52 protein-coding genes, 1 tRNA gene and 1 other RNA gene (1 of these 54 cut by a window edge) are annotated in these 56,284 nt (G+C 69.2%); 29 read left to right on the forward strand and 25 right to left on the reverse strand.

Annotated elements, in window-relative coordinates:
• Positions 1-195 precede the first annotated feature (195 nt).
• Complete coding sequence (locus tag ACTOWL_RS20865) at positions 196-702, reverse strand: DUF2165 family protein (protein ID WP_441323199.1); 507 nt, start codon at positions 700-702, stop codon at positions 196-198.
• The gene (locus tag ACTOWL_RS20870) at positions 702-1,835 is read right to left on the reverse strand and encodes an ABC transporter ATP-binding protein (protein ID WP_441323200.1); all 1,134 of its coding nucleotides are present in this window, start codon (positions 1,833-1,835) and stop codon (positions 702-704) included. The genes ACTOWL_RS20865 and ACTOWL_RS20870 overlap by 1 nt, the downstream gene beginning before the upstream one ends.
• 253 nt (positions 1,836-2,088) lie before the next feature.
• Between ACTOWL_RS20870 and ACTOWL_RS20875 the strand changes: the two genes are divergently transcribed.
• The 5 genes from ACTOWL_RS20875 (at position 2,089) to ACTOWL_RS20895 (ending at position 6,517) form a co-directional block, all read left to right on the forward strand.
• Entirely contained in the window at positions 2,089-3,090 is a 1,002-nt protein-coding gene (locus tag ACTOWL_RS20875) for a lysylphosphatidylglycerol synthase domain-containing protein (protein WP_441323201.1), read from the forward strand.
• Positions 3,091-3,714, forward strand: a complete 624-nt coding sequence (locus ACTOWL_RS20880; protein ID WP_441323202.1) for a CDP-alcohol phosphatidyltransferase family protein — start codon at positions 3,091-3,093, stop codon at positions 3,712-3,714.
• A 284-nt stretch (positions 3,715-3,998) separates the two neighbouring features.
• Positions 3,999-4,199, forward strand: a complete 201-nt coding sequence (locus tag ACTOWL_RS20885) for a (2Fe-2S)-binding protein (RefSeq protein WP_441323203.1) — start codon at positions 3,999-4,001, stop codon at positions 4,197-4,199.
• Positions 4,200-4,268: 69 nt separating this feature from the next.
• The gene (locus ACTOWL_RS20890; RefSeq protein WP_441323204.1) at positions 4,269-5,231 is read left to right on the forward strand and encodes a nucleoside hydrolase; all 963 of its coding nucleotides are present in this window, start codon (positions 4,269-4,271) and stop codon (positions 5,229-5,231) included.
• 17 nt (positions 5,232-5,248) lie between these two features.
• A complete protein-coding gene (locus tag ACTOWL_RS20895) occupies positions 5,249-6,517 on the forward strand; it encodes a hydroxyacid-oxoacid transhydrogenase (RefSeq protein WP_441323205.1) in 1,269 nt (422 codons plus the stop codon).
• 53 nt (positions 6,518-6,570) lie between these two features.
• Here the strand turns inward: ACTOWL_RS20895 and ald are convergent, their stop codons facing one another.
• On the reverse strand, positions 6,571-7,692 hold the full coding sequence (gene ald, locus ACTOWL_RS20900; RefSeq protein WP_441323206.1) for an alanine dehydrogenase: 1,122 nt from the start codon (positions 7,690-7,692) through the stop codon (positions 6,571-6,573).
• A gap of 203 nt (positions 7,693-7,895) precedes the next feature.
• Positions 7,896-8,099 (reverse strand): 30S ribosomal protein S21, encoded by a 204-nt coding sequence (rpsU, locus tag ACTOWL_RS20905; protein ID WP_441323264.1) that lies wholly within the window; start codon positions 8,097-8,099, stop codon positions 7,896-7,898.
• Positions 8,100-8,232: 133 nt separating this feature from the next.
• Here rpsU and def point away from each other — a divergent pair, with 133 nt between their 5' ends.
• Together def and ACTOWL_RS20915 are read left to right on the forward strand one after the other, a co-directional pair.
• On the forward strand, positions 8,233-8,766 hold the full coding sequence (def, locus tag ACTOWL_RS20910; protein WP_441323207.1) for a peptide deformylase: 534 nt from the start codon (positions 8,233-8,235) through the stop codon (positions 8,764-8,766).
• A 9-nt stretch (positions 8,767-8,775) separates the two neighbouring features.
• On the forward strand, positions 8,776-9,453 hold the full coding sequence (locus ACTOWL_RS20915; RefSeq protein ID WP_441323208.1) for a COQ9 family protein: 678 nt from the start codon (positions 8,776-8,778) through the stop codon (positions 9,451-9,453).
• Between the two features lie 121 nt (positions 9,454-9,574).
• Here ACTOWL_RS20915 and ACTOWL_RS20920 read toward each other — a convergent pair whose 3' ends face one another.
• The 3 genes from ACTOWL_RS20920 to ACTOWL_RS20930 all read right to left on the reverse strand — a co-directional run bounded on the left by ACTOWL_RS20920 (position 9,575) and on the right by ACTOWL_RS20930 (position 12,899).
• Complete coding sequence (locus ACTOWL_RS20920) at positions 9,575-10,069, reverse strand: SspB family protein (RefSeq protein WP_441323209.1); 495 nt, start codon at positions 10,067-10,069, stop codon at positions 9,575-9,577.
• Positions 10,070-10,192: 123 nt separating this feature from the next.
• Positions 10,193-10,543: a transfer-messenger RNA gene (gene ssrA / locus ACTOWL_RS20925) on the reverse strand.
• A 19-nt stretch (positions 10,544-10,562) separates the two neighbouring features.
• Positions 10,563-12,899 (reverse strand): S8 family serine peptidase, encoded by a 2,337-nt coding sequence (locus tag ACTOWL_RS20930; protein ID WP_441323210.1) that lies wholly within the window; start codon positions 12,897-12,899, stop codon positions 10,563-10,565.
• A 190-nt stretch (positions 12,900-13,089) separates the two neighbouring features.
• Between ACTOWL_RS20930 and thyX the strand changes: the two genes are divergently transcribed.
• On the forward strand, positions 13,090-14,031 hold the full coding sequence (gene thyX / locus ACTOWL_RS20935; RefSeq protein WP_441323211.1) for an FAD-dependent thymidylate synthase: 942 nt from the start codon (positions 13,090-13,092) through the stop codon (positions 14,029-14,031).
• Positions 14,032-14,049: 18 nt separating this feature from the next.
• Here the strand turns inward: thyX and ACTOWL_RS20940 are convergent, their stop codons facing one another.
• Positions 14,050-15,222, reverse strand: a complete 1,173-nt coding sequence (locus ACTOWL_RS20940; protein WP_441323212.1) for a LysM peptidoglycan-binding domain-containing protein — start codon at positions 15,220-15,222, stop codon at positions 14,050-14,052.
• 210 nt (positions 15,223-15,432) lie between these two features.
• Between ACTOWL_RS20940 and ACTOWL_RS20945 the strand changes: the two genes are divergently transcribed.
• Positions 15,433-19,317: a hypothetical protein gene (locus ACTOWL_RS20945; protein WP_441323213.1), complete on the forward strand. Its 3,885-nt coding sequence runs from the start codon at positions 15,433-15,435 to the stop codon at positions 19,315-19,317.
• Between the two features lie 32 nt (positions 19,318-19,349).
• On the opposite strand, the gene ACTOWL_RS20950 is transcribed toward ACTOWL_RS20945, so the two are convergent.
• Positions 19,350-19,682: a hypothetical protein gene (locus ACTOWL_RS20950; RefSeq protein WP_441323214.1), complete on the reverse strand. Its 333-nt coding sequence runs from the start codon at positions 19,680-19,682 to the stop codon at positions 19,350-19,352.
• A 103-nt stretch (positions 19,683-19,785) separates the two neighbouring features.
• Complete coding sequence (gene apbC, locus ACTOWL_RS20955) at positions 19,786-20,919, reverse strand: iron-sulfur cluster carrier protein ApbC (RefSeq protein WP_441323215.1); 1,134 nt, start codon at positions 20,917-20,919, stop codon at positions 19,786-19,788.
• A 117-nt stretch (positions 20,920-21,036) separates the two neighbouring features.
• Here apbC and hflK point away from each other — a divergent pair, with 117 nt between their 5' ends.
• The 3 genes from hflK (at position 21,037) to ACTOWL_RS20970 (ending at position 24,806) form a co-directional block, all read left to right on the forward strand.
• Positions 21,037-22,170, forward strand: coding sequence for an FtsH protease activity modulator HflK (gene hflK / locus ACTOWL_RS20960; protein ID WP_441323216.1), 1,134 nt, complete (start codon positions 21,037-21,039; stop codon positions 22,168-22,170).
• A 1-nt stretch (position 22,171) separates the two neighbouring features.
• Complete coding sequence (hflC, locus tag ACTOWL_RS20965) at positions 22,172-23,176, forward strand: protease modulator HflC (RefSeq protein WP_441323217.1); 1,005 nt, start codon at positions 22,172-22,174, stop codon at positions 23,174-23,176.
• 94 nt (positions 23,177-23,270) lie between these two features.
• Positions 23,271-24,806 (forward strand): DegQ family serine endoprotease, encoded by a 1,536-nt coding sequence (locus ACTOWL_RS20970; protein ID WP_441323218.1) that lies wholly within the window; start codon positions 23,271-23,273, stop codon positions 24,804-24,806.
• Between the two features lie 91 nt (positions 24,807-24,897).
• Here ACTOWL_RS20970 and ACTOWL_RS20975 read toward each other — a convergent pair whose 3' ends face one another.
• From ACTOWL_RS20975 to ACTOWL_RS20990, 4 genes are all read right to left on the reverse strand, one after another.
• On the reverse strand, positions 24,898-25,185 hold the full coding sequence (locus ACTOWL_RS20975; protein ID WP_441323219.1) for a BrnA antitoxin family protein: 288 nt from the start codon (positions 25,183-25,185) through the stop codon (positions 24,898-24,900).
• A 132-nt stretch (positions 25,186-25,317) separates the two neighbouring features.
• Positions 25,318-26,856, reverse strand: a complete 1,539-nt coding sequence (gene murJ, locus ACTOWL_RS20980) for a murein biosynthesis integral membrane protein MurJ (protein ID WP_441323220.1) — start codon at positions 26,854-26,856, stop codon at positions 25,318-25,320.
• A 2-nt stretch (positions 26,857-26,858) separates the two neighbouring features.
• A complete protein-coding gene (gene serB, locus ACTOWL_RS20985; protein WP_441323221.1) occupies positions 26,859-27,758 on the reverse strand; it encodes a phosphoserine phosphatase SerB in 900 nt (299 codons plus the stop codon).
• A 57-nt stretch (positions 27,759-27,815) separates the two neighbouring features.
• On the reverse strand, positions 27,816-28,895 hold the full coding sequence (locus ACTOWL_RS20990; protein ID WP_441323222.1) for a zinc-binding metallopeptidase family protein: 1,080 nt from the start codon (positions 28,893-28,895) through the stop codon (positions 27,816-27,818).
• A 123-nt stretch (positions 28,896-29,018) separates the two neighbouring features.
• On the opposite strand from ACTOWL_RS20990, the gene miaA reads away from it, so the two are divergent.
• The 5 genes from miaA (at position 29,019) to ACTOWL_RS21015 (ending at position 33,941) form a co-directional block, all read left to right on the forward strand.
• Positions 29,019-29,987, forward strand: a complete 969-nt coding sequence (gene miaA, locus ACTOWL_RS20995) for a tRNA (adenosine(37)-N6)-dimethylallyltransferase MiaA (RefSeq protein WP_441323223.1) — start codon at positions 29,019-29,021, stop codon at positions 29,985-29,987.
• Between the two features lie 90 nt (positions 29,988-30,077).
• Positions 30,078-31,850: an acetolactate synthase 3 large subunit gene (locus ACTOWL_RS21000; RefSeq protein WP_441323224.1), complete on the forward strand. Its 1,773-nt coding sequence runs from the start codon at positions 30,078-30,080 to the stop codon at positions 31,848-31,850.
• An 81-nt stretch (positions 31,851-31,931) separates the two neighbouring features.
• Positions 31,932-32,456: an acetolactate synthase small subunit gene (gene ilvN, locus ACTOWL_RS21005; RefSeq protein WP_441323225.1), complete on the forward strand. Its 525-nt coding sequence runs from the start codon at positions 31,932-31,934 to the stop codon at positions 32,454-32,456.
• 89 nt (positions 32,457-32,545) lie between these two features.
• Complete coding sequence (ilvC, locus tag ACTOWL_RS21010) at positions 32,546-33,565, forward strand: ketol-acid reductoisomerase (protein ID WP_441323226.1); 1,020 nt, start codon at positions 32,546-32,548, stop codon at positions 33,563-33,565.
• Between the two features lie 118 nt (positions 33,566-33,683).
• Complete coding sequence (locus ACTOWL_RS21015; protein WP_441323227.1) at positions 33,684-33,941, forward strand: hypothetical protein; 258 nt, start codon at positions 33,684-33,686, stop codon at positions 33,939-33,941.
• Positions 33,942-33,949: 8 nt separating this feature from the next.
• Here the strand turns inward: ACTOWL_RS21015 and ACTOWL_RS21020 are convergent, their stop codons facing one another.
• Together ACTOWL_RS21020 and ACTOWL_RS21025 are read right to left on the reverse strand one after the other, a co-directional pair.
• Complete coding sequence (locus ACTOWL_RS21020; protein ID WP_441323228.1) at positions 33,950-34,168, reverse strand: hypothetical protein; 219 nt, start codon at positions 34,166-34,168, stop codon at positions 33,950-33,952.
• A gap of 190 nt (positions 34,169-34,358) precedes the next feature.
• On the reverse strand, positions 34,359-35,045 hold the full coding sequence (locus ACTOWL_RS21025; RefSeq protein WP_441323229.1) for a hypothetical protein: 687 nt from the start codon (positions 35,043-35,045) through the stop codon (positions 34,359-34,361).
• Between the two features lie 169 nt (positions 35,046-35,214).
• Between ACTOWL_RS21025 and ACTOWL_RS21030 the strand changes: the two genes are divergently transcribed.
• The 6 genes from ACTOWL_RS21030 (at position 35,215) to ACTOWL_RS21055 (ending at position 44,847) form a co-directional block, all read left to right on the forward strand.
• Positions 35,215-36,711: a calcium-binding protein gene (locus ACTOWL_RS21030; RefSeq protein ID WP_441323230.1), complete on the forward strand. Its 1,497-nt coding sequence runs from the start codon at positions 35,215-35,217 to the stop codon at positions 36,709-36,711.
• A 90-nt stretch (positions 36,712-36,801) separates the two neighbouring features.
• The gene (locus ACTOWL_RS21035) at positions 36,802-38,742 is read left to right on the forward strand and encodes a calcium-binding protein (protein ID WP_441323231.1); all 1,941 of its coding nucleotides are present in this window, start codon (positions 36,802-36,804) and stop codon (positions 38,740-38,742) included.
• Positions 38,743-38,895: 153 nt separating this feature from the next.
• Positions 38,896-40,365: a calcium-binding protein gene (locus ACTOWL_RS21040; RefSeq protein ID WP_441323232.1), complete on the forward strand. Its 1,470-nt coding sequence runs from the start codon at positions 38,896-38,898 to the stop codon at positions 40,363-40,365.
• 93 nt (positions 40,366-40,458) lie between these two features.
• The gene (locus ACTOWL_RS21045) at positions 40,459-42,402 is read left to right on the forward strand and encodes a calcium-binding protein (protein ID WP_441323233.1); all 1,944 of its coding nucleotides are present in this window, start codon (positions 40,459-40,461) and stop codon (positions 42,400-42,402) included.
• A gap of 34 nt (positions 42,403-42,436) precedes the next feature.
• Positions 42,437-43,951 carry a calcium-binding protein gene (locus tag ACTOWL_RS21050; protein WP_441323234.1) on the forward strand — a complete coding sequence of 505 codons (1,515 nt, stop codon included), beginning with the start codon at positions 42,437-42,439 and terminating at the stop codon, positions 43,949-43,951.
• Between the two features lie 53 nt (positions 43,952-44,004).
• On the forward strand, positions 44,005-44,847 hold the full coding sequence (locus ACTOWL_RS21055) for a calcium-binding protein (RefSeq protein WP_441323235.1): 843 nt from the start codon (positions 44,005-44,007) through the stop codon (positions 44,845-44,847).
• A gap of 9 nt (positions 44,848-44,856) precedes the next feature.
• On the opposite strand, the gene ACTOWL_RS21060 is transcribed toward ACTOWL_RS21055, so the two are convergent.
• The 6 genes from ACTOWL_RS21060 to ACTOWL_RS21085 form a co-directional block, all read right to left on the reverse strand.
• Positions 44,857-45,126, reverse strand: coding sequence for a hypothetical protein (locus tag ACTOWL_RS21060; protein WP_441323236.1), 270 nt, complete (start codon positions 45,124-45,126; stop codon positions 44,857-44,859).
• 13 nt (positions 45,127-45,139) lie between these two features.
• A complete protein-coding gene (locus ACTOWL_RS21065; RefSeq protein ID WP_441323237.1) occupies positions 45,140-45,805 on the reverse strand; it encodes a DedA family protein in 666 nt (221 codons plus the stop codon).
• A gap of 73 nt (positions 45,806-45,878) precedes the next feature.
• Entirely contained in the window at positions 45,879-46,487 is a 609-nt protein-coding gene (locus ACTOWL_RS21070; protein ID WP_441323238.1) for a DUF2076 domain-containing protein, read from the reverse strand.
• 4 nt (positions 46,488-46,491) lie between these two features.
• Positions 46,492-47,205: a Bax inhibitor-1/YccA family protein gene (locus ACTOWL_RS21075; RefSeq protein WP_441323239.1), complete on the reverse strand. Its 714-nt coding sequence runs from the start codon at positions 47,203-47,205 to the stop codon at positions 46,492-46,494.
• Positions 47,206-47,231: 26 nt separating this feature from the next.
• On the reverse strand, positions 47,232-47,987 hold the full coding sequence (locus ACTOWL_RS21080) for an anti-sigma factor family protein (RefSeq protein ID WP_441323240.1): 756 nt from the start codon (positions 47,985-47,987) through the stop codon (positions 47,232-47,234).
• 5 nt (positions 47,988-47,992) lie between these two features.
• Positions 47,993-48,538, reverse strand: coding sequence for a sigma-70 family RNA polymerase sigma factor (locus ACTOWL_RS21085; RefSeq protein ID WP_441323241.1), 546 nt, complete (start codon positions 48,536-48,538; stop codon positions 47,993-47,995).
• A gap of 185 nt (positions 48,539-48,723) precedes the next feature.
• Here ACTOWL_RS21085 and ACTOWL_RS21090 point away from each other — a divergent pair, with 185 nt between their 5' ends.
• The 6 genes from ACTOWL_RS21090 (at position 48,724) to ACTOWL_RS21115 (ending at position 54,991) form a co-directional block, all read left to right on the forward strand.
• A complete protein-coding gene (locus ACTOWL_RS21090; RefSeq protein WP_441323242.1) occupies positions 48,724-50,322 on the forward strand; it encodes a hypothetical protein in 1,599 nt (532 codons plus the stop codon).
• Between the two features lie 148 nt (positions 50,323-50,470).
• Positions 50,471-51,508 carry a rod shape-determining protein gene (locus tag ACTOWL_RS21095; RefSeq protein ID WP_441323243.1) on the forward strand — a complete coding sequence of 346 codons (1,038 nt, stop codon included), beginning with the start codon at positions 50,471-50,473 and terminating at the stop codon, positions 51,506-51,508.
• A 91-nt stretch (positions 51,509-51,599) separates the two neighbouring features.
• Entirely contained in the window at positions 51,600-52,469 is an 870-nt protein-coding gene (gene mreC / locus ACTOWL_RS21100; RefSeq protein ID WP_441323244.1) for a rod shape-determining protein MreC, read from the forward strand.
• On the forward strand, positions 52,466-52,984 hold the full coding sequence (gene mreD / locus ACTOWL_RS21105) for a rod shape-determining protein MreD (protein WP_441323245.1): 519 nt from the start codon (positions 52,466-52,468) through the stop codon (positions 52,982-52,984). Before mreC ends, mreD begins: the two co-directional genes overlap by 4 nt.
• A gap of 3 nt (positions 52,985-52,987) precedes the next feature.
• Positions 52,988-54,847, forward strand: coding sequence for a penicillin-binding protein 2 (mrdA, locus tag ACTOWL_RS21110; protein ID WP_441323246.1), 1,860 nt, complete (start codon positions 52,988-52,990; stop codon positions 54,845-54,847).
• A 68-nt stretch (positions 54,848-54,915) separates the two neighbouring features.
• A tRNA-Lys gene (locus ACTOWL_RS21115) sits at positions 54,916-54,991 on the forward strand.
• A gap of 80 nt (positions 54,992-55,071) precedes the next feature.
• Here the strand turns inward: ACTOWL_RS21115 and ACTOWL_RS21120 are convergent.
• From ACTOWL_RS21120 to ACTOWL_RS21130, 3 genes are all read right to left on the reverse strand, one after another.
• Positions 55,072-55,383: a hypothetical protein gene (locus ACTOWL_RS21120; RefSeq protein WP_441323247.1), complete on the reverse strand. Its 312-nt coding sequence runs from the start codon at positions 55,381-55,383 to the stop codon at positions 55,072-55,074.
• A gap of 72 nt (positions 55,384-55,455) precedes the next feature.
• The gene (locus ACTOWL_RS21125) at positions 55,456-55,902 is read right to left on the reverse strand and encodes a hypothetical protein (protein ID WP_441323248.1); all 447 of its coding nucleotides are present in this window, start codon (positions 55,900-55,902) and stop codon (positions 55,456-55,458) included.
• Positions 55,903-56,016: 114 nt separating this feature from the next.
• A protein-coding gene (locus ACTOWL_RS21130; protein WP_441323249.1) for a DUF1643 domain-containing protein crosses the window boundary here: on the reverse strand, positions 56,017-56,284 show its 3' portion. 239 nt of this gene lie beyond the right edge of the window; only the last 268 of its 507 coding nucleotides appear in the window; its start codon lies off the right edge, out of view; its stop codon occupies positions 56,017-56,019.

A 56,284-nucleotide genomic window follows, 5' to 3' on the forward strand; every position in this document is an offset into this window, starting at 1 on the left:
GTGTGGGGGGTGGGGGTGTCTCTGGCCGTGACCCCGACCGACGATGCCGATCCACGCCCCCAACCGTCATCGCGAGGAGCGAAGTGACGTGGCGATCCACGGGTTGGTGCCGCTGGATGGCCACGCCCCTCCGGGGCTCGCCGTGACGGTTCTCTACGGTGAAAAGCCGCACGGCAGCGGCGCCCATCGGTCCGCTCAAATATCGTACGGCAGTTCCTCGTCCCGCTGATTCAGGAACAGCAGGACGATGCCGGTGAGGGTCAGGAACAGGTGGGCGGGCGGCTGGCCGTTCCATTCCTTGGACTGCCACATGGCGAACCATTCGCCGCCGATGACGACGAAGCCGAAGGCGTAGAGCAGGAAGCCCATGCCGACCCCAGCCAGCGCCACGGCCTTGGCCCGGGCGAAGACGGTGGCGGGTGCGTCCCAGCGTGCCGCCATGCGCACGGCGCCGGCCCAGCAGACCAGCGCCGTGGCGACCTGCCAGGCGATGATCAGGGCATAGGCCAGATGGGCGGCCCATGGAACGTCGATCGCCCGTCCCATCAGGGCGGGCGACCGGAAGGTGGTGTCCATCGCCAGCACGTGCCGGACGAAGGCGAAGTTGGAACCGTAATCGGTCAGGTTGCCGATCGCGACCAAAGTGAAGAACAGCGCAACACCGGCTGTGGCCAGGATCTTGAGGACCCTGGCCGTCAGCATCAGTGGGCCATCGCCGGCTCGCGGCCGATATCGGCCATCGGGTGCCGCTCGGCCCGCTGCAGGGCCTGGCCCTGGGCGTCGAACAGGTGGCAGGTGTCGGCAGCGAAGCCGATCTGGACCTGGTCGTTGGTCTTGGCCCGGCTGTCACCTTCAGCCTGCACCGTCAGCATTCCGGCATCGGTCTTCAGGTAGAGAAAGGTCTCGCCGCCGAGGCGTTCGACCACCAGCACCTGGCCAGGGATGGTGGCGGCACCGGTGCCCAGCACGTTCATATGCTCCGGCCGGACGCCGAGCGTGACCTTGTCGCCGACATTGGCCCGGCCCGGCTGCACCGGCACGGTGACCGAGCCGCCGCCCGGCAGCCCCACCGTCGCGGTGGCGCCATTGGAAGCGGTGACCTCGGTCTCGACGAAGTTCATCTTCGGGCTGCCGATGAAGCCGGCGACGAACAGGTTGTCCGGGTGGTGGTACAGCTCGAGCGGCGAGCCGACCTGCTCGATCCGGCCGGCGCTCAGCACCACGATCTTGTCGGCCAGCGTCATCGCCTCGACCTGGTCGTGGGTGACGTAGACCATGGTCGCGTTCAGGTCGTTGTGCAGGCGGGCGATCTCGATCCGCATCTGCACGCGCAGCGCCGCGTCGAGGTTCGACAGCGGCTCGTCGAACAGGAACACCTTCGGGTTGCGCACGATGGCGCGGCCGATGGCGACGCGCTGGCGCTGGCCGCCCGACAGCTCCTTCGGCTTGCGCTTCAGCAGGTGCTCGAGCTGCAGGATGCGGGCGGCGTCGCCGACCTTGCGCTCGATCTCGGCCTTGTTGGTCTTGGCGAGCTTCAGGCCGAAGGCCATGTTCTCGTAGACCGTCATGTGGGGATAGAGCGCGTAGCTCTGGAACACCATCGCGATACCGCGCTCGGCGGGCGGCAGGTCGTTGACCCGCTGGCCGTCGATGGCGAGGTCGCCGGCACTGATGTCCTCGAGGCCGGCGATCAACCGCAGCAGGGTCGACTTGCCGCAGCCCGAGGGGCCGACGAAGACGACGAATTCGCGGTCGCGGACGTCGAGATCGACCCCTTTGATGATCTCGAGGTCGCCGAACGACTTACGAATGCCACGGAGCGTTACGCCAGCCATGTTTCCTCCACTGCGCAAACTTTGTCCGCACCATATCCAGCACGGGCGGCCGAGGCCAGCATTTTGGAACCGCGGATGTCAAATCGTCTGATGTTTGTATGATTCTGATTCGGGTGCGCCCCGGCCGCCGGCGCCCGCCGCGGGCTTGCGATCGATTGACACCGGCTGGGCCGGCCCCCTAAATCCGCCGGCCCGAAGGAGCCGACATGCCCAGCCGCCTTGATCTCCCGACCGCGATGAGCGGCGCCGCATCGTGAGACGGCACGCGATCAAGGCCGCGACCGCCCTGGTCGGGCTGGCCGGGCTGTGCGGCATCATCGCCCTGGTCGCCTCGCAGAACGCCGAGGCGGTGCTGCAGCTGCTGCTCAATGCCAGCGGCGGCATCCTGCTGGTGGTCGCGTCGCATTTCCTGGCGATGGGCTGCTCGGCGCTGGCCTGGCGCGCCGTGATGCGGCCGCTGTGGTCGGCCGGGCCGGGCATCTTCCTGTGGGCGCGGCTGGTGCGGGAATCGGCCAATGCGGTGCTGCCCGTGGCCCAGGTCGGCGGCAATGTGCTGGGCGCCCGGGTGCTGGCGCTGCACGGCGCCGGCACGGTCCCGGCCGGCGCCGGGATGCTGGTCGACCTGACCCTGGAATTCCTGACCCAGATCCTGTTCTTCGCCATCGGCCTGCTGGTGCTGATCGCGATCGGCGGTGGCGACGAGCTGGGCTGGGCTGCGCTCGGCCTCGGGGTCGCGGTGCTGATGGGCATCGGGTTTGTGCTGGCGCAGCGCTGGGGCATGTTCCGGCTGTTCGAGAACCTGCTGGGCCGGATCGCCCAGCAGTTCGACTGGCCGGCGCTGGGCTCGCTGTCCGGCCTGAACAACACGGTGCTGGCGATCTATCGCGACCGCGGCGCCATGGCCCGGGCGGCCGCCTTTCACCTCACGGGCTGGGTGCTCGGCGCCGGCGAGGTCTGGCTGGCCCTGCATGTGCTGGGCGCCGAGATCGGCTTCGCCGAAGCCCTGGTGATGGAGAGCATCGGCCAGGCCGTCCGCACCGCCGCCTTCCTGGTGCCGGGGGCGCTCGGCATCCAGGACGGCAGCATCCTGGCGCTCGGCGTGATGTTCGGCCTGCCGCCGGAGCTCGCCTTGTCGGTGGCGCTGGTCAAGCGCCTGCGTGAGCTGCTGCTGCATGCGCCGGCGCTGCTGATCTGGTACCTCATCGAAGGCCGGCGCCTGCTGCGGACGCCGGATGTCGCACGCGAGCAGGCCTGAATGTCGATCTACACCCAGCCTCACACCTCCTGGACCCATCGCCTGACCCGGATGATGGTGCGGCCCCTGGTCGGCACCCGGGTCACGCCGAACCACCTGACCACCGGGCGCCTGGTCACCGGCCTGGCCGCCTGCGCCGCCTTCGCCGTCGGCGATGCGCAGTGGACCCTCTGGGGCGGGGTGATCTGGCTGGTGTCCTGCCTGCTGGATCGGGCGGATGGCGAGCTGGCGCGGCTCGGCAACAGCTCCTCGCCCTTCGGCCATCTCTACGACACGATCTGCGACCTCGCGGTCAACGCGCTGATGTTCCTGGCGATCGGCATCGGGCTGCGCACCAGCTGGCTCGGGCCGGTCGGGCCGCTGCTGGGCATCGTGGCGAGCGCCGGTGTGCTGGCGGCTTCGATCCTGTCGACCAGGCTGGAGGCGGCGGGCGCGCCCGGGGCCGAAGTCAAGACCAAGGCCTATGTCGGCATCCTCGGCTTCGACTTCGACGACGCCCTCTATCTGTTCGCGCCGGCGGCCTGGTTCGGCCTGTTCCCCTACATCCTGATCGGCGCGGCGATCGGCGGGCCGTTCTTCGCCATCCTGACCGCGGTGCGCCTCCGCGCCGCACGGGCAGGATAGCAGGGCGGCGAACTCATGTTACAGGCGACATATATGTGCTTCTACGTGGGAGTGGCGTGAAAGAAAATTGTCATCCTCGGGCTTGACCCGAGGATCCAGGGGCCGCCAGAGCGGCTCTCGGTGGCCCCTGGATTGCCCGGTCAAGCCGGGCAATGACAGAAAAGGGAAGGAACGTTCCGGTCTCTGAAACTTGGATTCGGAGCCCTGGGCAGGATAGAGCGCCTATTGACACTCATTCGCAATCTCATTTACATCCATCGGCGACACACCGGAGCCGCCGACGCATGTACATCTGCATCTGCAACGCCCTGAACGACACTCAGATCCGGTGTGCCGTGGATTCAGGGGCGAAGACCGCGGGGCAGGTCTATGCCGGGCTCGGCTGCGCCCCGCGCTGCGGCAAATGCGTCACCTCCATCCGCCGGATGGTGAACGAGTCCACCCGCGAGCAGGACGACGCACCGGTCCGCCTCGCCGCCGAGTAAGCCGCCTCTGTACGGCGCCGCGCCGCGGTGCTAGCCAGCCTCCCAGTGAATTCCGAAGGGGAGGCCGCGATGGCGGAGACCAGGCGCATCATCATCGACACCGATCCGGGCCAGGACGACGCCATCGCCATCCTGCTGGCGATGGGCTCGCCGGAGCTGGAGATCGCCGGCCTCACCACCGTCGCCGGCAACGTGCCGCTGTCGCTGACCACCGCCAACGCGCTGAAGCTGTGCGAGCTGGCCGGCCGCACCGACATCCCGGTGGTCCAGGGGTCGATCCGCCCGCTGGTGCGGCCGCTGGTCACAGCCGAGGCGGTGCACGGCAAGACCGGCCTCGACGGCTCCGGCCTGCCCGACCCGACGACCAGGCCGATCCCCGGCCATGCGGTCGACTGGATCGTCGACACGATCATGGCGGCGCCGGAGGGCACCTACACGCTGTGCCCGCTCGGGCCCTTGACCAACATCGCCGCGGCGCTGGTGCGCGAGCCGAAGATCGCGCCGCGGATCCGCGAGATCGTGTTCATGGGCGGCGGCTTCTTCGAGGGCGGCAACACCACCCCGGCGGCCGAGTTCAATATCTATGTCGACCCGCACGCCGCCCATGTGGTGCTGACCAGCGGCATCCAGCTGACCATGGTGCCGCTCGACGTCACCCACAAGGCGCTGACGACCCGGCCCTGGCTCGACAAGGTGGCGGCGCTGGGCACGCCGGCGGCGAAGAGCGTCCACGGCATGCTGGGCTTCTACGAGCGCTTCGACATGGACCGCTACGGCACCGCCGGCGCGCCGCTGCACGACCCCTGCGTCATCGCCTATCTGCTGCAGCCGGAGCTGTTCGGCGGCCGCGACTGCCATGTGGCGGTCGAGCTGGCCGGCGAGCACACGCTGGGCATGACCGTGGTCGACTGGTGGGACATGGCCGCCAAATGGGGCCACCCGGACGGGAAGCGGAAGAACTGCCATGTGCTGCGCGACATCGACGCCGACGGCTTCTTCGAGCTGATCTACCAAGCGCTGCAGCGGCTGTGAGAATGGTGGAGGGTGGCGTGACCGAATCCCTCGAAAGCGTCTTCACCATCGAGGCGGCGCCGCTGAAGTTCGGTGCCGGCGCGGTCGAGGAGTTGGGCTGGGAGCTGAAGCGCCTCGGCGTCTCCCGGGTGCTGCTCGTCGCCGACCCGGCGCTGCACGAATTCGAGCTGGTCGACCGGGTGATCGGCATCATCCAGCGCAGCGGCATCGGCGTGACCCGGTTCGAGGGCGTCGCGGTGGAGCCGACGCTGGAGTCGCTGGAACTCGCCGCCGAGGTCGCGCTTTCGGCGGAGGTCGACGGCTTCGTCGCGCTCGGCGGCGGGTCGACCATCGACACCGCCAAGGTCGCCAACCTGATCAAGCGCCATGGCGGCGCGATCATGGACTATGTCAACGCGCCGATCGGCGGCGGCCGCAAGCCGCCGGGGCCGCTGTTCCCGCTGGTGGCGGTGCCGACCACCTCCGGCTCGGGGTCGGAGGCGACGACCGTCGCCATCCTCGACATCCCCGAGCTCAAGCTGAAGACCGGGATCTCGCACCGCTTCATCCGGCCGAGCCTGGCGCTGGTGGATCCGGAGCTGGCGCGCACCACCCCGGCCGGCGTCACCGCCTCGGCCGGGCTCGACGTGGTCTGCCACGCCGTCGAATCCTATATCTCCAAGCCCTTCGACGCGCGGCCGCGCCCGGCCACGCCGGACGACCGGCCGCCCTATCAGGGCAGCAACCCGGTGGCCGACATCTGGTCGCTGCGGGCGATCGAATTCGGCGGCCGCTTCCTGGCCCGGGCGGTGGCCGACGGCAACGACCTGGAGGCGCGCGGCACGATGATGCTGGGCGCGACCATGGCCGGGATCGGCTTCGGCACCGCCGGGGTGCACATCCCGCACGCCTGCGCCTATCCGATCGCCGGGCTGAAGCATGACTTCCACGCCGACGGCTACAGCCATGCCTTCGTGCCGCATGGCTATTCGGTGATCGTGACCTCGCCGGCGGCATTCCGCTTCACCTATGATTCGGCGCCGGAGAAGCACATTCGGACGGCGGAGCTGTTGACCGGACGTCCGGTCAGCGATCCGGGGCCGGACAGCCTGCCGCGGGCGCTGGTCGCGCTGATGCGCCAGGTCGGCGCGCCGAGCGGCATCGCCGCGCTGGGCTATGGCGAGGCCGACATCCCGGCCCTGGTCGAGGGCGCGCTGAAGCAGCAGCGGCTGCTGGTCGGCGCGCCGAAGCCGGTCGGGCCGGCCGATCTGGAGCTTATCCTGCGGGGGTCGATGGCGAATTGGTAAGAGAAAGGCCGCCGGATCGCTCCGGCGGCCTTCGGTTCGATCGCGGCGATGGATCAGGCGGCGCGCAGCACCACCTCGGTCGGCACATAGTTCAGGCCCAGCGCCTCGGCCACCGGCTTGTTGGTGACCTGGCCGGAATGGACGTTCAGCCCCTCGCGCAGATGCGGGTCGTCCAGGCAGGCGCGGCGATAGCCCTTGTCGGCCAGCGCCAGGGCGAAGGGCAGGGTGGCGTTGTTCAAGGCCACGGTCGAGGTCCGCGCCACGCCGCCCGGCATGTTGGCGACGCAGTAATGCACCACCCCGTCGACCACATAGGTCGGGTCGTCATGGGTGGTCGGCTTCGAGGTCTCGAAGCAGCCGCCCTGGTCGATGGCGACGTCGACCACCACCGAGCCGGGCTTCATCTTCGCGATCATGGCGCGCGTCACCAGCCGCGGCGCCGCGGCGCCCGGCACCAGAACGGCACCGATCACGAGATCGGCTCCGGTCACGTATTCCTCGATCGCGTCGACCGTCGAGTAGATGGTGTTCAGCTCGGCGCCGAACTGCAGGTCCAGCTCCTTCAGCCGCTGCAGCGACTTGTCGATCACCGTGACATGGGCTTCCAGGCCCATCGCCATGCGCGCCGCGTTGGTGCCGACCACGCCGCCGCCCAGCACGACGACCTTGGCCGCCGGCACGCCGGGCACGCCGCCCAGCAGCATGCCGCGGCCGCCCTGGATCTTCTCCAGGCAATGGGCGCCGCACTGGATCGACATCCGGCCGGCGACCTCGCTCATCGGCGCCAGCAGCGGCAGGCCGCCGCGGGCATCGGTCACGGTCTCATAGGCGATGGCGACGCAGCCGGATTTCATCAGCAGCTCGGTCTGGCGCGGGTCGGGCGCCAGATGCAGATAGGTGAACAGCACCTGGCCGCGGCGCAGCATGCGGCACTCGTCCGGCTGCGGCTCCTTGACCTTCACCACCATCTCGGCGCGGTCGAAGACTTCCTGGGCGGAGGACACGATCTCCGCCCCGGCGGCGCGATACCGGTCGTCGCCGAAATCGATGCCGGCGCCGGCACTGGTCTGGACGATGACGCTGTGACCGTGATGGACCAGCTCGCGGACGGAGCTCGGGGTCAGGCCGACACGGTACTCGTGGGTTTTGATTTCCTTCGGCACGCCGATGAGCATGTTTCCCCCGGGTTTCGTTGCCGGCGGCCGCCCTGCGGGCGGCGCCTTACCCGATTCCTACATCAGCTATGCGGGGAATGACATCGCCGTCGGCGCCGGGGCCGCCCTGCCTTGGCAATCGAACGACAAAACCGCCGCGAGGCGGGGCCTCCGGCGGTGCGATCCATCCGGTTTGCATCCGCGGCAAGGCCGCGGTTAGGGCGTCAGAAGCCTTCGCGCTCGAGCCGCTTGCGCGCCATCTTGCGGGTGCGGCGCACGGCCTCGGCCTGCTCGCGGGCCCGCTTCTCGGACGGCTTCTCGTAGTTGCGACGAAGCTTCATCTCCCGGAAGATGCCTTCGCGCTGCATCTTCTTCTTCAGCGCCCGCAGCGCCTGGTCGACGTTGTTGTCACGGACATGGACTTGCACGTTCTGCCAAAGCTCCTTTCGCCGCCGGAAGGCTCCCGGCGCAGGGGTTCGTGGGGCATGTCTTTTATCATGCGACTTTTTGCTTGCCAAGTCAGGGAAAATCAGGTTCGGCCGTGAATCGGGAGATGAGATCGTGACGCTGTTGAAGATCGTCAGCATGGGCCATCCGGTGCTGCGCCGCATCGCCGACCCGGTGGCCGACCCCGGCGACCCGGAGATCGCGCGGCTGGCGGCCGACATGATCGAGACCATGCGGGATGCGCCGGGCATCGGCCTGGCGGCGCCGCAGGTGTACCGGCCGCTGCGCCTGATCGTGTTCGAGGTGCCGGCGAGCCGGCAGGAGGAGGGCGAGCCGCCGGCGCCGGACGGGCCGACCGTGCTGATCAATCCGGAGATCGTGCCGCTGGCCGACGACATCGCGGTCGGCATGGAGGGCTGCCTGTCGATCCCGGGCTTCCGCGGCCTGGTGCCGCGCTGGCGGCGGATCGGTTATCGCGGCCTCGGCCTCGACGGCCAGGTGATCGAGCGTGAGGCCGAAGGGTTGCACGCCCGCGTGGTCCAACACGAGGTCGACCATCTCGACGGCGTGCTGTATCTCGACCGGCTGCGCGACCTGACCGACCTGGCGGTCGACGCCGAGGCGCACCATCTCGCCGACAGAGCCTGAGGAATCCCCATGACCGACGCGACCCCGAGCGACCAGATTGGCGAGCGCGACGCCCTGCTGCTGGCGGTGCTGCCGCATGTCGCCTTCGACGGCTGGACCCGGCAGGCGCTGCGGCTCGGCGCCGAGGATGCCGGATTCGGCCTCGACGAGGTCGCTGTCCTGTTCCCCGGCGGGATCGCCGCGCTGTCGGACCATCTGCACGACTGGGCCGACCGGGAGATGGTGGCCCGGCTGGCGGAGGAGGCCGAGGCCTTCGAGAGCCTCCGGGTGCGCGAGAAGATCGCCCGGGCGGTGACGGTGCGGCTGGACCTGCTGCTGCCCTATCGCGACGCGGTCCGGCGCGACCTGGCGCGGCGGGCGCTGCGGCCGCTGTCCCGCCGCGGCTTGCGCCAGCTGCACCGCACCGTCGACGCGATGTGGCGGGCGGCCGGCGACCGGTCGACCGACATCAACTACTACACCAAGCGCGGGCTGCTGGCCGGGGTCTATGCCTCGACCCTGCTGGTCTGGCTCGACGACCGGTCGGAGGGGCAGGAGATCACCGGCGCCTTCCTCGAGCGCCGGATCGGCGAGGTTCTGGCCTTCGGCCGCCAGATCTCCGGGCTGAAGCGGCTCGGCGACTTGGCCGAGGCGCCGTTCCGGCTGGCCGCCCGGCTGCGCGAGGGACGGGGAGCAGCGGCGGGGTAGGTCAAAGACTCGTTGTCATTGCCGGGCTTGACCCGGCGATCCAGGGGCCACCCAGAGCGGCATCGGCATTCCCTGGATGCCCGGGTCAAGCCCGGGCATGGCAGGTTTGTGGGTTGGGAGCTTACTTCTTCCGGAACGCGTCCAGCGCCACGACCTTGGCGCCGTCGGCTGGCGTGGCCTCGGACGGGCCCTTGCCGGTCGGTCCCTGGACCACCTTGCCGGTATCGTCCTGCGCTGCCTCGGCTGCGTCCTCGCCGGCGGCGTCGGCTTCCTCGGCTTCCGCAGCCTCCTTCGCGGACTGGAACTGCAGGGCGAAGTTGACCGACGGGTCGGCGAAGGTGCTGATCGCGGCCAGCGGGATCACCAGGCGTTCGGTCTTGCTGGAGAAGCTGAGCGAGACCGAGAACCGGTCCTCGCAGACCTCGAGCCCGAAGAACTGGTGCTGCAGGACGATGGTCATCTCCTGCGGGTATTTCTGCCGCAGATACTCCGGGATCGCGACCCCTCGATGATTGGTCACGAAGGTCAGGTAGAAGTGATGTTCACTCGGCAGCCCCTTCTCGGCCACATGGGCCAAAGCTTCCCTGACCACGCCCCGCAGGGCGGATTCGACCATGCGGTCATATCGGAGTTCGTCGTCCATCCGATCACACTAGACCGGGGCCGGCGGGTTGAAAAGGGAGACGCGCGGCAGGCAGCCGCCCATGTCCGACATTCCGGGCCGAGATTCGGGGAGGAAAGCGGGGCGTTCTGTTGCTGGGTGCCCCAAGCCCCACCTCGACGGGGCTAACCGCCGAGGGATTGATCGAGGACGCTTAGCTGCTTACGCAGCCGCGCGAACCTCAGCAAAGTTGTCGTTGGCAACTATTGCAATGGCCCGATAACGGCGGAACCATGCCGGACGAAAACCTTCCCTTTACTACACGCGTCGATCCTATTTCGCCCCCATGCTCCGTCCAACACCGGAGATTTGGTGGAGGCGCCGGGTACCGCCCCCGGGTCCGCAGCGTCTATTCCAAAAGGCGTTTATCGTCATAGTCGGTTGCCCGACCCCTCTAAGATAGGGGTTCGGCGGCGCGGATGGAAGGGTGGAAACCGTCATCGGCCCGTCACAGAACAAAATCGGCGGCGACCAGCCCGACCACCCCGGTCAGGCGGATATGGAAGTCGGAGACGCCGTCGCCGTTGATGTCGCCGGCGATGGTGGTGGTGGTCGGGTCGGTGAAGGCGAAGCGCAGCTCGCCGGCGTGGTGGGTGTAGAGGCCGCCGCCGATGAAGCTGAAGGCCTGGTTGCCGGCCAGGGCGGTATTGGCGTCGACCACCGCCAGATCGACCTTGTCGCCCTGGGCATGGCTGAAATCGGTGATCCGGTCCGATCCGGCGCCGACCAGGCTCTCCCATGCGCTGCCGTAGGCGAAGCGATCCGCCCCGACGCCTCCGGTCAGCGTGTCCTGGCCGGCAGCGCCGACCAGCATGTCATCGCCCCACCAGCCCGTCAGGGTGTTGGCGCCGGCGCTGCCGAACAGGGCGTCGCCGACCTGGCTGCCGGACAGGTTTTCGATCCTGGCCAAGCTGTCGCCCTGGGCATCGCCGCCGCTGGCCGTGCCGGTGGTCAGGTTGACCACCACCCTGACCCAGCTGCCGTAGTAGCTGGCGAGGTCGATGCCGGCGCCGCCGTCCAGGACATCGGCCCCGGCGCCGCCGCGGAGCACGTCGTTGCCGCGGCCGCTGGTCAGGTGATTGACGCCGCTGCCGCCGATGAGCTGGTCGGCGCCGTCGCCGGTGATCGCATTCTCGATCACCGTGCCGGCGGCGAAGGTCACGGCCCGGCCGGCGATGGTGGCGGTACCGCCGGCGAGATCGATCGCCGCGGCGCCGGTCAGGGCCGCGCCGTTGATCGTGTCCACCCCGCCGGCGTCGCTCAGCGTCCGGCGCGCCGCATCGGCGCCGATCGTGGCGAATTCGTTGGTGTAGACATAGGTGTCGTCCGCGCTGGCGGCATCGCCGTACAGGCGCAGGTTCCAGGCGTTCAGCACGCCGGTGTCGCCGCCGACGAGGTCGCGGATGGTCAGCGTCCAAACGCCCTGGCCGCTCTCGCCCCAATCCTGGACCGTGCTGAAGGTGAAGGCGATGTTGTCCTGGCTCGACCCGGTCTCGCTGAGCTCGCCGACACCCGGCTGGTTCACCAGGGTGCTCCGGGTGCCGTCCGGCGAGGTCAGGACGATCTCCAGGTCGCCGATCCAGGTGTGGGTGAGGTTCAGCCCGACCTCGACGCGGTCGATCTCGATGCCGGTGCCGATGGCCAGGCTGGTGGTCGTGCCGCCCTCGTCGCCATCCGGAATCGCGAGGCCGGGCAAGCCCGAGGCGGAGACGACGATCTCGTTGGCGCTGGTGTGCGCGGTGCCGCCCCAGCTTTCGGCCAGGCGCGCCGCGGCATGGGCGTCGACCAGGCCGAAGCCGATGTCGTGGTTGACCGTCAGGCCGCCGCCGTTCCAGTTGCCGGCACCGTTGGTCTGGTCGTTCGAGGAGGCCGGGGCGGTGCGGGCGCTGTAGGCCAGGATCTCCTGCACGTCGCGCCAGCCGAGAGTCGGGTTGGCGTCGAGCATCAGGGCGACGACGCCGGAGATCATCGGCGCCGCGGCCGAGGTGCCGTTGAAGCTGTTGGTGTAGTTGCCGGCGGCATAGCCGGCGTCGCCGACCCGGTCGGTGGTGACGATGGTGCCGTTGCTCGGGCTGCCCGGCGCGCCGACCAGGATCGAGGCCCCCGGCGTCGAATAGTCGGAGATGGTGCCGTCCTGGTTGGTGGCGCCGACGGTGATGGTCCAGCGGTTATTCTGGAAGCTGTGCAGGTTGGTGTCGTCGCCGTATCCGTAGGCGTTGCCGGCCGACTGGACGATGATCGTGCCCAGCCCGCCGCGCCCGTTGGTGGCGGCATTGAGGGTGGCCGCGCGGGCGGCGGCCCAGGCGGGGAGGGCGAAATTGTCGAGGAAGGCGGAATTCCAGTCGTCGAAGAAGGCGTTGCCGAAGCCCCAGCTGTTGTTGAGCACGTCGGCATCGGCCGCAGCATGGTTGCGCGCATTCGCCGCCGCTGTGGGCAGCGTGTCCAGGAACAGCGGGTCGTAATAGGACAGCAGCGTCGCGCCATAGGCGATGCCGACCACGCCGGTGCCGTTGCGCTCCGCGGCGATGATGCCGGCGACGGCGGTGCCGTGGTTATCGTCCGGACCGACCGGCGCGCCGCCCGGACCGCCGGTCTCGGCGTTGAAGCTGTGCGCGGTGTCGATATTATTGTTCAGGTCGGGATGGGCGAAGTCGATGCCCTGGTCGTGCACGGCGACGACCACGCCGTTGCCGGTGAATTCGTCCCAGATGTTGCCGAGATTGATGCCCCAGGCGCCGGTGAGATGCCATTGCTGGGCGAAAAGCGGATCGGTCGGATTGGGCATGCCGAATATCCTGCAATGGAAATGGGAAAGGATGAGTCATAACAGGATAGTGAGGCTGTTCTGGGACGCAATTGCCTTAAACTTGCGGGATGCGGCGGCCATAACCCAGCTCCTGGGTCACACCAGCCCTTGGTCCCGGAACCCGGCGCGGCTACACTATGTGGAGATTCTCTGACAGAAACCTGACGCCATGACGATCACCGCCGACCAGCGCGCCGAGCTGGACCAGATCCGCGCCGCCACCTTCGCCACCCGCCGTGCCACCGTGCCGGCGCTGGAGGAGATCCTGTTCGAGCCGCTGCCGGTGCTGGACCATGGCTTCGTGCGGGTGATCGACTACATGGGCGACGATGCGGCGGTGGTGCAGGCGGCCCGGGTCTCCTACGGCCGCGGCACCAAGAAGGTGTCGGAGGATGAGGGGCTGATCCGCTACCTGATGCGGCACTGGCACACCACGCCGTTCGAGATGTGCGAGATCAAGTACCATGTGAAGCTGCCGATCTTCGTGGCCCGGCAGTGGATCCGGCACCGCACCGCCAATGTGAACGAGTATTCCGCCCGCTATTCGATCCTCGACCGCGAGTTCTACCTGCCGGCGCCGGAGCATCTGGCGGCGCAGTCCAGCAGCAACCGCCAGGGCCGCGACGCGGTGCTGCAGGGCGAGGAGGCGTCGCAGGTGCTCGACCTGCTGCGCGAGGATTCCGAGCGCTGCTGGCGCGACTATGCCTGGATGCTGAACGAGGAGATCGACGGCGCCGAGCCGGTCGATCCGTCGCGCCAGGGCCTGGCGCGCGAGCTGGCGCGGATGAACCTGACGCTTAACACCTACACCCAGTGGTACTGGAAGACCGACCTGCACAACCTCATGCATTTCCTGAGGCTGCGGGCCGATCCCCACGCGCAGTACGAGATCCGCGCCTATGCCGACGTGATGCTGGACGCGATGGAGCGCTGGGTGCCGCTGACGGCCCGGGCGTTCCGCGACTACCGGATGGATGCGGCCACGATCTCCGCCCCCGGCCTCGCCGCGTTGCGCCGGATGCTGGCGGGCGAGGCAGTGGCCCAGCCGGACAGCGGCCTCAGCCCGCGCGAATGGCGCGAGCTCATGGCGGTGCTGGGCCGGCCCGCCTGACGCCGGCCGGAGCCCGGATCACTTCTCCGGAATGCCCAACTCGTTCCGCGCCGCCGTGACCAGCGGCCGGGTGGCGTCGTTGTTCTCCCACTCCTGCCCGGACAGCTTGTCGGCCACCTTGTCCTGCTCGAGATACTGGCGCTGCTGCTCGGGCAGGTCGGTGCAGACCGCGGGCAAGGCGGCGAGATAGCTTTTGAGGTATTGACGCGTATTGCCAGGGATGGGGCTCTCCGCCCCCGGATTCGTGAAGGCGGGCACCGGGTCGTTCACGTTCTGCACGACCGTGTTGTACAGCTCCTCCATGACGAGGCTGGAGGAAGCGCCCCAGTCGTGCCCGGTCACCGCCCGAAATTTGGCACTGGTGTCGGCGCTGGTCACCGGGCCGATGTAGTTCCAGATCTGCGCCCTGAGCTGGGTGCGATCGCCGCTGTCGGCGGCCGTCTGGATCGCGGTCAGCTTTGGGTCGGTCTGCGGTGCGGCGGCGGGGGGCTGGGTGCCGGTGGCCGTCAGCCCGCGCTCCTGCGCGATCTGGGTGACGTCGGCCTTGATGTCGTTGCCGTTGACGGGCCACTCCTGGCCGAGCAGCTGAACGACCATCTGCTGCTGCACATCCTTGTCGGTGCCCAGCGCGTCGAGGGCGTGGTTGATCACGAAGCTGCGCGCATGGGCGGAGCCCTCGGCGGCGTAGTCGTAGCCGACCAGGTCGAAGGTAGCCTGGACGAAGTCGTCCTGCGGCACCGAGTTCAGATAGGTTCCGATATCGGCGTCGATCCCGTCCCACTGCTGCATGGCGGTGCCGGAATCGGCATTGGCGGCGTGGTTGGCGCGGGTCTCGATGCCCTGGGCGAAGGCGTCGCGGCCCTCGGGTCCCATGGCCCCGGCGCCTTCCGGCGTGGGGGCGGGCACCGTCACGGCCTCGCCGATCTGGATCAGATCGTCATCCGCGAAGTTGTTGTGGGCGGTCATCTCCGACCATGGGGAGCCGACCTGCTCTGCCATCGACCATTGCGAATCGCCCTTCTCGGCGATCAGGAACCGCATGTTCGAGGCCTCGTTCGCGTCGATGCCGTTCCGTTGCATCGCGGCCTGGACCGACGCCTGCCACTGCTGCTGCTGCCCGGTGGGCACATAGGTCGTGATGCCGTTCTCGACCTTGAGCAGGCGCCCGTCCTTGTCGACCTCGATCGCCATTCCGGCCTCCATCCCTCTCCATTCGGCGACACCATAGGCGACAGGCCGCCCCGGGAAGATGTCGGTTCGATGAAGATCTCCATCGTTTAGGCGCTTCAGACGAAAATCCTATTTCGAGCGCGGCGTCCTCTTTGTCATACATATGAAATATCGGTGTCATGCAATTCTCCTAGGCTTCCCGACCGGGTCCACGAAGGCGGCGGGGACGTCATGCTGAAGCCGATCGAGCGCAATCCACGTCCCGCCAACCCGGTCCGGCCCAACCCCGAACCCGACTTCCAGGCGGCGGTGCAGCGGGCTCTGGCCGCCCGGGCCGCGGCCGAGGGGCGCCCACCCGAATCGCATGGCTACGAGACGGCGGGCCAGGTGCGGCCCGGCGACGCGCTCGAGCGGCTGGTCGGACCCGACGGGGTTTCGAACAACGGCCAGTTCGCTGACCCCAATCTGATCCATCCGGACGAGATCTATTTTCAGCAGGGGAAATCGCCGGTCAGCGCCCAGACGGAAGGCGTAATCGACACGGCGCTGGCCTATGACCGGAAGAACGGCGCGAGCGCCCCCGACAGCCAGCTCAACTGGGACGCGGTGCAGTCGGCGATCGCCGGCGAGCTGCGCCAGACCGTGCAGCTCGACGCCAACGGCCAGCTCCAGCTCACCGCCGACCAGCAGGCCAAGCTGCAGGCGCTGAACAGCTGGGCGGTCGGCACCGACCGGCTGTCGCTGGAGACGCAGCAGGCGCTGACCCAGGTTGACGGCGAGGTCCAGCAGACGTCGCGGGACACGATGCTCGACCAGAGCATCGCGGCGGTCCAGGGCGACCTCGACAAGGTCAACCACAAGCTCGACGACCAGAGCTTCGTCCGCAAGGGCTGGGGCTGGGTCACGCCGGGCAAGAGCTCGGGCGAGGAGTTCCAGGACTTCCTGGAAGACAAGCTCGACGACCTGAAGCAGCTGAAGGCGAACGACACCGGGCTGCCGCAGCCGCAATACGAGCAGAAGGTGAACGCCGTCCTCGGGAACTTCGACCAGGAGTTCCAGCACCATGCCAAGGAGATGGAGGACAGCGACAAGACCTGGAACACGATCGGCGAAGTCGGCCGGGTGGTCGCCGCGACCACGGTCGGCATCATCGCCACCGCCGCCACCGGCGGCAATGTCGTGGCCGGATTCGCCGCGGGATTCGGCACCTATGAGCTGATCGACGCGGCCGGCGACATCAGCGCCGTGGCCCAGGGCAAGGACATGTATGCCGACGGCCACAGCTCGATCATCGGCTTCGGCATGGATGCGGTCGGCTGGGACGGCGCCAAGGGCGATGGCGCCGGCGTCAGCTGGGACCACACCAAGGCGACGCTGAAGGACACGGCGATCGACGCGGTGTCGTCGATCAGCACCGCCTGGGCGACCACCGCCGGCATGAAGGTCAGCGCCGCCGTCGGCACCCGGCTCGGCGCCACCGCGCTGCCGAATCTGGGCGCGCGGGTGATCGCCACGTCGGCCGGCGGCACGGCCGGGCAGGTGGTGAACGGCACCGGCCAGCTCGCCACCGACGCCACCCGGCTGGCCTTCGACAACCAGCTGTTCACCGCCGAGGGCGGGCAGCACATGCTGAACTCCGCCAAGACCCAGGGCATCTACCTGGCCACAGCCCCGGTGACCGGCGCGGTCTCCGGCGCGATCCCGATCCAGCGCGTGGTCAGCCCGGCGGCGACCGGGACCACCCAGGCGACCCAGCAGACCGCCACGCAGGCGACGCAGCAGGGCGCGTCCCAGACGGTCCAGCAGACGGCGCAGCAGGGGACGACCCAGGCCGCGTCGCAGACCGTGCAGCAGGGCACGACCCAGGCGACGCAGCAGGGCGCCTCGCAGACAGTGCAGCAGACGGCCGGGCAGGCCACCGCCGCGACCGCGGGGGCCGGCGACGTCACCCGACTGTCACGCCTGGGCGTGACCGCCCAGTTCGGCAACGACGTGGTCAGCAATCTCGGCGGCGCCGAGCTGGTGGCGCAGCTGACCCAAGGCCGGCACATGAACCGGGACGAGGCGATCTCGTCGGTGATGGGGGCGGTGCCGGGCACCGCCCAGAACCTCGCCATGCACCCGCAGATGATGCAGCGGATCGCCGACCGCCGCGACATGCTGGACGCCAATGACGGGATGCGGCAGAAGGAGGACACTCCGGGCCTCTGGGGCTGGCAGGAGAAGATCCCGGAGTTCCGCCTGGGCGCCCAGGTCCGGATCCTCGGCAATACGGACCTGGTCACCGGCCTGGTCGACGGCGCCCCGAGGCTCGGCCAGCCGACCCTAGCCTCCGCCGGCGGGGCGATCAGCACGAAGATGAATGTCAGGGCGCTCGGGCAGTCCGTCATCGACAGCCTGGTGATGCGGTCCGCCACGCCGCTGCGGCTGACGCTGGGCAAGGAGCTGACCGTATCGCAGCGGCCCCGCGAATACCGCAACATCACGGGCAAGGAGGCGGGGATGTCGCCCGTCTCCAACCAGACGGTCCTCCAGGTCAAGGGATCGACCGTGGTGGACAAGGGCCACGACCTCGTGCTCGGGACCGATCCTGCCGAGGTCAAGGCGGATTTCATGCCGACGCTGCAGAAGGTGCGCGACGTCGGGGCGCCGCGGGACGAGAACGGCGAGGTGCAACCCGGCAGGGTGATGGAGCTGAGCTGGAGCGGCATGCTGCCGGACGCGCAGCAGGTCACGCTGCACATGGGCGAGATGGACCTGTTCGGCACCGTCGCCGGTCATGACGCCCCGGTCGACGCCTTCGTCAGGCTGCCGCAGGACATGAGCTTCACCAAGCTGATGGAGGAGCAGAAGGTCGGGGTGCGGCCGCGCGCCTGGACCGACTTCATCCCCGTGCTGAACGAGATCTGGCGCGTGGGGGGCGAGCGGCGGCCGGAAGACAACATCACCGTCACCATCCCGAAGGGCACCAAGGTCTCGGAGCAGGCCTGGGACAATATGCGCGGCACCTACGAGCGGATGTCGATGCGGACCCGGATCGTGGTGGACGATGCGACCAGGCAGCTGCTGCTGGACTCGAAGCCGGATCTCGTGGCCATCCACGACCTGATCGGGACTGGGAAGATCGATCCCGACGGCGCGGTGTCCTATGTGCCCGGCCGGAAGAGCGGCATGCGCCTGTCGGCGGTCACCGGCAAATATGCCGAGCAGCGTGCCGATCTGCTGACCGGCACGAAGTACACGTGGCATCCCGAAGCGGCCAATGCCGACTTCATCTTCAACGACCGCTACCCGACCGAGCGCATCCCCGGCCTGCCGGACAGCCTGCCCAACCCCGACCAGGCGGTCTCCAACGCCGCCTACCAGGCCCGGAAGGCAGCGAATGGCAGCATGCCGGACGCCGTGACGGGCATCCTGCCGAAATCGCTGGGTGGCGATGAGGGCAAGACGCCGCTGGTGCTCGCCGTGCCGTCCAAGGTCAACATGTACCGCCGGTTGGCCGGACCGGAGGGCGCCTTCGTGGCGGAGGCGACGCGCCTCACCGGGTCCTTCAAGCTGCCGACCGCGCTCGGCTTTCTGAGGACCTTCGTCCCCTCGGATCTGCTGCGGTTCATCCCCTTCGACCTGTCGCTCGAATTCCGCGGCCAGGTCAAGATCGACCCGCCGGGCAAGTCCAAGGACACGCCGCGCGGGGTCTCCAGGGCGGTGCAGGACAGCGAGATGACTCTCCGCACCTACAGCGACGCCGGCGGCCCCCGGCAGCTGGCGGTCCCGAGCTGGCTCGACACCTTCCTGAAATGGTCGGAACAGGGCCAGGGCGTGCTGTTCCCGGAAGGCGGCGTCCACGCGATCAAGCAGTATGTGGATGATCTCGACGGCCAGGCGACGACGCCGCAGCAGCGCCAGGACATCGATGCGTTCCGGCAGGAGTTCCTGACGCCGAAGGAGCCCGACAGCAAGAAGACGCGGCTCGACAACGAGACGCTGACGACGCCGGAAACGGCCCAGGCGATCCGCGACTTCCTGGCAAGCCAGGCCAAGCCGGTCGGCACCTCGACTCCGGCCAATCCGATGCCGCTCTGGAACCAGAGGCGCCAGGCCGGCGGCGCGCCCTGACCGCTCAACCCGGAGCGGTCACTCCAGGTCGATCATTCCAGGTCGATGACGGGCCGGCTGCACAGGTTGAGGCTCCAATACTCGGCCTCGGCGCCGTCCTTCTGGCGCACCTTGACGTCGAAATAGCAGCCACCGCGCAGGTCCTCGGTCGGAATCCGGGCCGAGGCGCCGGGCGCCAGGGGCTCCGCGCGCAGCCGGTTGTAGCCCCAGGAGCTCTCGAAATCGGGCGAGACGCGCAGATCCTCGACCGTGCCGCTCCGCCGGTTCTGGATCTCGACCGAATCCGGCAAGGCCTGGGCCCGCGCCGCAGCCGTAAGTCCGGCTGCGAGCAAGGCGAAGGCCGCGATCCGGCAGAAGCGTCCCATCACTCTCCCACTCCGAGGGGCGGGCATCCGGTCGATCCCGGCGCCGTTCGATTCGGCCTCTTATCGGATCGATTTGTGGCGAGGTGGTGACGTCGTGCCCGGCTCACTCGATCACGATCCGGGGGGCAACCGGGCCGGCGCCGGAGCGCAGCTTGGCCCACACCCGCGCGGCGATGCCGCGATAGGTCTCGGCATGCGGGCTGTCCGGCGCCGAGACCACGATCGGGTGGCCGGAATCGGAGGTCTCGCGGATGGCGATGTCGAGCGGGATCTCGCCGAGGAAGTCGCAGCCCAGCTTCTCCGCCTCGGTCCGCGCGCCGCCATGGCTGAAGATGTCGGTGCGGTGGCCGCAGTTCGGGCAGCAGAAATAGCTCATGTTCTCGATGATCCCGAGCACCGGGACATCGACCTTGCGGAACATGTTCAGGCCCTTGCGGGCATCCAGCAGGGCGATGTCCTGCGGCGTCGACACGATCACCGCGCCGGCCAGCGGCACCTGCTGCGCCATGGTCAGCTGGGCGTCGCCGGTGCCCGGCGGCATGTCGACCACCAGCACATCGAGCGTGCCCCAGTTGACGTCGCGCAGCATCTGCGACAGCGCCGACTGCACCATCGGGCCGCGCCAGATCATCGGCGTCTCCTCGTCGATCAGGAAGCCGATCGACATCACCTTCAGCCCGTAATTCTCCTTCGGGTCCAGGCTCTTGCCGTCGGGCGAGTTCGGCTTGCCGGTGATCCCGGTCATCCGCGGCATCGACGGGCCGTAGATGTCGGCGTCGAGCAGCCCGACCTTGAGGCCGAGGGCCGCCAGGCCGAGGGCGAGGTTGACCGCGGTGGTCGACTTGCCGACGCCGCCCTTGCCCGAGGCGACGGCGATGATCGAGCCGATGCCGGCGATCGGCAGCTTGCGGCTTTGTGCCCCACCCGGGGCAGCCGGACGAGGCGCGGCAGCGCTCGGTGCCGCCGCGCCGGCGCCGCGATGGGCGGTCAGCACCGCGGTGACCGACAGCACGCCCGGGATCGCCGCCACGGCCTTCTCGGCGGCCTGGCGCAAGGGTTCCAGCGCCGGGCCGCGCTGCGGATCGACCTCGATCGAGAACAGAACATGGCCGTCGCGCAGGGTCAGGCCGGAAATCATGCCCAGGCCAACGAGATCGCCGCCGCGCTCTTCGTCCCGCACCTTGCCCAGCGCCTCGCGCACCGCGGCCTCGGTCACCGTCGTCCGGCCTGTCGCCATGGTTGAACTTCCTGCCCTTTGTCCAATATGACAGGCTCCACATTTGTTGCCCGTCGCGCCGAGATATAGCATCCGGCGCCCGGGATGACAGGGCGGTCGACGGGGGAAGGGAACTGGATGCCGTGGAGTAATCAAGGCGGTGGCGGCGGGGGCGGCCCATGGGGCGGCTCACCGCAAGGCGGCGGACAGAATCCCTGGGGACGCGGCGGCGGGCCGAGCCAGGCCGACATCGAGGAGATGATCCGCCGCGGCCAGGACCGATTCCGCCAGGTCATGCCCAAGGGCTTCGGCGGCGGCCGCGGCATCCTGATCGCGATCGTGGTGATCGTCATCGGCTGGCTTCTGACCGGCATCTACCGGGTGCAGCCGGACGAGCTCGGCGTGGTCCAGCGATTCGGCGCCTATGTCCGTACCGAATCGCCCGGCCTGCGCTATCACCTGCCGGCGCCGATCGAGACGGTGACCAAGCCGTCGGTGACGACGCAGAACCGGATCGAGGTCGGCTTCACCAGCGGCGAAGGGCGCACCGCCGCCCGCGACGTGCCGGACGAAAGCCAGATGCTGACCAAGGACGAGAACATCATCGACATCGATTTCATCGTCCTGTGGCGCATCTCCGATCCCGTCGCCTATCTCTTCAACATCAAGAATCCCGATGGCACGGTGAAGGTCGCGGCCGAAAGCGCGATGCGCGAGGTGATCGGCAACACCGAGATCCAGCCGGCGCTGAACGAGGCCCGCGGCCAGATTGAACAGTCCGCCCGCCTGCTGCTGCAGGCGACCCTCGACAGCTACGGCACCCCCGGCAGTCCCGGGGCAGGCGTGGTGATCGACCAGGTGCAGCTGCAGAAGGTGGCGCCGCCGCAGCAGGTGATCGCGTCCTTCGACGACGTGCAGAGCGCGCGTCAGAACCAGGACCAGCTGCGCAACGACGCCGAGACCTACCGCAACGACATCGTGCCGCGGGCCCGCGGCCAGGCCGAGCAGGTTGCGCAGCAGGCGGAAGGCTATCGCGAGCAGGTGGTGGCCAGGGCGCGCGGCGACGCAGCGCGCTTCACCTCGGTGCTGGCATCCTATCGCCTGGCTCCGGCGATCACGGCCGAGCGCTTCTATCTCGAGACGCTGGAGAACGTGCTGAAGAGCTCGAACAAGATCATGATCGACGACGCCGTCGGCGGGCAGGGGGTGCTGCCCTACCTGCCGCTGAACGAGCTGATGGGTCGCCCCACAACGCAGCCGGGAGCGAAGTGAGATGAACCTCAAGCTCGCCGCCCTTGGCGCCGCCATCGTCGTCGTCGGCCTGGTCCTGGTCGACTCCCTCTACACCGTCGGTCAGAACGAACAGGCTCTCGTGCTGCAGTTCGGCGAGGTGGTGAAGATCGAATCCGAGCCGGGGCTGAAGTTCAAGCTGCCGGTGGTCCAGAACGTCCAGTTCTACGAGAAGCGCGTGCTCGACGTCGACCCGCCGGTCGAGCAGGTGATCCTGTCCGACCAGCGCCGGCTCGACGTCGGCAGCTACGCGCGCTACCGCATCGCCGACCCGCTGCTGTTCTTCCAGTCGGTGCGGAACGAGCAGATCGCCGGCACCCGGATCAACAGCTTCGTCAACAACGCGCTGCGCAACGTGCTGGGCAACTACAACCAGCTCGACGTGCTGTCGGAGCAGCGCGGGCCGATCATGCGGTCGATCCGCGACAGCGTCGAAGCCAACGCCAAGCCGCTGGGCATCGAGATCGTCGACGTCCGCATCGTCCGCGCCGACGTGCCGGAAGGCACGGTGCAATCGGTCTACGACCGCATGAAGTCGGAACGCGAGCGCGAGGCGGCACAGTACCGCGCCCAGGGCCAGGAGTATTCGCTGCAGATCAAGTCGCGGGCCGACCGCGACGTGACCGTGCTGCTGGCCGATGCCGAGCGCAAAGCGCAGGAACTGCGCGGCCAGGGCGACGCCGAGGCGATCAAGGTGCAGGCCGAAGCCTACGGCGCCGATCCGCAGTTCTTCTCCTTCTACCGCAGCCTGCAGGCCTATACGAACGCGCTGGGGTCGAGCGGCACCACCCTGGTGCTGTCGCCGAAGGGCGACTTCTTCAAGTACTTCAACGACGCCACCGGCCGCGGCCTGGTGCCGGCGGTGACCCAGCAGACGCCGCCGGGCGCCAACCCGGCGCCCTCGGCCCCTGAGACGCCGGCCCCGGCGGCACCTGCCCCCGAGACGCCGGCCCAGCCGGCGCCTGCGGCACCGGGGAGCCCCGGCTGATGCAGGCCCGGATCTCGCCACGATCGGGTGTATGATGATGGACGCCGGCCTCCCGAATGGGGCCGGCGTCGTGCTTTGAGCGAGGAGAGCGTTCGTGACCAGACCGATTGCCCGCCGCCCGATCGCCGTCGCCCGCGCCGCGGGAGAGACCGCCCTGCTGCGCTGGGCCGCGACGGTGCTGGTTGCCGGAGCCATGCTGATGGCGGCGGCCGCCCTGATGTCAGTGGGGGCCCGTGCCGCGCCGGCGCCCGACAGCTTCGCCGACCTGGCCGAGAAGCTGGTGCCGGCGGTGGTCAACATCTCGACCACCCAGAAGGTCCAGGACGGCCAGGACCTGCCGGAGATGCCGCAATTCCCGCCGGGATCGCCGTTCGACGAGTTCTTCCGCGACTTCTTCAACCGCCGCGGCCAGGGCGGCGAGCGCCCGCAGCGGCCGCGCAACGCCACGGCACTCGGCTCCGGCTTCATCGTCCGGGCCAACGGCTTCATCGTCACCAACTACCATGTGATCGAGGGCGCCGAGGAGATCACCGTCGTCCTGCACGACAACACCAGCCTCGAGGCCAAGCTGATCGGCCGCGACGACAAGACCGACCTGGCGGTGCTGAAGGTCGAGACCGACAAGCCGCTGCCCTTCGTCGATTTCGGCGACAGCGACGTCATGCGGGTCGGCGACTGGGTGCTGGCGATCGGCAATCCCTTCGGCCTCGGCGGCACCGTCACCGCCGGCATCATCTCGGCCCGGTCGCGCGAGATCAACGCCGGGCCCTATGACGACTTCCTGCAGACCGACGCCGCCATCAACCGCGGCAATTCCGGCGGCCCGATGTTCAACATGGACGGGCAGGTGATCGGCATCAACACCGCGATCTACTCGCCCTCGGGCGGGTCGGTCGGCATCGGCTTCGCCATCCCGTCCTCGCTGGCCCGCGGCGTGATCGACCAGATCATCGAGTTCGGCCGCACCAAGCGCGGCTGGCTCGGCGTCCGGATCCAGTCGGTGACGCCGGAGATCGCCGAGAGCCTGGGCCTGCAGAAGCCGGAAGGCGCGCTGGTGGCCGGGGTCACCGAGGGCGGCCCCGCGGCCAAGGCCGGGATCGAGAGCGGCGACGTCATCCTGCAGTTCGACGGCAAGCCGATCAGCGAGAGCCGGCGCCTGCCGCGCGTGGTCGCCGACACGCCGGTCGACAAGCAGACCTCGGTCACGGTCTGGCGCAAAGGCGCCCGCAAGGACCTGCCGGTGACGCTGGGCGAGCTCGAGGCGGCCGAGGAATCCGGCCTCCTGGCCTCGACCACGGACAGCCAGTCCGACAGCAGCAAGCCGCAGGAGCTCGACTCGCTCGGGGTGACGCTGTCGGCGCTGACCGACCCGCTGAAGAAGCAGTACTCCCTGGCAGACGACCAGAAGGGTGTGGTGGTCACCGCCGTCACCGGCGGGTCGCCGGCGGCGGAGAAGGGGCTGAAGCCCGGCGACGTGATCGTCGAGGTCGGCCAGACCGAGGTCGCGGCCCCGGCCGACGTCGCCAAGAAGGTCACCGAGGCCCGCGACGGCGGCCGCAAATCGGTGCTGCTGCTGGTCGAGAGCGGCGGCGACCTGCGCTTCGTCGCCCTGCCGGTCGGGCCGGGCTGAGGTAGAGCCGGCATCCTGACAGAACAGGCGTCGCCTTCGGGCGGCGCCTTTTCTTTGACGAGACCGCAAATCGCGGGCCTCGGCCCATGCTCTATGAAACGGGCTCTCCGCGGTGCTTGTCGACGTATTCGCGGAGAGCCTCGTTGATCCGGGTCTGATAGCCCTCGCCGCCATCCTTGAACCAGGCGATCAGGTCGGCGTCCAGCCGCAGCGACAGCAGCTTTTTGACGGGACGATAGAACTTGCCGCGCTCGGCGCCGGTCCAGTCGGTCACAGTTGGTGCATCGGTCGTATCGATGGTGCTGTCGGGCAGGGCTTCCAGCGCCGCGAGCTCGGCCTTCTGCGCGTCCGTCAGCGGATCAGAATTGCCCTTCTTCATAGGCTTTCCTTTCGCAGGGTTCGGCCCGTCGGGCGCTGTCCAGCGTAAAACAAGACACCCTGTAGCTGCAGATATGTAGCTACAGGATGTCTGTTTGTCATTTGCGGGATTGAGGTTGACGCTCCCGACCAGCTACCCCCGCCGGCGCAGTCGCCGCAGGTCCTCGCGCCGCAGGGCGTCGAGGCCGAACAGGGCGGCCAGGTAGATCAGCCCGGCCACCGCCAGCACGCCGAGCACGGTGGCGACCGCCAGCAGGTCGGAGCGGCCGGCCAGGGCGGGCGCGGCCAGCACCAGCAGACCCCACAGCGAAGCCGCCATCACCGCCCCGGCCAGCACCATCCGCGGCAGCCGCCGCCGCGACGCGGCGTCGAGGCGGAAATGGCCGCGCCGGTGCAGCACCCAGGCCAGCAGCACGAGGTTCAGCCACACCCCGGCCGAGGTGCCGACGGCCAGGCCGACCTGGGACAGCGAGTCCATCAGCGCGATCTTCAGCCCGACATTCAGCGCCACGGTCGCAACCGCGATCTTGACCGGCGTCGCCGTGTCGCCGCGGGCGTAGAAGCCGGGCAACAGGCAGCGCACCAGCACCACGGCGGGCAGGCCGAAGGCGTAGGCGGTCAACGTCAGCGCCGACTGGTAGGAGTCCACCGCGGTGAACCGCCCGCGCTCGAACATCGCCGCCAGGATCGGCTCCGCCGCCACCAGGAAGGCGATGGCGAAGGGCAGGGTGAGGGCCAGGGTCAGCTCGACCGCCCGGTTCTGGCTGGTCAGCGCGCCCTGGTGGTCGTCGGCGGCCAGGCGGCGCGTCACCTCCGGCAGCAGTACCGTGCCGACGGCGATGCCGATGACGCCGAGCGGCAACTGGTTCAGCCGGTCGGCGTAGTTCAGGTAGGATTGGGCGCCGGTCGGCAGCGCCTGGGCGATGATGGTGTCGGCGAAGACGCTGATCTGGGCCATGCCGGCGCCCAGCGTCGCCGGCCCCAGCGCCCGGAAGAAGCGGCGCACGCCGGGCGACAGCCGCGGCCGCACCAGGCGCAGCGACACCCCGGCCCGCCGCATGTCCCATTCCAGGTACAGGAACTGGGCGATGCCGGACAGGAACACGCCCCAGGCCAGGGCATGGCCGGCGGTCGGCAGGAACGGCGTCAGCGCCAGCACCGCGCCGATCATGAACAGGTTCAGCAGGATCGGCGCGGCCGCGGCGGCACCGAACCGGCCGAGCCCGTTCAGCACGCCGCCCTGCAGCGACACCAGCGACATGAACAGCAGATAGGGGAAGGTGATCCGGGTCAGCTCGACCTTCAGCTCGGTCTGCGCCGCCGCGGTGCCGCCCGGCTCCATCACCGAGATCAGCCAGGGCATGGCGGCCAGGGCCGCGACCAGCACGACCAGCAGCACGGCCAGCAGGATCGCCTGCACCTGCTCGGCCAGCGCCAGTGCCTTGGCCCTGCCGTCGCGCTGCAGCGTGGTGGTGAAGGCCGGCAGGAAGGCGACGTTGAAGGCGCCCTCGGCGAACAGCGACCGGAAGTGGTTCGGCAAGCGGTTGGCCAGGAAGAAGGCGTCGGCCACCGGCCCGGCCCCCAGCACCGCGGCGATGATCTGGTCCCGCACCAGGCCGAGCACGCGGCTGGCGAGCGTCAGCCCGCCGACGGAGGCGATCTTGCGGTACACGCCTAGGCCGCCACGAACTCCGCCGCGCGGTAGCCCTGCAGGTACAGCAGGGCGGTCAGGTCGCCATGCGCGATCGACACCGGTACCGACTCCCGCACCAGCGGCTTGGCCCGGAAGCCGACGCCCAGCCCGGCGGCCTGCAGCATCGGGATGTCGTTGGCGCCGTCGCCGACGGTGACGGTGTCGGCGAGGCCCAGGCCGCGCTCGGCCGCCATCTCCTCCAGGAACACGCGCTTGGCGTCCTTGCCCAGGATCGGCTCGCGCACCCGGCCGGTCAGAAGGCCGTCGGCCTCGATCAGATGGTTGCCCTCCGACCGGTCGAAGCCGACCGCGGCGGCCACCGGCCGGGTGAAGGCATCGAAGCCGCCGGAGACCAGGGCGCAAGTGGCGCCGTTCGCCCGCATCGTCGCCACCAGGGTGCGGCCGCCGGGGGTGTAGCGCAGATCGGCCAGGGCGCGGTCAATGATCGACCGGGGCTGGCCTTGCAGCAGGGCCACGCGCTCGACCACCGCCTCGCGGAAGGCGATCTCGCCGCGCATCGCCCGCTCGGTGATCGGCACCACCCGGTCGGCGACGCCGGCCAGCGCCGCCAGCTCGTCCAGCGTCTCGGCCTCGACGATGGTGGCGTCCATGTCGGCCACCAGCAGGCGCTTGCGCCGCCCCTGGGCCGGCACGACGTTGGCGTCGACCGGCTGCCCGGCCAGCGCCAGCCGTGCCGCCGCCTGCGCCGCCTTGGCATCGGCCGCGGCGAAGGCGATGTCGCAGGCGATGCCGGGGGCCAGCCAGTCGACCGCCCCCGGCGTCCCGCCGGCGATCGCCAGCGCATCGCGCACATGGCGGGTCAGGGCATCGTCGAGGACCGGCCGGTCCGGGGCGGTGGTGAGGGTGAGGACGAGTTCCATGACGCGGCGCATCTCCCAGGGCAGGGACCGTCTATGCCGCAGCGCCGCCGTCCCTGTCTATGCGCGAAAGGTGTCTGACCGGCTGCGCGCGGACCGGATCAGATCATGGATGTAGCCCATCTTCCCGACGACGCGCGGGCCGATGACGAAGGGATAGAGATCCGGCTGGCCCATCGAGCGGTTCAGGCAGTTGACGGCATAGGTCAGCGGCAGCCAGGCGTCGATCAGCGTCTGGACGTCGCGGACGCGATGCGGTTCGAACCGGATATCGGTCTCCAGCGCCGGGTCGTCGGTGATGCCGGGGCTGACCTCGATGCCGAAGGCGCCGGCGATCTCCAGCGTGTCGACGATGTGCAGGTAATGCGCCCAGGTCTCGGCCCAGTCCTCCCACGGATGCGCCGTGGCGTAGGCGCTGACGAAGCCCTGCTGCCAGCCGGCCGGGGCGCCCTGCTGGTAATACGTCCGGAGCGCGGCCTCGTAGTCCGCCCGCTCGTCGCCGAAACGGGCGCGGAACCTGTCCAGCTCTCCCCCGTCGCGAACCAGCCTGTCCCAGTAGTAATGGCCGACCTCGTGGCGGAAATGGCCGAGCAGCGTGCGGTAGGGCTCGCCCATCGCGGCGCGGGTGGCTTCGCGATCGGCCTCGTCCGCCTCCCGCAGCGACAGGGTGATCAGGCCGTTGTCATGTCCGGTCATCACCTTTGGTCCGCCGGCAGAGGACTCGGACAGGAAGTCGAACATCAGCGGCTCGGGGTCGCCGCTAGCCGCCGTGGGGACGGGAAGGGACAGCTTGATCAGGGAATAGAACAGCCGCCGCTTGGCCTGTTCGATCTTCTGCCAGCGGCGGTGATTGTCCGGGTCCGAGAGGTCTGGGATGGTCCGGTTGTGCCGGCAGGCGATGCAGAGTGCGTCGTTGCCGTCGACGGGCACCATCCAGTTGCAGGCGTGCTGTTCCCAATTGGCGCAGAAGCGGTAGCGCGACCGCGGATCGGCCAGGGCGAGCCAGGCCGGCCCGTCCGGCTCCAGCGCGCTCAGGGTCCCGATGTCCGGCAGATAGCCGAGAGGCCGGCCGCACCGCTCGCAGGCGCCGTTCTCGAAGTACAGGACCTGATGGCAGTGCTGGCATTTGAACAGTCGCATCCCGTCCTCGCTGGAGCCGTACGCCGTGCGAGACATATTAGGGTTGCCGACGATATTGTCCCGCGCGTTGCGCCAAGGCGGCCTCGGCGGCTCGCGGGCGCCGGGTCGAGGTGAGCGATGACGATGGCCGTGCCTGTGTCCGAACCCCCTGCCGTCATCGTCATCGGCGGGCCGACGGCCAGCGGCAAATCGGCGCTGGCGCTGGACTTGGCGGAGGCTCTGGACGGCGCGGTGATCAACGCCGACTCCATGCAGGTCTATGCCGAGCTCTCGATCCTGACCGCCCGGCCGGGGCCGGCCGACCTGGCGCGGGCGCCGCACCGGCTGTACGGCGTGCTGCCGGCGTCCACGCGCTGCTCCGCCGCCGCCTGGTGCGACATGGCGCTGGCCGAGATCGGGCTGGCGCAGAAGGCCGGCAAGCGGCCGATCGTGGTCGGCGGCACCGGCCTCTACCTCCGCGCCCTGACCGAGGGGCTGAGCCCGGTCCCGCCGGTGCCGGAGGAGATCCGCCGCGCCACTGTCGAGCTGCACGAGACGCTGGGCGGCGAGGCCTTCCATGCCGAGCTGATGCGCTGGGACCCGAAAATGGCCCAGCGCCTCGCCCCCGGCGACAGCCAGCGGATGATCCGGGCCTGGGAGGTGATGGTCGCGACCAACCGCTCGCTCGCCGACTGGCAGCTCGAGGCCGGGTCCGGCCCGCCGCCCGGCATGGTGTTCGATCTCGTGGTGCTGGCGCCGCCGCGCGACCTCCTCTACGCCGCCTGCGACGGCCGCTTCCGGGCGATGATCGCGGCGGGAGCGCTGGACGAGGCGCGGGCGCTGCTGGCGCTGGGCCTGGATCCGGAGCTGCCGGCGATGAAGGCGGTCGGGGTGCCGGAGCTGGCGGCGCATCTGCGCGGCGAGGCGGATCTGGAGACTGCGATCGCCCGGGCGCAGCAGGCGACGCGCAACCTGGCCAAGCGCCAGACCACCTGGTTCCGGAACCAGCTGCCGGCGGAAAACGCAAGGGTGCAACGCAGCCATGTCGCCCACGCGCAATATTCGGAAAAAATTGCAGCTGAAACTTTGTCTTTTCTTCGCATTTTCGGTTGACCTCCCGGAATCTGCCGTCTAGCTTGCCGACCCTTCGTTGATCCCCAACGTTGAGCGCCGCGGCCCGGAGGGGGCTGCAAAGAGGTACCGATGTCGACAGAAACGCTGACCGGAGCCGAAATCGTCCTGCGTGCCCTTCGGGACCAGGGCGTAGAGGTTATCTTCGGGTATCCGGGCGGGGCTGTCCTTCCGATCTACGACGCGATCTTCAAGCAGAACGCGATCCGCCACATCCTGGTCCGGCACGAACAGGCGGCGGTGCACGCAGCGGAAGGCTATGCCCGCTCGACCGGCAAGGTCGGCGTCGTCCTCGTCACCTCCGGCCCGGGCGCGACCAACGCGGTCACCGGCCTGACCGACGCGCTGATGGATTCGATTCCCATCGTCTGCCTGACCGGGCAGGTGCCGACCCATCTGATCGGCAACGACGCGTTCCAGGAATGCGACACCACCGGCATCACCCGGCCCTGCACCAAGCACAACTACCTGGTGAAGGACGCCAACAACGTCGCCCGCACGCTGCACGAGGCGTTCTACGTCGCCCGCAGCGGCCGGCCCGGCCCGGTGGTGGTCGACCTGCCGAAGGACGTGCAGTTCGCCGACGGCATCTACACCCCGCCCGAGCATGTCGAGCACCGCACCTACCGGCCGCGGACCGAGCCCGACCCGGCGCTGATCGAGCAGGCGGTCGAGCTGATGGCCAAGGCCGAGCGGCCGATCCTGTACACCGGCGGCGGCATCATCAATTCCGGCCCCGACGCGTCGGCGGCGCTGCGCGAGCTGGTCGAGCTGACCGGCTTCCCCTGCACCTCGACCCTGCTGGGCCTCGGCGCCCTGCCGGCCGCGGACCCGCGGTTCCTGGGCATGGTCGGCATGCACGGCACCTACGAGGCCAACCTGGCGATGCACGGCTCCGACCTGATGGTCGCGCTGGCCTCGCGCTTCGACGACCGGGTCACCGGCAAGATCAGCGCCTTCGCACCGGGCGCGACCAAGATCCATGTCGACATCGACCCCTCGTCGATCAACAAGAACGTCCATGTCGACCTGGCCGTCATCGGCGATGTCGGCAAGGTGATCCGGGCGATGATCGCGGTCTGGAAGCGCCGCGGCTACAAGCCGCGCGACAAGGCGATCGCCGGCTGGTGGCACCAGATCAGGCAGTGGCAGGCCCGCAACTGCCTGCAGTTCAGCCAGGACCGGTCGCATGACGCGGTGATCAAGCCGCAATACGCGATCAAGCGCCTGGCCGAGCTGACCGCCGACCGCGACGACGTCTACATCACCACCGAGGTCGGCCAGCACCAGATGTGGGCGGCGCAGCTGATCCCGTTCCAGAAGCCGAACCGGTGGATGACCTCGGGCGGGCTCGGCACCATGGGCTACGGCCTGCCGGCCGCGGTCGGGGTGCAGATCGCACATCCCGAGGCGCTGGTGATCGACGTCGGCGGCGAGGCCTCGACGCTGATGAACATCCAGGAGCTGTCGACCATCGCCCAGTACCGGCTGCCGGTGAAGATCTTCATCGTCAACAACTTCTGGATGGGCATGGTGCGGCAGTGGCAGGAGCTGCTGCATGGCGAGCGCTATTCCGAGAGCTACTCCGAGGCGCTGCCCGACTTCGTCAAGCTGGCCGAGGCCTTCGGCCTGACCGGACTGCGCGCCACCTGCATGGGCGAGGCCGACGACGTGATCCGCGAGATGCTGCGGATCAAGGGGCCGGTGGTTGTCGACATGCAGGTCTCCAAGCTGGAGAACTGCTTCCCGATGATCCCGGGCGGCGCGGCCCACAACGAGATCCTGCTGGGGCCGTCCGACCAGGCCGCCAAGCCGACCTCGGAGGAGGGGATGGTGCTGGTATAAGGCGCGGACGACGCCCTTCGCCGCGGCCATCCGACAAGGGTGGCCGCGACTTTCGTCTCGTGACCTTCCTCGGATCGCAGCATGACCCCGCAGACCCAGATCGAAACCCATACCATCGCCGTGCTGGTGGACAACGAGCCCGGCGCGTTGGCCCGCGTCATCGGCCTGTTCTCCGGCCGCGGCTACAACATCGAGAGCCTGACCGTGGCCGAGGTCGACGCGTCGCGGGACCTGTCGCGGATCACCGTCGTCACCTCCGGCACGCCGATGATCATCGAGCAGATCAAGGCCCAGCTGGACCGGCTGGTGCTGGTGCACAGCGTGCACGACCTGACCCTGGACGGCCCCGCGGTTGAGCGCGAGTTGGCCCTGGTCAAGGTCCGCGGCAGCGGCGACAAGCGCATCGAGAGCCTGCGCATCGCCGACGTGTTCCGGGCCCGCGCCGTGGATTCGACGACCGAGAGCTTCGTCTTCGAGGTCACCGGCTCGTCCCAGAAGATCGACGCCTTCATCCAGCTGATGATCCCGCTCGGGCTGGTCGATGTCAGCCGGACCGGCGTGGTCGCCATCGCCCGGGGGCCCGAAGGGCTCCTGACCGCCGTCTGAACCCCTTGCTGCCGGTTGCCAGCAGCCGGCAGTTCCCGTCATCTTTGAGAAAGGCCGGGCCGCCCGGCCCTGTGTGAGAGGACAGAGCTATGCGCGTTTATTACGACCGCGACGCGGATGTGAACCTGATCAAGTCGAAGAAGGTGGTGATCGTCGGCTATGGCAGCCAGGGCCATGCCCATGCCGCCAATCTGCGCGACAGCGGCGCCAAGGATGTGCGCATCGCGCTGCGCCCCGAGAGCCCGACCGTGAAGAAGGCCGAGGCCGCCGGCTTCACCGTGATGTCGCCGGCCGAGGCCGCCGCCTGGGGCGACGTGCTGATGATGTGCACGCCGGACGAGCTGCAGGCCGACATTTACGCCCGCGACCTGGCGCCGAACATGAAGGAAGGCACAGCCATCGCCTTCGCGCACGGCCTGAACGTGCACTTCAACCTGATCGTGCCGCGCAAGGATCTGGACGTGTTCATGGTGGCGCCGAAGGGCCCGGGCCACACCGTGCGCTCGGAGTACCAGAAGGGCGGCGGCGTGCCCTGCCTGATCGCGGTCGACCAGAATTCGACCGGCGCCGCGCTCGACATCGGCCTGTCCTACGCCTCGGCGATCGGCGGCGGCCGCGCCGGCATCATCGAGACCACCTTCAAGGAAGAGTGCGAGACCGACCTGTTCGGCGAGCAGGTGGTGCTGTGCGGCGGCCTGACCGCGCTGATCATGGCCGGCTACGAGACCCTGGTCGAGGCCGGCTACGCGCCGGAGATGGCCTATTTCGAGTGCCTGCACGAGGTCAAGCTGATCGTCGACCTGATGTATGAGGGCGGCATCGCCAACATGCGCTACTCGATCTCCAACACCGCGGAATACGGCGACTACGTCACCGGCCCGCGGATCATCACGTCGGAGACGAAGAAGGAGATGAAGCGGGTGCTGGAGGACATCCAGTCCGGCCGCTTCACCCGCGACTGGATGCTCGAGAACAAGGTCGGCCAGGCCAGCTTCAAGGCCACCCGCCGCCGCCAGTCCGAGCACGACATCGAGAAGGTCGGCGAGAAGCTGCGCGCGATGATGCCGTGGATCGCCAAGAACAAGCTGGTCGACAAGGCCAAGAACTGATCCCGGCGCGATGCCGGAGACGGAAAGGGCCCCGTGAGGGGTCCTTTTTGTTGGGGATCGGCTGGTTGATGCGGGGCGTCGGCTGTAGGATTTCCGCGCGTGTTCCGAGGAGACGACCATGCCGAGCACCAGCGACGAGGACATCGCCCATCTCGCCCGGCTGGTCGGGCTGGCCAAGTCCGACCCGGACAACATCCGGCTGCTGTCGCCGCGCGATGCCTGCGCCGTGGCGCTGCTGCTCGACCGCCTCGATCTGCTGCCGGAACCGCAGCGCCACCCGCTGGCGGCGCTGGAGCTGCTGGGCCCGGCCGGGCGGGAGATGGTGCTCGACCTGTACCATCGACGCGCCGGCACCGACGCCTCGCAGGACGCGTAGGCGCCGGATCAGCCGGGGGCGAAAGCGGATGGCGCCAGCAGCAGGATGCCGCCGACGACGATCAGCGCCAGCCCGGGCCAGTTCGCCCTCAGCCCGAAGCCCCACAGGCTGAAGGACCGCTTCTCGCGGTTGAACCGGCCGATCCAGATGGCCTGGAAGGCCGAATAGACCAGCCCGGCGATGACCAGGAGCGCGCCGATGAGGGGCAGCAGCGCAGTTGATGGCATGGCGACCTCCAACTCCGGCCCGGCCGGCAGGACGTCTCGCAGCGCCGGACGGGTCGGCCAGAACATCAACGGGAGCGGGCCTGCCGGAGTTCCGGCCCGCCGGATGCGAGCGCCGGCGGCCCCTCCCGCGGGGCGGGAGAGGCGAAATCATCCGAGCCGTCGTGAACGGGCCTTGCATGATCAGCAGTTCTCAACTGCTGTCCGGTTTCGTCGGCGCCGACATGAGCCGGCCGAGGGCGGGATCATCCGGCGGGCGGGGCCAGCCCATCCCGGGCTCACGACCGGCAACGCTCTCGGCAGTCTCCGCCGGCAGGACGTCGATTGTCGTCGCCTTGACGGCATCGTCCCAGCCTCGCGGCAGCCAGGCCGGATCCGGCGGGCGGCCGATCTTGCGGCAGACCTCGCGCAGGAACTCCTCGGGCGACAGCGTGTCCAGCTGCACGTCCAGGATCTCGTCCTCGACCAGCGACTCCCACACCATCGACCGCACGCGTTCGACGTCCTCGGGCTCGTCCGGCTGGGCCACCGCCTTGGCGACGGCCTCGGCGGCCTGGTCCCGCCGCTGCCGGCGGCGCTCCTGCTCGCCCGACTCGGTCCGCTTGGCCCGGCGCATCAGGTAGTCGGCGCGGATCCGCTCGGTCATCGCGATCGACAGCCGCACCGACCGGGAGAGCCGCGTCTGCATCAGCGGGTAGTCCGGCATCTCCGACCCCCGCAGGATCTGCGACTGCTCCCGCGCGGTTTCCCGCTTGGTGCTGATGTCCAGGTCGACGATCTCGCGCAGCTTGTCCAGCGCCCACCCCGTCCATTTCATGTCGGGATCGGTCGGCTTGATCTCGTCGGAGTCGGATTGCGTCCTGTCCATAGAACGTATCATGAACGAGATCGCGCGTTAAGTCTATTGAACATGATGTTCACCCATCCGTGCCGGTCTGAACCCCGCCGCAGTTCCCGCGGGTATCCGCCTGTGCCGGGGGGAACAGCCGGTGATCGGCGGATGGCGTATCTCTCCGGTCGTTCAAGGATCAGGCTCGGAGCGCACCATCATGGCGATCGTCGACGGAACCGCGGGTAAGGACTTCATCCATGTCGTCGACGACGGCCTGGCCGTGCCGGCCGGTTTCCACGAGATCGCCCTCGCGACGGGCGGGAACGACATCATCCAGGCGGGGGCGGGCGACGACATCGTGGTGTCCGGCGACGGCGGCGATCTCGTCGACGGCGGGACTGGGATCGACAAGATCCTGGGCGGCGAGGGTGACGACACACTGATCGGCGGCGACGGCGATGACAGCCTGACCGGAGGCGCAGGGGCGGACGTCTTGACCGGCGGTGCCGGCATCGACACGGTCTTCTACGGGGAAAGTGCCGAGGGGGTGCGAGTCACGATCGGCAGAGTCAATGGCGGCGGCGCGGCGACGGGTGATTTCATCGCCGCGGATGTCGAGAACGTCAGCGGGTCGGCATTCGACGATTCGCTGTTCGGCTCGGACGCGGGCAATGAGCTCTTCGGCCTCGACGGCGGCGATACGCTGTCCGGCGGTGCGGGCGAGGATGTTCTGCGCGGTGGCGACGGCAATGATCTCCTGTTAGGCGACAACGGCCAGGGCAGCGACGATGACGACATCCTGATCGGCGGTGACGGCAACGACAGCCTGCGTGGAGGCTTCGGAGCCGATCGCCTCGACGGCGGCGCCGGCATCGACGCGATCGGCTACAGCGGTGCCGCCGCGGTGACCGTGAACCTCACCACCCAGACGGTCTCTGGCCTCGAGGCGCAGGGGGACGTGATCAGCGGTATCGAGAATGCCTTTGGCGGAAGCGGCAACGACACGCTCATCGGGTCGGCCACGGCCAATCTGCTGGACGCCGGCTTCGGCAATGACTCCCTCAGCGGCCTCGGCGGTGACGATATCCTGAAAGGCTCTTTCGGTGACGATCTGCTGCGCGGAGGAGCCGGTGCAGATGTGCTCAACGGCGAAGCCGGCATCGACCTCGCCACCTATTTCGGCGCCACGGCCGGGGTGACGGTCAATCTGCTGACCGGGACCGGCAGCAGCGGCGAGGCCCAGGGCGACAGCTATGTCTCGATCGAGAACGTCAACGGCAGCAAGGGCGGGGACGTCATCACCGGCAGCGCCGGCGTCAATGTGCTGAACGGCTTCGAGGGCAACGACCTGCTCCTCGGCGCCGCCGGTAGGGACGTGCTCAGCGGCGGCGTCGGTGCCGACGTCTTCGCCTTCACCGTCCTCGGCGACAGCGTCGTCGGCGCCAATGCCGACCGGATCGTGGATTTCAGCCGGGTCCAGGGCGACCGGATCCACCTGGCGGAGATGGACGCCAACAGCACGGCATCGGGCAACCAGGGCTTCACCTTCATCGGCTCGGCCCTGTACCACCATGTCGCCGGCGAGATGCGCTTCGCCGTCACCAGTCCCGGGGTCACCACCATCGCCGGCGACGTCAACGGCGACGGCAATTCCGACTTCCACATCGTGCTGACCGGCACGGTCGCGCTGACCGCGACCGACTTCGTGCTGTAGGCCGGGCGGCTGTGCCAGCGGGAACAGCGGGCGGCCGAGGCGATGGCGTATCGCTCTACCAGGCAAGAACAGATGCAGAGGGGACCCATCATGGCCGTCGTGAGCGGAACCGCAGGGTCGGACGTTATTCATGTCGCCGGCGACGGGGCGGTCATCCCGTCGGGTTTCATCGATATCGATGATGCGACGAACAGCTTCCCAGGCTTCTCGGGCAACGACCTGATCCTGGCAGGCGCCGGCAACGATATCGTCATCGCAGGCAGCGGCAGCGACCTGCTCTCGGGCGATGCCGGCGACGATATCCTGATCGGAGCCGCGGGCGACGACAGCCTTCTCGGCGGCGACGGGAACGATACGCTCAAGGGCGGCGCGGGGGGCGACGCTTTTGTTGGAGGCGCCGGTATCGACACGGTGGACTACAGCGACAGCGCCTCCGGCATCGGCGCGGCAATCGGCAGAACTGCCACGTTCAACGCTGGCGATGAAGCCGGCGACACCCTGAACTCCGACATCGAGAACGTCATCGGAACAGGCTTTCAGGACATCCTCGAAGGATCGGCAGCGGACAATGTGCTGACCGGGCTCGCGGGGTTTGACCAGATATTGGGCGATGCCGGCAACGATACACTGCTGGGAGGCAACGGCGACGACGTTCTCGTGGGCGGAGCCGGAGCCGACAGGATCGATGGGGGCGATGGCATCGACCACGCCATATTCAACGGCCCCGGCAATATGACGATCAACCTGACGACGCAGACCGTCTCCGGTGGGGAAGGCCAAGGCGACATCCTCACCAGTATCGAGAGTGCATTTGGGGGCAGCGGCGATGACACGATCATCGGTTCAACGGGGTTCAACAGGCTCGTCGGTGCAGAAGGGAACGATGTGATCAACGGCCTCGACGGCAATGACCAACTGTTCGGTGAGCGCGGCAATGATCTTCTTCGCGGCGGTGCCGGCGCCGACCAGATCAATGATTTCGACGGCATCGACACCGCGACCTACAGCGACAGCGCCGGCGGGGTGACGGTCGATCTCGCGGCTGGTACCGGGTCGGGCGCCGATGCCCAGGGCGACACGCTGACCGGCATCGAGAACCTGAACGGCAGTGCGTTCGGCGACAGCCTGCTTGGAGACATCAACGCCAATATGATGCGCGGCCTGGGCGGCGTCGACCAGATCGCCGGCGGGGGCGGGGACGATACGCTGGCCGGCGGCGCCGGGGCGGACAGCCTGTTCGGTGGCACCGGCCTCGACACCGCCCTTTATGACGACGGCAGCGTCGGGGTCACGGTCAACCTCTTCACCTCTACCGGTTCCGGGGGCACTGCTCAGGGCGACACCTATCTCGATATCGAGAACGTCATCGGCAGCGCCTTCGGCGATAGCCTGACCGGCGACAACGGCGCCAACCGCCTGCGCGGCGGAGCCGGCAATGACATCCTTCGCGGCGGCCTCGGCGGCGATGTGCTGGACGGCGGCAGCGGCATCGACCTCGCCACCTATTTCGGCGCCGCGGTCGGGGTGAAGGTGAACCTGCAGGCCGGCGCAAGCAGCGACGACGATACCCTTTTCTCGATCGAGAACGTCAATGGCGGCCAGGGCGGGGAAGTCCTCACCGGCAATGCCGGGACCAATGTGCTGAACGGTTTCGAGGGCAACGACGTGCTCGCCGGCGGCGGCGGCAAGGATGTGCTGGGCGGCGGCGTCGGCGCCGACGTCTTCGCCTTCACCGCCATCGGCGACAGCGTCGTCGGGGCCAATGCCGACCGGATCACCGATTTCAGCCGCGCCCAGGGCGACAAGATCGACCTGTCGGCGATCGACGCCAACACCGCCGCGGCCGGCAACCAGGCCTTCACCTTCATCGGCTCGGCGCTGTTCCACAAGGTCGCCGGCGAGCTGCGCTTCGCCGTCACCAGCCCGGGGGTCACCACCATTGCCGGCGACGTCAATGGCGACGGCGCCTCGGATTTCCACATCGTGCTGGCCGGCACGGTCGCGCTGCAGGCGGGCGACTTCGTGCTGTAGGGGCGGGCGATCGCAATCTCGCTGTGCCCCGAGGAACAGGCGTCCGCCGCAGCCTGGGGTAAGCCACGGGAGGAGAACCATCGGAGCATTCCGGCCCGGCGCCGCCGACACCATCCCGAGCAATTCCGCCGTCCAACACGCAGGGGCAGGATCATGGGCACGTTCATTGGAACCGAAAATTTCGATCACCTCGTCGGCGGCCTCGACGACGACTTCATCGACGGAAACGGTGGCGATGACCATCTGGAGGGCAGCGATGGGAACGACACCATCTTCGGCGGTGCCGGTGACGACAGGATTGATGCCGACGACGGCGACGACCAGGTCATCGGCGAGGAGGGTGATGACACCATCTTTGCTTTTGACGGAAACGATCGGCTGCGAGGCGACAGGGGATCGGACCAGATCAACGGCGGCGACGGCAGTGATGCTCTCGATGGCGGTCAGGGAGATGATCGGCTCGACGGCGAAGAGGGCAACGATATCCTGGTGGGGGGCGAAGGTGCAGACAGATTGTCCGGAAGCGAGGGCGCCGACATCCTGAGCGGCGATCGATCGCCCGATGGCGGGATCCCACCTGTGGGCCAGCTCGCGACGGATCTCTTCCGCTGGAGCGCCATCGATGGCAATGACGACGATCGGATCCTCGACTTCTTTCCCGGCGTCGACATCCTGCAGTTCCAGTTCTGCTCCGAATTCGCCACGGTGCAGGCGCTGCTCGCGACCGTGGGCGGCAATGCGGTGCTGTCGGTGTCGCGCGGCGGCGGGATCGCCACGCTGACGCTGGAGGGTGTCGCCGCCTCCGCCCTCGCGGCTCGGGACATCGATCTTCTGGTCAGCAGTTCCGATGGCCCGACCATCGTCACCGGCGCCGCCGGCGCCGACGACCTGTTCGGCCAGTTCGGCAACGATGTGCTGAGCGGGGCGGCCGGGAACGACCGGCTGTTTGGCGAGCAGGACGGCGACACGCTCGACGGCGGCAGCGGCGACGACCGGCTGTTCGGCGGCGGCGGCAACGACATCCTCCGCGGCAGCACCGGCGTCGACCGGCTGGATGGCGGCGGCGGCGTCGACCTCGCCAGCTGGTTCACCGGCTCGGCCGGGGTCGCGGTCAGCCTCGCGACCGGCACCGGCAGCGGCGGCGACGCGCAGGGTGACATCCTGACCGGGATCGAGAACCTCTCCGGCAGCCAGGGCAATGACAGCCTGGTCGGGAATGCGGGCGCCAATGTGCTGCAGGGCTGGAGCGGCAGCGACGTGCTCACCGGATCCGGCGGGAAGGACACGCTCACCGGCGGCGCCGGGGCCGACCGCTTCGTCTACAGCAGCGCGGCGCAGAGCGCGGTCGGGGCCAATGCCGACCGGATCACCGATTTCAGCCGGGCCCAGGGCGACCGCATCGACCTGTCGGCGATCGACGCCAGGACCACCGTGGCGGGCGACCAGGGCTTCACCTTCATCGGTTCGGCGCCGTACCACAAGGTCGCGGGCGAGCTGCGCTTCGCCGTCACCAGCCCCGGGGTCACCACCATCGCCGGCGACGTCAACGGCGACGGCGTGTCCGACTTCCACATCGTGCTCATCGGCGCCGTCGCGCTGCAGGCGACCGACTTCGCGCTGTAGCCGGCGCGCGGCTGCACCGGCGGGAACAGCGGGCGGTCGAGGCGACGGCGTATCTCTCCGTCCGGCAAGTGAACTTGTAAAGAGGGACCCATCATGGCCGTCGTCAACGGAACCGCGGGCAAAGACGTCATTCACATCGTGGGCGACGGGACCGTTGTCCCGTCGGGATTCAATGAGATCGAGATCGGGTTTGTCGACAACGGCAAAGACCTGATCCATGCAGGTGCGGGCGATGACATCGTCGTCGCTGGCAGCGAGGGCGATTTTGTCGACGGCGGAGCAGGGGCGGACACGCTCCTGGGTGGTGAGAGCGACGACACCCTCGTCGGAGGCGACGGCGACGATATCCTGATCGGCGGCGCGGGAGCGGATATTCTGGTCGGCGGCGCCGGCGTCGATACGGTTGATTACAGCAACAGCAATACCGGTGTCCAAGTCTCCTTTGAAACGAACGGGTTTCTGGGAGACGCCAATGGCGATGTCATCGACGCCGACGTCGAGAACGTCAGCGGTTCGGCTCTCAATGACCTCATGGTCAGCGCGGACGGGAGCAATACGCTTTTCGGGGTTGAAGGCGCCGACGTTCTGATCGGTCGAGGCGGGAACGACATACTGGTCGGTGGGACAGGTGACGATATTCTTCAGGGCGGCATTGGCGCGGACCGTCTCGATGGCGGTGATGGCATCGATCGCGCCGACTATAGCGACAGTGTTGCTGCCGTCATCGCGAATCTGACGACTGGTACCGGCTCCGGCGGCGACGCCCAGGGCGACGTTCTTGTCAGCATTGAGGGCGCTCGCGGAGGCAGCGGAAACGATACGCTGACCGGGTCCGCGGGAAACAACGATATCTTCGGCAGCAACGGCGACGATGTCCTGAACGGCCTCGCCGGCCGCGATGGATTGAACGGCGAATCCGGCAACGACCTGCTCCGAGGCGGCGCGAGGGCCGACGTGCTATTCGGCGAAACCGGCATCGATACCGCGACCTACAGCGACAGCGCGGCCGGGGTGACGGTCGCTCTCGCCACCGTCACCGGGACGGGGACCGGCGGTGATGCCGAGGGCGACACGCTGACCGGCATCGAGAACCTGAACGGCAGTGCTTTCGGCGACAGCCTGGCCGGGAACGACCTCGCCAATGTCCTGCGCGGCCTGGGCGGCAGCGACCAGATTTCCGGCGCGGGCGGCGACGATATCCTGATCGGCGGCGCCGGGGCGGACGCCCTGAACGGGGGCGCCGGCTTCGACATCGCCCTCTATGACGACGGCAGCGTCGGCGTCACGGTCAACCTCTTCACCCGCTCCGGCTCCGGCGGCAATGCCCTGGGCGACACCTATGACGGCATCGAGAACGTCACCGGCAGCGCCTTCGGCGACAGCCTGACCGGCGACAACGGCGCCAACCGCCTGCGCGGCGGGGCCGGCAATGACATCCTTCGCGGCGGCCTCGGCGGCGATGTGCTGGACGGCGGCAGCGGCATCGACCTCGCCACCTATTTCGGCGCCGCGGTCGGGGTGAAGGTCAACCTGCAGGCCGGGACCGGCGGCGACGGCGAGGCCCAGGGCGACATCTTCGTTTCGATCGAGAACGTCAACGGCAGCCGGGCCGGGGACTTCATCACCGGCAGCACCGGGACCAATGTGCTGAACGGTTTCGAGGGCAACGACGTGCTCGTCGGCGGCGCCGGCAAGGACGCGCTGGGCGGCGGCGTCGGTGCCGACGTCTTCGCCTTCACCGCCCTCGGCGACAGCGTGGTCGGGGCCAATGCCGACCGGATCGTGGATTTCAGCCGAGCCCAGGGCGACCGGATCGACCTGTCGGCGATCGACGCCAGGACCACCGTCGCCGGCGACCAGGGCTTCACCTTCATCGGCTCGGCGCTGTTCCACAAGGTCGCGGGCGAGCTGCGCTTCGCCGTCACCAGCCCGGGGGTCACCACCATCGCCGGCGACGTCAACGGCGACGGGAATTCCGACTTCCACATCGTGCTGACCGGCGCGGTCGCGCTGCAGGCCGGCGACTTCGTGCTGTAACGCCGCTTCCGGCGCCCCACGCAAAGGCAGGATCATGACCCTCTTCACCGGAACCAACGATGCCGACTTCCTCTCCGGCGGCGGCGGCGCCGACGTCATCAACGGGGAAGGAGGTGATGATTTTCTGGTCGGCAACGGCGGTGGCGACGCCATCAATGGCGGCACGGGCGACGATCTCATCCAGGCCGGGGACGGGGGCGCCACGGTCAATGGCGGCGTGGGCGACGACAGCATTTCTGCCGGCTCTGGAGACGATGATCTCCGTGGCGACAGGGGATCGGACAGCATCAATTCCAATGACGGCGACGACACGGTCCTGGGCGATTCCGGAGACGACCTGCTCTTCGGCGACGCCGGCAGCGACCGGCTGGACGGGGGCGACGGCGCCGACACTCTTTCGGGAGGAGAGGGGAGCGACACGCTGGTCGGCGGCGCCGGCAGCGACGCGATCGACGGCGGTGCCGGGGCCGACATCCTGGCCGGCGAAGTCCAGCCGGTAACCGGGACGCCGCCGATCGGTCAGTTCGCGGCGGACGGCTTCATCTGGGCCGCGCTCGACGGGGCCGACGACGACCGCATCCTCGACTTCTTTCCCGGCGTCGACCTCCTGTCCCTCCAATTCTGCTCCGAGTTCACCACCGTGCAGGCGCTGCTCGGCACCGCGGGCGGCAATGCGGTGCTGTCGGTGTCGCGCGGCGGGGCGATCGCCACCCTGACACTGGAGGGCGTCGCCGCCTCGGCCCTCACGGCGCGGGAGCTGTTTCTCGCCGACGGCAGCCCCTCCGCGGAGACCGTGGCCGGCGGAGCCGCCGCCGACGACCTGTTCGGCCAGTTCGGCAACGACGTGCTGAGCGGGGCGGCCGGGAACGACCGGCTGTTCGGCGAGCAGGACGACGACACGCTGGATGGCGGGCTCGGCGACGACCGGCTGTTCGGCGGCGGCGGCAACGACATCCTTCGCGGCGCCATCGGCGCGGACCGGCTGGACGGTGCCGCCGGCGTCGACCTCGCCAGCTGGTTCACCGGCACCGCCGGGGTCGCGGTCAGCCTCGCGACCGGCACGGGCACCGGCGGCGAAGCCCAGGGCGACACCCTGACCGGGATCGAGAACCTGTCTGGCAGCCAGGGCAATGACAGCCTGGTCGGAAGCAGCGGCGCCAATCTGCTGCAGGGCTGGAACGGCAGCGACGTGCTGACCGGGGCCGGCGGCCAGGACACGCTCACCGGCGGCGCCGGGGCCGACCGCTTCGTCTACAGCAGCGCGGCGCAGAGCGTGGTCGGCGCCGCTGCCGACCGGATCACCGATTTCAGCCGGGGCGACCGCATCGACCTGGCGGCGATCGACGCCAACAGCGCGGCGGCGGGCAACCAGGCCTTCGCCTTCATCGGCTCGGCGCTGTACCACAAGGTCGCCGGCGAGCTGCGCTTCGCCGTCACCAGCCCCGGGGTCACCACCATCGCCGGCGACGTCAACGGCGACGGCAATTCCGACTTCCACATCGTGCTGACCGGCGCCATTGCGCTGCAGGCGGCGGACTTCGTGCTGTAGCGCACCGCAACCGCACCGCGGCCCGGTCGCAGCGCACACTCCAGGAGGATCCCATGCCCGGTATCGACATCTACGGCACCGAGGAGGACGACGTCATCACCGCCCTGTTCCCCGACGACAACATCTGGGGTTATGAGGGCAATGATTTCCTGACAGGTGGCGAGGGCGCCAACTTCCTGTTCGGTGACGTGGGGGACGACCGCCTGGACGGTGCCGCAGGCGACGATCTGCTGGATAGCGGGCTGGGTGATGACGACCTCTCCGGCGGTGCCGGGAACGACATCATCCTGGGCCAGGACGGGCGGGACCGCCTGTCCGGCGGCGCCGGCGACGACCTGCTGGATGGCGGGCTGGACGCCGACCGGCTGGATGGCGGCACTGGCAGCGACACCGCGGTCTACCGCCTGTTCAGCTTTGCCGTCGCGATCGACCTGGCCGCCGGGATCGGCCCGAGCGGCGACGTGCTGACCGGGATCGAGAACGCCGTGGCCGGGTACGGCGACGACAGGATCATCGGCGACGGCAGCGGCAATGCGCTGGACGGCTGGGTCGGCGGCGACGTCCTCACCGGGGGCGGCGGGGCGGACCGCTTCGTCGTCTCCGCGGCCGACCACAGCGGCCTCGGCGCCGCCGCCGACAGGATCACCGATTTCAGCCGGGGGGAGGGTGATCGGATCGACCTCGCGGCGATCGACGCCGATCCCGCCGCGGCCGGGGATCAGGCCTTCCGCTTCATCGGCTCGGCGGCGTTCACGCAGCATGCGGGCGAGCTGCGCTTCGTCGTCAGTGGCGGCACGACCATCGTTGCCGGCGACATCGACGGCAACGGCGCAGCGGATTTGGAGATCCTGCTGACCGGCGCCGTCGCGATGCAGGCGGGTGACTTCCTGCTGTAGGTCGCGGCCTCAGCCGGCGCGGAACAGGCCCAGGCGCTGCAGCAGCCGGCCGATGACACGGCCCAGCCGCTCGGCGACGCTGGCAGGGCGCGGGGCCTCACGGGTCGGCTCCGCCGCCTGGGGACGGTGACCGGTCGTTTCATCATCCTCGCCGGAGAAGGCGGCGCGCGCCTGCTCCAGCAGCACCGGGATCGACCGCGCCTGGCGCAGCAGCAACGGCAGGAACAGGAGCGCGACCACCGCGCCGATGATCAGGAGCTTCACACCGCTCAGGCCCATGACTGTCCTCCGCTCAGGCCTGCTTGGCGACCGGGCGCGCGCGCCGGGCGCGGGCCGGGACGGCGCGGCGGGAGGCCAGCTTGGCGAACACCGCCAGGGTCAGGGCGCCGGCCAGCAGCGGGCCGCCGGTCATGACGATCCATTCGGTCTCGCCGATGCCGCTCAGCTCGCCAACGCCCTGGGCCACCAGCCAGCCCGGCGCCAGCATGGCCGGAACCCAGACGATCGCCGACAGCACGTTGGCGATCTGGAACCGGGAATGGCGCATGCGCATGATGCCGGCGATCAGCGGCACCACGGCGCGCAGCGGCCCCAGGAAGCGGCCGAGGAAGATCGAGGCGGTGCCCCAGCGGCGGAAGAACAGCCGGCCGCGGGCGATCATCGCGCGGTCGCGCGAGAACGGCCAGACGTTGCGGGCGTTCGGCCCCAGCTTCTGCCCCAGCCAGTAGGAGACGGCATCGCCCAGCACCGCGCCGGCGATCGACCAGGCGATCACGGGCACGGGGTGCAGCAGGCCGCCGCCGACCAGGGCGCCGGTCGCCAGCATCAGGGCGGTGCAGGGGACGAATAGGCCGACCACGGCCATGGATTCGCCGAAGGCCAGCAGGAACAGGATCGGTCCCGCCCAGGCCTGGTTGTCGGCGATGAACTGGGTGACCTGGGCGACGAAGGTTTCCACGGATAACGTCCGATCGGCTCACAGGAAAAGGGGAGGGCCGGAGGCACGACCGCCTCCGGCCCCCATACTACTCTCAGAGTTCCTCGCCGCCCATATCGAACCCGGCGTCGGACGCCAGATCGCCGGCGGTGTCCTCCGCGGCCTGGCCGATGCCTTCAGCCGCCTGGGCCACGTCGGGCGTGAAGGCGTCCATCAGCAGATTGCCGAGGACCACGCCGCCGGCCACGCCCATGGCGGTCTGCATGGCTCCCGCCATGAAACCGCCACCGCCACCGGGCCGTCCGAAGCCGCCGCGGGCGCCGGTGCCAGGCTGTGCACCGTAGCCGGGCTGGGCACCGTAACCGGGCTGTGCACCGTAACCGGGCTGGGCCTGCTGCCGGCCCCAGGGCGAGGCGCCCGGCTGCGGCCGCTGCTGGCCGCCACCGAACAGCCCGGCCAGGAAGCCGCCGGCCGCCGGCTGGGCGGCGCGCCGCTCCAGCTCGTTGATCTGGGCCTGGGCCGCCGCCAGCGCCTGCTCCTGCACCAGGATGACCTGGGCCATGTAGTAGGCGGCGGCCGGCTGCTCGGCGAGGCGGCGCCGGATCAGCTCCTCGGCGCCGGCATCGCGCGGGCCGCCGTCGCGCTCGGCCCGCACCAGCTTCACGAACAGGTCGTCGATGGCCTGCTTCTCGGTGTCGTACACGCTCTTACTCCCGCTCGCCGGTGAGGTTCAGCAGCAACTGGAAGATGTTGATGAAGTTCAGGTACAGCGACAGCGCGCCCATCAGCGCCATCTTGTTCCGGCTCTCGCTGTCGTAGTGCTCGGCATATTCCTCCTTGATCCGCTGGGTGTCCCAGGCGGTCAGGCCGGTGAAGATCAGCACGCCGGCGACCGAGACGATGAACTGCAGCGCGGTCGAGCCGAGGAAGATGTTGACGATGCTGGCAATGATGATGCCGACCAGGCCCATCATCAGGAACGAGCCGAAGCGGGAGAGGTCGGCCTTGGTGGTGTAGCCGTACAGGCTCATGGCGCCGAACATGACCGCGGTGATCATGAAGGTGCGGGCGATGCTGGTCCCGGTGAAGACCAGGAAGATCGAGGCCATCGACAGGCCCATGGCGGCGCAGAACGCCCAGAACACCAGCTGCGCCGTGGACGTCGAGATAGCGTGGATGCGGAACGACAGGAAGAAGATGAAGGCCAAAGGCGCCAGCATCACCACCCATTTCAGCGGGGTGCCGAAGATCGGCACATAGAGCGCCGGCGTGCTGGCGACCAGATAGGCGACGAGGCCGGTCAGGACCAGGCCCAGGCCCATGTAGTTGTAGACGCGCAGCATGTGCTGGCGCAGGCCGACGTCGAGTTCGGCGGCTGTCGGGCGCGCCGTCGTCTGCCATTGATACTGTGGCGTGTTCATGGGGTCGTTCACTCCTTGGTGAGCCTTCAGTAAAGGGTGTCGGCGAGGCCGTTGGCGGCGACCAGCAGGTCGTCCGCCGGCGCCTCGGCGCAGAGCGCGTAGACCGCCGGGCCGACCTGCCAGTAGGCGACGGTGACGTCCTTGGGCCGCTGCGCCTGCGGCTGCTGCACGTCGAAGCTGTCGGTGGCGGCGGCGAACAGCGTCACCAGCCCGAACCGGTCGGTGTCGATCGTCGCCTCGAAGCCGGAGCCGCCGTCCCAGGGCACCACCTCGATCGACCGGATCGACCAGCCCGGCGGCAGGTCGGGCAGGGTGATCGGCGCCTTGGCCAGGTCCTCGGGCTTGACGCCGCCCTTGGGCTCGGCCGGGTCGACCAGATGGCGGTACAGCACGGTGCGGTAGGCGTCGCCGGCCTCGTCGGCATAGGCCGGGATGGTGGCCGAGGCGGTGTCGATCCGGGTGACGCCCAGGATCGACTGGGCGCCCCAGCCGATGCCGATCAGCAGCACCACCGCGGCCACCCGGCGCAGGCGGACCGTCAGCCGGCGCCAGCGCACGGCGCGGCCGAGCAGCCGGGCGTTCTCGTAGCTGGCGACGCGGATGCCGCCATCCTCGGCGAAGGCCAGGCGCAGCGCGTCGCGCAGGCGCAGATCGGCCATCACCTGGGCGGCAAGAGTGGGATTGACCTCGAGACAGGCCTCGATCTCGATCCGGCGCGGCAGGTCGAGCTCGCCGTCGATATAGGCCTGGATCTCGGCTTCGGTCGGGATGGTCTGGGTCATGGTCGTCACTCCACCAGCCGCAGCCGCGGCGGGGTCGGTCCGTCGGTGCGGTTCGCAGGCGTTTCGGCGCTGCCGACGATCTCGCGCAGCACCGCCCGGGCCCGGCCCAGGCGCGACATCAGCGTGCCGAGCGGGATGCCGAGGATGGTCGCGGCCTCCTGGTAGCGGAACTCCTCGACCGCCACGAGCAGCAGTGCCTCGCGCTGCTCCTCCGGCAGGGTCAGCAGAGCCCGCTGCACCTGGGCCAGCTGGACCCGGGCATCCTGGCTCGGCGCCCCGGATTCGGGGGCGAACTGGGTCGCCTGGGCGATGCGGGCATCCTCGGCACGGCGACCGCGCAGCCGCGAGGCGTGGGCGTTGTGCATGATGGCGAACAGCCACGGGCGCAGCGCCCGGTCCGGCTGCCAGCCACGCCGCCCCTCATAGGCCTTGAGCAGGGTGTCCTGCAGCAGGTCCTCGGCCTCGGCGGCATCGCGGGTCAGGACCAGGGCGTAGCGCTTCAGCCCCGGCAGCTCGGCGATGACGTCGAAATCATCCTTGCGGCGTTTCATGGTCCATATACGCAGCCGCTGGCGATTTTCATCCCGCGCCGTACTTTCATCCATGGCGGGTCCGGACAAACTCCGAACAAGATCCCCTGGATATGATGCTTTTTCCGAGGTTTTTTCAGACGAAAACCGCATTGCGGGTGTTATAGGCAGCAACACTCGATAATCCGGCCGAGATTCGGAGCGACATGACCGACGACACTGTGGAGCAACGCCGATCGGTCGACCCGCCCGTGTCCGATCGCTATCCGGGTCGTCCGGTCGGCGCCGCCGCAGCCTCGGTCGCCCTGCCGTACCCGTCCCGGCCCGGCGTCCTCGACGGCTGGCCGGGCTGGCTGGTCGGCCTCGCCGGGCTGCTGACGCTCGGGCTGCTGCTGCGCGTCGTTCTCGCCTTGGCGTTCCCGCGCATCCACCATGCCGACGAGCTGTTCCAGTATTACGAGCAGGCGCACCGGCTGGCCTTCGGCCAGGGCATCGTGCCCTGGGAGTATCGCGAGGGCGTCCGCTCCTGGCTGCTGCCGGGGATGCTGGCCGGGCTGATGAAGGCGGTGTCCTGGGTCAGCGACGAGCCGTCCTCCTATCTCGCCGCGTCGAAGGCACTGTGGTCGGCGCTGTCGCTGAGCATCCCGGTGGTCGCCTTCCTGTGGGCCCGGCGCGCAGCAGGGCTGACGGCGGGGCTGACCGCCGCCTTCATCGGCACGATCTGGTTCGAGCTGGTCTATTACGCGCCGACGGCGCTGACCGAATCGATCGCCACCAGCCTGCTGCTGATCGCCTGCTGGCTGGCCTGGACCGCGGAGACGGCCGACCGCCGGCGGCTGATCTGGGCGGGGGTGCTGTTCGGCCTGGTCTTCGTCTTCCGCTTCCATCTGCTGCCGGCGATCCTGACCGCGGCCGTGGTCGCCAGCCGGGGCGACTGGCGCGGCCGGCTGCGGCCGATGCTGCTGGCCGGACTGGTCCCGGTGCTGCTGTGCAACGGGCTGCTCGACTGGGTGACGCTCGGCTGGCCGTTCCAGTCGGTGCTGAAGAACTTCTGGATCAACATCGTCGAGGAGAAGAGCCACAGCTTCGGCGTCATGCCGCTGGGCTTCTACTTCGAGGAATATGTCCGGGTCTGGTCGTGGTGGCTGGCGCCGATGGCGGCGCTGATCCTGCTGGGCGCGCGCGGCCAGCCGATGCTGGTGGCGGTGCCGCTGGCGATCGTGCTGTCGCACAGCCTGGTCGCCCATAAGGAATACCGCTTCGTCCTGCCGGCGCTGCCCTTCCTGCTGATCCTCGCCGCGCTGGGCACCGAGCGGCTGGGCCAGCGCCTGGCGGGGCTGGCGGCCGAACGCTGGCCGGCCGAGCGTTGGGGGCGCGTGCCGCGCTGGGCTCCCCTGGCCGTGCTCTGCGCCGCCTGGGTGCTGGCCTCGGGCCTGCTGTCGGCCAGCGACCGCTGGGGCCCGGAATGGAGCCGCGTCGCCCCCGGCATCGCCACCGCCACGGCGCTGCATGAGCGCGAGACGCTGTGCGGCGTGGGCCTGTTGACGCCGTGGTCGGACCTGCCGGGCTACACCACCCTGCACCGCGACGTGCCGGTGTTCTGGTTCGGCGACGACACGCGGCGGTTGTGGCGCTCGGCCCCGTCCTTCAACTATGTGATGGCCCGGCCGCAGCAGATGCCGCCGAACACCGGCTACCGGCTGGAGAGCTGCCCCAGCGAGATCTGCCTGTACCGCCGGCCGGGGCTATGTGCGGCGCCGAGAGATGTCGGGGTCAGCGGGGCGATGGCCGAGCGCGGCATGTAGGATCGGGCGCCTTGATTCGGCCCTACTCTCCGCTTGAGACTCGGACCGGGCTGGTCTAAAGCAACCCGGCGGCGGGATCGGCCCGCCGCTCCCGCCCCTCGCTCTGGACCCGCCCAGCCGAGCCCGGCTGACAGGACATCACGGCCGCATGTTCAATTTCTTCGGTTTTCTCTCGGCTGACATGGCCATCGACCTGGGCACGGCGAACACGCTGGTCTATGTCAAGGGCCGTGGCATCGTCCTGAACGAGCCGTCGGTGGTGGCGATCGCCAACATCCGGGGCAAGAAGCAGGTCCTGGCGGTCGGCGACGAGGCCAAGCAGATGCTGGGCCGCACCCCGGGCAACATCACCGCCATCCGCCCCCTCCGCGACGGCGTCATCGCCGATTTCGAGGTGGCGGAGGAGATGATCAAGCATTTCATCCGCAAGGTGCACAACCGGCGCAGCTTCGCGGCGCCGGAGGTGATCGTCTGCGTGCCGTCCGGCTCGACCGCGGTCGAGCGCCGCGCCATCCAGGAATCGGCCGAGAGCGCCGGCGCCCGCCGGGTCTATCTGATCGAGGAGCCGATGGCGGCGGCGATCGGCGCCGGCCTGCCGGTGACCGAGCCGACCGGCAGCATGGTGGTCGACATCGGCGGCGGCACCACCGAGGTCGCGGTGCTGTCGCTCGGCGGCATCGTCTATTCCCGCTCGGTCCGCGTCGGCGGCGACAAGATGGACGAGGCGATCATCGCCTATATCCGGCGCAACCATAACCTGCTGATCGGCGAGGGCTCGTCCGAGCGGATCAAGAAGGAGATCGGTTCCGCCGCCCCGCCGGAGGACGGCGAGGGCCGGTACATGGAGATCAGGGGCCGCGACCTCTTGAACGGCGTGCCGAAGGAGCTGCTGATCTCCGAACGCCAGATCGCCGAAAGCCTGTCCGAACCGGTCAGCCAGATCGTCGAGGCGGTGAAGGTGGCGCTCGAGCACACCGCGCCGGAGCTGGCGGCCGACATCGTCGACAAGGGCATCGTCCTGACCGGCGGCGGCGCGCTGCTCGGCAATCTCGACCTGGTGCTGCGGCACGCCACCGGCCTGCCGGTGTCGATCGCCGACGACCCGCTGACCTGCGTCGCGCTGGGCACCGGCCGGGCGCTGGAAGAGATGAAGACCCTCAAGCACGTGCTGATCAACATGTACTGATCGGCGCCCCAGCGCATACTGGGGAAATCGGAAAAACGGTAGTACTCTGCCTTTCAGGAATCCGGTCTTCGGCGGACGGGACATGCGGGTGATGCAGCGGAGCAGACCGGGGGTTCGCATCGCGGCCATCAGGGCCGTCGCGCACCGATTCTCCTTCGGCCTGCTGCTGTTCGCCGCGATCAGCCTGCTGATGGTCGGCAAGATCGACGCCGTGCTGTTCGACGGCGTCCGCGTCCGCGTGGTCGACGCCGTGGCGCCGATCCTCGACGCCATGTCGCGCCCGGCCGCCAGCGTCGCCAGCGCGGTGACGGAGATGCAGAGCCTGTCCGACATCCGCGGCGAGAACGCCCGGCTGCGGCAGGAGGTGGCGACGCTGCGGCAGTACCAGGACGTCACCTTCCGGCTCGAGGCCGAGAACCTGACCCTGCGCAACCTGCTGAACTACACGCCGGATTCGGCCCATTCCTTCCTGACCGCCCGGGTTGTGGCCGACAATGGCGGCGCCTTCGTGCGCAGCCTGACGATCAATCTCGGCTCCGCCAACGGCATCCGCGACGGCCAGGCGGTGCTCGGCGGTCGCGGCCTGATCGGCCGGATCGTGCAGACCGGCGACCATTCCGCCCGGGTGCTGCTGATCACCGACCTCAACGCCCGCATCCCGGTGGTGGTGGAGCGCACCCAGCAGCGCGCCATCATCGGCGGCGACAACACCGACCGGCCGCGGCTCCTGTACCTGCCGCCGGACGCCTCGATCCGGGTCGGCGACCGCCTCGTCACCTCCGGCAATGGCGGCATGTTCCCGGCCGGCCTGCCGGTCGGCATCGTCGCCGCCGCCCAGGACAGCGCGGTGCGGATCCAGCCGATCGAGCCGCTCGAGGCCATCCCCTACGTCAAGGTCATCGATTTCCGCGCGCTCGATCCCGGGATGGCGATGCAGCCGGTGCCCGGCTTCGCGCAATGACCGGGGACCTGCTGCACAAGCTCGACCTCGCCGCCCGCCACGCCGCCCCAGGGGCCGTGACGCTGATCCTGGTGCTGGTCGGGGTGACGCCTACCCAGCTGCCCTATTACAGCAGCATCGCGCCGTTGCTGCCGCTGGCCTCGGTCTATTACTGGGGCGTGCACCGGCCCGACCTGATGCCGATGTGGCTGATCTTCCTGGTCGGGCTGCTGCACGACGTGCTGACCGATTCGCCGATCGGGCTGCACGCCGCGATCCTGCTGCTGTGCCAGTGGGTGCTGCTGCGCCAGCGCCGCTTCCTGGCCGGGCGGCCCTTCGCGGTGCTGTGGCTCGGCTACGCCGTGCTGGCGACGGCCGTCAGCCTGGTCGAATGGATCGGCGTCAGCCTTTACGACGTCGCGGTCGTGCCGCCGCGGCCGCTCTTGATCCGGCTGGTCCTGACTATCGCCATCTTCCCGCCGCTGGCCTGGCTGTTCATCCAGGTGCATCGCGGCTTCCTGCGGGCGGCGGACTAGGCCGTGGAGCGCGACACCGACCGCTCCCGCGGCTTCACCCGCCGCGCCTTCGCCCTCGGCGGTCTGAAGCTCGGCCTGCTCAGCGTGCTCGGCGGGCGGCTGTACTACCTCCAGGTCGAGGAGAGCGACCGCTACAAGGTGCTGGCCGAATCGAACCGCATCAACATGCGGCTCCTGGCCCCCTCGCGCGGCCTGATCACCGACCGCTTCGGCGCCCAGCTGGCGGTCAACGACCAGAACTTCCGGGTCGTGCTGGTGGCGGAGGAGGCGAAGGACATCCAAAGCGTGCTCGGCCGGCTGGGGCAGGGGGTGCCGCTGACCGACGCCGATCTGGCCCGCATCGTCCGCGACGTCAAGCGCCGCCGCGCCTTCGTGCCGGTGACGGTGAAGGAGAATCTGAGCTGGGAGCAGGTCTCCTGGATCGACGTCAACGGGCCGGAACTGCCGGGCCTGTCGATCGAGGTCGGCGAATCCCGGCGCTACCCCTTCGGCACCGAGATGGCCCATATCATCGGCTATGTCGGCGCCGTGGCCGAGGCCGACCTGACCGGCGAGCCGGTGCTGAGCCTGCCGGGCTTCCGCGTCGGCAAGTCCGGCGTCGAGCGGCAATACGAGACCGGCCTGCGCGGCGTCGCCGGGTCGAGTCAGGTCGAGGTCAATGCCGTCGGCCGGGTGATCCGCGAGATCAACCGGGAGGAGGGCAAGCCGGGCCAGGAGGCGCGGCTGACCATCGACTTCGAGCTGCAGCGCTATGTCATGGAGCGGCTGAAGTCCGAGTTCAGCGCCGCCGCCGTGATCATGGACGTGCACAACGGTGATGTGCTGGCCATGGCCTCGCACCCGTCCTACGACGCCAACCTGTTCCCGAACGGCATCAGCACGGCCGATTGGCGCCGCCTGGTCCAGGACCCCTACGGCATCCTCAACAACAAGGTGATCAACGGCCAGTACCCGCCGGGCTCGACCTTCAAGATCGCGGTGGCGGCGACGGCGCTGGAGGCCGGGGTGGTCACGCCGGACCAGCGCGTCTTCTGCCCCGGCTACGTCAATCTCGGCGACCACCGCTTCCACTGCTGGAAGCGCGGCGGCCACGGCAGCCTGAACGTGGTCGACGCCATGGCCCAGTCCTGCGACGTCTTTTTCTACGAGATGGCGCGGCGGCTCGGCATCGACCGGCTGGCCGAGGGCGCGAACAAGTTCGGCATCGGCCAGAAGCTGGGCGTCGACCTGCCGAGCGAGCGTCCGGGGCTGATGCCGACCAAGGCCTGGAAGGAGGGCGCGATGGGCACCTCCTGGCAGCTCGGCGAATCGCTGATCGCCGGCATCGGCCAGGGCTATGTGCTGGCGACGCCGCTGCAGATGGCCACCATGACCGCGCGGCTGGTGAACGGCGGCAAGGCGGTGGTGCCGCGCCTGGTCATGGCGGTCGGCGACGAGGCGATGCCGGAGACGCCGGAGGTGGCGTCGATCGGCATCGCCAAGAGCCATATCGACACGGTGATCGAGGGCACGGTCGCGGTGATGACCCGTGGCACCGGCAAGCGGTCGCAGATCAAGCAGAAGGGCATGGAGATGGGCGGCAAGAGCGGCACCAGCCAGGTCCGCCGCATCAGCATGGCCGAACGCGCCGCCGGGGTGAACCCGGACAACTGGCCGTGGAACCAGCGCCACCACGCCTGGTTCGTCGCCTACGCCCCGGTCGGCGCGCCGCGCTATGCCTGCTCGGTGATCGTCGAGCATGGCGGCGGCGGCAGCGAATACGCGGCGCCGATCGCCCGCGACATCCTGCTGGAATGCCAGCAGCGCGAGTCCGGCCGGCGCCTGCTGTCGGCCGCGCCGGGGGACGGCGCCGACAAAGGTTGAGGCTTTCGTGAAGAAAGGGTTGCAACCGGTCGGGGCCTTGGCTATATCACCGCCCGACCCGAGCGAACGGGCGCATAGCTCAGTTGGTAGAGCAGCTGACTCTTAATCAGCGGGTCGTAGGTTCGAGCCCTACTGCGCCCACCAGTTCGCGAGACGAAAGAGCAGGCCCGCTTCGGCGGGCCTTTCTTTTTGCGCGTGACCGGTCGCGACTTCGGCCCTCCCGTCTACGCGATATCGTCCCGGTTCCCCTCCCGCGCGATCCGTTCCAGCATGCCGCGGAAGCGGGCGGTTTCCTCGATTGTCAGCGGCCGGGCGGCGAGCGGGCCGGAATAGATTTCGGCGCGGCGGTCCGGCGGCAGGCTCAGCGAGCGCCAGTTCGAGGCGGCGCCGGCGGCCATCCGGCGCGACAGGAAGCTGCAGCCGCGGCGGAAGAAATCGGCCTCCCAGTCGTCGAAGGGCTGGTCCAGCCGCTCCAGGTAGCGGCCGGCCCATTCGGCGACATCGGCGGGCGGCTCGCGGCGCTGGCCTCCGGTCATATGCTCCACCTCGGAATCCGGTGCTTTTTGAGGGCAACGCCCGGTTCGATGCGGGGGATAGGACAGGATGCGTTATTCCTTCGTGAATTCCGGGCGCGGGCCGCGGCCGAGCTGCAGCGCCGCCTCGATCCGCTGCAGCCGGGCCAGGGCCGAGGCCAGGCCGGCGCAGAGCAGCCACAGCACCAGCCCCGAGACCGCGGCGCCGGCGCCCATGGTCCAGGCCTCGGCCCGAAGCTGCCGGCTCAAGCCCGGCCCGTCGCCGATCATGTCGGCGAGGGCGGCGATGCGGGCGTCCGGCAGCCCCAGCATGTCGGTCGGCCGGTCCGGGATCAGGGCGGAGACCTGGCCGAGCATGTCGGCGGTGCCGAACAGCCGATAGGCCAGGACGGCGCCGATCAGCAGCCCGGCGATGAACAGCAGGACGCCGAAAGCATGCAGGGCGACCGCCAGGCTGGGCATGCGCTGGCTGTCCGGGTCGCGGCTGGACAGCGGGCGTCGGTCCCTGGTGGCCTGGAGCATGCATCCCCTCGCGCGATCCGGGAGGGGCGGCGGTCAGGTCCGACGGGACCCCCGGATCGGACCGATCTTAAAGCGCCGCATCGGCAGTGGCGAGGGGGCCACGCCCGTGCGTTTTCAGACGGCGGCGGGCACCGGCGCCGGCTGCACGGCGTAGCCGACATAGAGCGGGTGCTTGGGCGAGCCGTCGGAGGTGATGGCCAGGGCGTGCGGTACCGTCCCGGCCTCGGCCAGCATCCGCAGCAGCGCGCGGCCCCAGCCGGGGCGCACGGCGTCGCAATGCCGGCCCCAGCCGCAGACCACCAGCGCCGCGGCCCGGGCGGCCTCGACGATCGCCTCCGGATTGCCGGGGCCGACCGGGTCGGCCTCGGCGTAGAGCGCCTTG

Source organism: Inquilinus sp. CA228, assembly GCF_052078665.1.
GTDB lineage: Bacteria > Pseudomonadota > Alphaproteobacteria > DSM-16000 > Inquilinaceae > Inquilinus.

Excerpts from the sequence above, each read along its gene's own strand:
- ACTOWL_RS20865 (WP_441323199.1), bottom strand. The coding sequence starts at position 702 with ATGCTGACGGCCAGGGTCCTCAAGATCCTGGCCACAGCCGGTGTTGCG.
- ACTOWL_RS20870 (WP_441323200.1), bottom strand. The coding sequence starts at position 1,835 with ATGGCTGGCGTAACGCTCCGTGGCATTCGTAAGTCGTTCGGCGACCTC.
- ACTOWL_RS20880 (WP_441323202.1), top strand. The coding sequence starts at position 3,091 with ATGTCGATCTACACCCAGCCTCACACCTCCTGGACCCATCGCCTGACC.
- ACTOWL_RS20885 (WP_441323203.1), top strand. The coding sequence starts at position 3,999 with ATGTACATCTGCATCTGCAACGCCCTGAACGACACTCAGATCCGGTGT.
- ACTOWL_RS20890 (WP_441323204.1), top strand. The coding sequence starts at position 4,269 with ATGGCGGAGACCAGGCGCATCATCATCGACACCGATCCGGGCCAGGAC.
- ald (WP_441323206.1), bottom strand. The coding sequence starts at position 7,692 with ATGCTCATCGGCGTGCCGAAGGAAATCAAAACCCACGAGTACCGTGTC.
- ACTOWL_RS20915 (WP_441323208.1), top strand. The coding sequence starts at position 8,776 with ATGACCGACGCGACCCCGAGCGACCAGATTGGCGAGCGCGACGCCCTG.
- ACTOWL_RS20920 (WP_441323209.1), bottom strand. The coding sequence starts at position 10,069 with ATGGTCGAATCCGCCCTGCGGGGCGTGGTCAGGGAAGCTTTGGCCCAT.
- ACTOWL_RS20930 (WP_441323210.1), bottom strand. The coding sequence starts at position 12,899 with ATGCCCAATCCGACCGATCCGCTTTTCGCCCAGCAATGGCATCTCACC.
- thyX (WP_441323211.1), top strand. The coding sequence starts at position 13,090 with ATGACGATCACCGCCGACCAGCGCGCCGAGCTGGACCAGATCCGCGCC.
- ACTOWL_RS20940 (WP_441323212.1), bottom strand. The coding sequence starts at position 15,222 with ATGGCGATCGAGGTCGACAAGGACGGGCGCCTGCTCAAGGTCGAGAAC.
- ACTOWL_RS20945 (WP_441323213.1), top strand. The coding sequence starts at position 15,433 with ATGCTGAAGCCGATCGAGCGCAATCCACGTCCCGCCAACCCGGTCCGG.
- ACTOWL_RS20950 (WP_441323214.1), bottom strand. The coding sequence starts at position 19,682 with ATGGGACGCTTCTGCCGGATCGCGGCCTTCGCCTTGCTCGCAGCCGGA.
- apbC (WP_441323215.1), bottom strand. The coding sequence starts at position 20,919 with ATGGCGACAGGCCGGACGACGGTGACCGAGGCCGCGGTGCGCGAGGCG.
- hflK (WP_441323216.1), top strand. The coding sequence starts at position 21,037 with ATGCCGTGGAGTAATCAAGGCGGTGGCGGCGGGGGCGGCCCATGGGGC.
- hflC (WP_441323217.1), top strand. The coding sequence starts at position 22,172 with ATGAACCTCAAGCTCGCCGCCCTTGGCGCCGCCATCGTCGTCGTCGGC.
- ACTOWL_RS20975 (WP_441323219.1), bottom strand. The coding sequence starts at position 25,185 with ATGAAGAAGGGCAATTCTGATCCGCTGACGGACGCGCAGAAGGCCGAG.
- serB (WP_441323221.1), bottom strand. The coding sequence starts at position 27,758 with ATGGAACTCGTCCTCACCCTCACCACCGCCCCGGACCGGCCGGTCCTC.
- ACTOWL_RS20990 (WP_441323222.1), bottom strand. The coding sequence starts at position 28,895 with ATGCGACTGTTCAAATGCCAGCACTGCCATCAGGTCCTGTACTTCGAG.
- miaA (WP_441323223.1), top strand. The coding sequence starts at position 29,019 with ATGGCCGTGCCTGTGTCCGAACCCCCTGCCGTCATCGTCATCGGCGGG.
- ACTOWL_RS21000 (WP_441323224.1), top strand. The coding sequence starts at position 30,078 with ATGTCGACAGAAACGCTGACCGGAGCCGAAATCGTCCTGCGTGCCCTT.
- ilvN (WP_441323225.1), top strand. The coding sequence starts at position 31,932 with ATGACCCCGCAGACCCAGATCGAAACCCATACCATCGCCGTGCTGGTG.
- ilvC (WP_441323226.1), top strand. The coding sequence starts at position 32,546 with ATGCGCGTTTATTACGACCGCGACGCGGATGTGAACCTGATCAAGTCG.
- ACTOWL_RS21015 (WP_441323227.1), top strand. The coding sequence starts at position 33,684 with ATGCCGAGCACCAGCGACGAGGACATCGCCCATCTCGCCCGGCTGGTC.
- ACTOWL_RS21020 (WP_441323228.1), bottom strand. The coding sequence starts at position 34,168 with ATGCCATCAACTGCGCTGCTGCCCCTCATCGGCGCGCTCCTGGTCATC.
- ACTOWL_RS21025 (WP_441323229.1), bottom strand. The coding sequence starts at position 35,045 with ATGATACGTTCTATGGACAGGACGCAATCCGACTCCGACGAGATCAAG.
- ACTOWL_RS21030 (WP_441323230.1), top strand. The coding sequence starts at position 35,215 with ATGGCGATCGTCGACGGAACCGCGGGTAAGGACTTCATCCATGTCGTC.
- ACTOWL_RS21035 (WP_441323231.1), top strand. The coding sequence starts at position 36,802 with ATGGCCGTCGTGAGCGGAACCGCAGGGTCGGACGTTATTCATGTCGCC.
- ACTOWL_RS21040 (WP_441323232.1), top strand. The coding sequence starts at position 38,896 with ATGGGCACGTTCATTGGAACCGAAAATTTCGATCACCTCGTCGGCGGC.
- ACTOWL_RS21045 (WP_441323233.1), top strand. The coding sequence starts at position 40,459 with ATGGCCGTCGTCAACGGAACCGCGGGCAAAGACGTCATTCACATCGTG.
- ACTOWL_RS21050 (WP_441323234.1), top strand. The coding sequence starts at position 42,437 with ATGACCCTCTTCACCGGAACCAACGATGCCGACTTCCTCTCCGGCGGC.
- ACTOWL_RS21055 (WP_441323235.1), top strand. The coding sequence starts at position 44,005 with ATGCCCGGTATCGACATCTACGGCACCGAGGAGGACGACGTCATCACC.
- ACTOWL_RS21060 (WP_441323236.1), bottom strand. The coding sequence starts at position 45,126 with ATGGGCCTGAGCGGTGTGAAGCTCCTGATCATCGGCGCGGTGGTCGCG.
- ACTOWL_RS21075 (WP_441323239.1), bottom strand. The coding sequence starts at position 47,205 with ATGAACACGCCACAGTATCAATGGCAGACGACGGCGCGCCCGACAGCC.
- ACTOWL_RS21080 (WP_441323240.1), bottom strand. The coding sequence starts at position 47,987 with ATGACCCAGACCATCCCGACCGAAGCCGAGATCCAGGCCTATATCGAC.
- ACTOWL_RS21085 (WP_441323241.1), bottom strand. The coding sequence starts at position 48,538 with ATGAAACGCCGCAAGGATGATTTCGACGTCATCGCCGAGCTGCCGGGG.
- ACTOWL_RS21090 (WP_441323242.1), top strand. The coding sequence starts at position 48,724 with ATGACCGACGACACTGTGGAGCAACGCCGATCGGTCGACCCGCCCGTG.
- ACTOWL_RS21095 (WP_441323243.1), top strand. The coding sequence starts at position 50,471 with ATGTTCAATTTCTTCGGTTTTCTCTCGGCTGACATGGCCATCGACCTG.
- mreC (WP_441323244.1), top strand. The coding sequence starts at position 51,600 with ATGCAGCGGAGCAGACCGGGGGTTCGCATCGCGGCCATCAGGGCCGTC.
- mreD (WP_441323245.1), top strand. The coding sequence starts at position 52,466 with ATGACCGGGGACCTGCTGCACAAGCTCGACCTCGCCGCCCGCCACGCC.
- ACTOWL_RS21120 (WP_441323247.1), bottom strand. The coding sequence starts at position 55,383 with ATGACCGGAGGCCAGCGCCGCGAGCCGCCCGCCGATGTCGCCGAATGG.
- ACTOWL_RS21125 (WP_441323248.1), bottom strand. The coding sequence starts at position 55,902 with ATGCTCCAGGCCACCAGGGACCGACGCCCGCTGTCCAGCCGCGACCCG.